The organism is Bacillus sp. DWP3-1, assembly GCF_049896565.1.
Lineage (GTDB): Bacteria > Bacillota > Bacilli > Bacillales > Bacillaceae > Bacillus.
On record NZ_JAFCUN010000004.1, the window covers coordinates 230,687 to 288,357 of the forward strand.

General features: G+C 42.9%; 58 protein-coding genes (2 of these 58 running past the window's edge). 32 read left to right on the forward strand and 26 right to left on the reverse strand.

Annotated features, from left to right (window positions below; translation table 11 throughout):
* Positions 1-640: the 3' portion of a thioesterase II family protein gene (locus ACP7A0_RS10955; RefSeq protein ID WP_426005115.1), read on the forward strand. 101 nt of this gene lie to the left of the window's left edge; 640 of the gene's 741 nt are visible here — the last part of the coding sequence; the start codon falls outside the window, past its left edge; its stop codon occupies positions 638-640.
* A 28-nt stretch (positions 641-668) separates the two neighbouring features.
* Here the strand turns inward: ACP7A0_RS10955 and ACP7A0_RS10960 are convergent, their stop codons facing one another.
* The 6 genes from ACP7A0_RS10960 to ACP7A0_RS10985 all read right to left on the reverse strand — a co-directional run bounded on the left by ACP7A0_RS10960 (position 669) and on the right by ACP7A0_RS10985 (position 5,491).
* Positions 669-1,208, reverse strand: coding sequence for a hypothetical protein (locus tag ACP7A0_RS10960; protein WP_034664129.1), 540 nt, complete (start codon positions 1,206-1,208; stop codon positions 669-671).
* 20 nt (positions 1,209-1,228) lie between these two features.
* The gene (locus ACP7A0_RS10965) at positions 1,229-1,762 is read right to left on the reverse strand and encodes a stage II sporulation protein M (protein WP_034664127.1); all 534 of its coding nucleotides are present in this window, start codon (positions 1,760-1,762) and stop codon (positions 1,229-1,231) included.
* Positions 1,719-2,408, reverse strand: a complete 690-nt coding sequence (locus ACP7A0_RS10970) for an ABC transporter ATP-binding protein (protein WP_034664125.1) — start codon at positions 2,406-2,408, stop codon at positions 1,719-1,721. Before ACP7A0_RS10970 ends, ACP7A0_RS10965 begins: the two co-directional genes overlap by 44 nt.
* An 8-nt stretch (positions 2,409-2,416) precedes the next feature.
* Positions 2,417-3,838: a hypothetical protein gene (locus ACP7A0_RS10975; RefSeq protein ID WP_034664123.1), complete on the reverse strand. Its 1,422-nt coding sequence runs from the start codon at positions 3,836-3,838 to the stop codon at positions 2,417-2,419.
* A 67-nt stretch (positions 3,839-3,905) separates the two neighbouring features.
* Positions 3,906-4,205 carry a hypothetical protein gene (locus tag ACP7A0_RS10980; RefSeq protein WP_034664121.1) on the reverse strand — a complete coding sequence of 100 codons (300 nt, stop codon included), beginning with the start codon at positions 4,203-4,205 and terminating at the stop codon, positions 3,906-3,908.
* Between the two features lie 371 nt (positions 4,206-4,576).
* On the reverse strand, positions 4,577-5,491 hold the full coding sequence (locus ACP7A0_RS10985) for a DMT family transporter (protein WP_034664118.1): 915 nt from the start codon (positions 5,489-5,491) through the stop codon (positions 4,577-4,579).
* Positions 5,492-5,621: 130 nt separating this feature from the next.
* Here ACP7A0_RS10985 and ACP7A0_RS10990 point away from each other — a divergent pair, with 130 nt between their 5' ends.
* Entirely contained in the window at positions 5,622-6,959 is a 1,338-nt protein-coding gene (locus ACP7A0_RS10990) for a PLP-dependent aminotransferase family protein (RefSeq protein ID WP_426005118.1), read from the forward strand.
* On the opposite strand, the gene ACP7A0_RS10995 is transcribed toward ACP7A0_RS10990, so the two are convergent.
* The 5 genes from ACP7A0_RS10995 to tcyA form a co-directional block, all read right to left on the reverse strand.
* A complete protein-coding gene (locus ACP7A0_RS10995; RefSeq protein ID WP_060595526.1) occupies positions 6,956-7,648 on the reverse strand; it encodes a 4'-phosphopantetheinyl transferase family protein in 693 nt (230 codons plus the stop codon). The genes ACP7A0_RS10990 and ACP7A0_RS10995 overlap by 4 nt on opposite strands.
* Before the next feature lie 185 nt (positions 7,649-7,833).
* A complete protein-coding gene (locus ACP7A0_RS11000) occupies positions 7,834-8,478 on the reverse strand; it encodes a YczE/YyaS/YitT family protein (protein ID WP_034664112.1) in 645 nt (214 codons plus the stop codon).
* 144 nt (positions 8,479-8,622) lie between these two features.
* Entirely contained in the window at positions 8,623-9,366 is a 744-nt protein-coding gene (locus ACP7A0_RS11005) for an amino acid ABC transporter ATP-binding protein (RefSeq protein WP_003214030.1), read from the reverse strand.
* A 12-nt stretch (positions 9,367-9,378) separates the two neighbouring features.
* Positions 9,379-10,071, reverse strand: coding sequence for an amino acid ABC transporter permease (locus ACP7A0_RS11010; RefSeq protein ID WP_034325166.1), 693 nt, complete (start codon positions 10,069-10,071; stop codon positions 9,379-9,381).
* Positions 10,058-10,873 (reverse strand): cystine ABC transporter substrate-binding lipoprotein TcyA, encoded by an 816-nt coding sequence (gene tcyA, locus ACP7A0_RS11015; protein WP_003213831.1) that lies wholly within the window; start codon positions 10,871-10,873, stop codon positions 10,058-10,060. The genes ACP7A0_RS11010 and tcyA overlap by 14 nt, the downstream gene beginning before the upstream one ends.
* 325 nt (positions 10,874-11,198) lie before the next feature.
* Here tcyA and ACP7A0_RS11020 point away from each other — a divergent pair, with 325 nt between their 5' ends.
* Positions 11,199-12,632 carry an amino acid permease gene (locus tag ACP7A0_RS11020; protein WP_081311447.1) on the forward strand — a complete coding sequence of 478 codons (1,434 nt, stop codon included), beginning with the start codon at positions 11,199-11,201 and terminating at the stop codon, positions 12,630-12,632.
* Positions 12,633-12,676: 44 nt separating this feature from the next.
* Here the strand turns inward: ACP7A0_RS11020 and ACP7A0_RS11025 are convergent, their stop codons facing one another.
* Positions 12,677-14,170 (reverse strand): peptide MFS transporter, encoded by a 1,494-nt coding sequence (locus ACP7A0_RS11025; protein WP_060595527.1) that lies wholly within the window; start codon positions 14,168-14,170, stop codon positions 12,677-12,679.
* 263 nt (positions 14,171-14,433) lie between these two features.
* Here ACP7A0_RS11025 and ACP7A0_RS11030 point away from each other — a divergent pair, with 263 nt between their 5' ends.
* From ACP7A0_RS11030 to ACP7A0_RS11065, 8 genes are all read left to right on the forward strand, one after another.
* Positions 14,434-16,218: a right-handed parallel beta-helix repeat-containing protein gene (locus tag ACP7A0_RS11030; protein ID WP_340971650.1), complete on the forward strand. Its 1,785-nt coding sequence runs from the start codon at positions 14,434-14,436 to the stop codon at positions 16,216-16,218.
* 200 nt (positions 16,219-16,418) lie between these two features.
* Positions 16,419-17,744, forward strand: a complete 1,326-nt coding sequence (locus ACP7A0_RS11035) for an LLM class flavin-dependent oxidoreductase (protein WP_034664103.1) — start codon at positions 16,419-16,421, stop codon at positions 17,742-17,744.
* 17 nt (positions 17,745-17,761) lie between these two features.
* Positions 17,762-18,265 (forward strand): GNAT family N-acetyltransferase, encoded by a 504-nt coding sequence (locus ACP7A0_RS11040; protein WP_106038517.1) that lies wholly within the window; start codon positions 17,762-17,764, stop codon positions 18,263-18,265.
* Positions 18,266-18,287: 22 nt separating this feature from the next.
* Positions 18,288-19,082: an amino acid ABC transporter substrate-binding protein gene (locus tag ACP7A0_RS11045; protein WP_060595531.1), complete on the forward strand. Its 795-nt coding sequence runs from the start codon at positions 18,288-18,290 to the stop codon at positions 19,080-19,082.
* Between the two features lie 24 nt (positions 19,083-19,106).
* Positions 19,107-19,781, forward strand: coding sequence for an amino acid ABC transporter permease (locus ACP7A0_RS11050; RefSeq protein WP_060595532.1), 675 nt, complete (start codon positions 19,107-19,109; stop codon positions 19,779-19,781).
* A gap of 12 nt (positions 19,782-19,793) precedes the next feature.
* Positions 19,794-20,540 carry an amino acid ABC transporter ATP-binding protein gene (locus ACP7A0_RS11055; RefSeq protein ID WP_060595533.1) on the forward strand — a complete coding sequence of 249 codons (747 nt, stop codon included), beginning with the start codon at positions 19,794-19,796 and terminating at the stop codon, positions 20,538-20,540.
* Positions 20,541-20,583: 43 nt separating this feature from the next.
* A complete protein-coding gene (locus ACP7A0_RS11060; protein WP_189313040.1) occupies positions 20,584-21,732 on the forward strand; it encodes an amidohydrolase in 1,149 nt (382 codons plus the stop codon).
* Entirely contained in the window at positions 21,723-23,057 is a 1,335-nt protein-coding gene (locus ACP7A0_RS11065) for an MmgE/PrpD family protein (protein ID WP_106031588.1), read from the forward strand. Before ACP7A0_RS11060 ends, ACP7A0_RS11065 begins: the two co-directional genes overlap by 10 nt.
* Positions 23,058-23,111: 54 nt before the next feature.
* On the opposite strand, the gene ACP7A0_RS11070 is transcribed toward ACP7A0_RS11065, so the two are convergent.
* The 5 genes from ACP7A0_RS11070 to ACP7A0_RS11090 form a co-directional block, all read right to left on the reverse strand.
* On the reverse strand, positions 23,112-23,957 hold the full coding sequence (locus ACP7A0_RS11070; protein ID WP_044140502.1) for a GAF domain-containing protein: 846 nt from the start codon (positions 23,955-23,957) through the stop codon (positions 23,112-23,114).
* Between the two features lie 154 nt (positions 23,958-24,111).
* Positions 24,112-25,488, reverse strand: a complete 1,377-nt coding sequence (locus ACP7A0_RS11075; protein ID WP_426005126.1) for an aspartate kinase — start codon at positions 25,486-25,488, stop codon at positions 24,112-24,114.
* A gap of 174 nt (positions 25,489-25,662) precedes the next feature.
* A complete protein-coding gene (locus ACP7A0_RS11080) occupies positions 25,663-27,096 on the reverse strand; it encodes an MDR family MFS transporter (protein ID WP_426005128.1) in 1,434 nt (477 codons plus the stop codon).
* 16 nt (positions 27,097-27,112) lie between these two features.
* Positions 27,113-27,979: a TetR/AcrR family transcriptional regulator gene (locus tag ACP7A0_RS11085; protein WP_066031326.1), complete on the reverse strand. Its 867-nt coding sequence runs from the start codon at positions 27,977-27,979 to the stop codon at positions 27,113-27,115.
* A 137-nt stretch (positions 27,980-28,116) separates the two neighbouring features.
* Entirely contained in the window at positions 28,117-28,314 is a 198-nt protein-coding gene (locus ACP7A0_RS11090; RefSeq protein WP_223251112.1) for a hypothetical protein, read from the reverse strand.
* A gap of 142 nt (positions 28,315-28,456) precedes the next feature.
* Here ACP7A0_RS11090 and ACP7A0_RS11095 point away from each other — a divergent pair, with 142 nt between their 5' ends.
* Positions 28,457-28,768: an ArsR/SmtB family transcription factor gene (locus tag ACP7A0_RS11095; RefSeq protein ID WP_034664461.1), complete on the forward strand. Its 312-nt coding sequence runs from the start codon at positions 28,457-28,459 to the stop codon at positions 28,766-28,768.
* A 30-nt stretch (positions 28,769-28,798) separates the two neighbouring features.
* Here ACP7A0_RS11095 and ACP7A0_RS11100 read toward each other — a convergent pair whose 3' ends face one another.
* Positions 28,799-30,223, reverse strand: a complete 1,425-nt coding sequence (locus tag ACP7A0_RS11100) for a PLP-dependent aminotransferase family protein (protein WP_426005131.1) — start codon at positions 30,221-30,223, stop codon at positions 28,799-28,801.
* 108 nt (positions 30,224-30,331) lie between these two features.
* Between ACP7A0_RS11100 and gabT the strand changes: the two genes are divergently transcribed.
* Genes gabT through ACP7A0_RS11115 form a run of 3 tightly spaced genes read left to right on the forward strand, consistent with a single transcriptional unit; the run spans position 30,332 to position 34,427 of the window.
* The gene (gene gabT / locus ACP7A0_RS11105; RefSeq protein ID WP_066031324.1) at positions 30,332-31,648 is read left to right on the forward strand and encodes a 4-aminobutyrate--2-oxoglutarate transaminase; all 1,317 of its coding nucleotides are present in this window, start codon (positions 30,332-30,334) and stop codon (positions 31,646-31,648) included.
* A gap of 21 nt (positions 31,649-31,669) precedes the next feature.
* Complete coding sequence (locus tag ACP7A0_RS11110; RefSeq protein WP_060595547.1) at positions 31,670-33,058, forward strand: APC family permease; 1,389 nt, start codon at positions 31,670-31,672, stop codon at positions 33,056-33,058.
* On the forward strand, positions 33,033-34,427 hold the full coding sequence (locus tag ACP7A0_RS11115) for an NAD-dependent succinate-semialdehyde dehydrogenase (protein ID WP_106071737.1): 1,395 nt from the start codon (positions 33,033-33,035) through the stop codon (positions 34,425-34,427). Before ACP7A0_RS11110 ends, ACP7A0_RS11115 begins: the two co-directional genes overlap by 26 nt.
* A gap of 44 nt (positions 34,428-34,471) precedes the next feature.
* On the opposite strand, the gene ACP7A0_RS11120 is transcribed toward ACP7A0_RS11115, so the two are convergent.
* The 3 genes from ACP7A0_RS11120 to ACP7A0_RS11130 form a co-directional block, all read right to left on the reverse strand.
* Positions 34,472-35,068, reverse strand: coding sequence for an NAD(P)H-dependent oxidoreductase (locus tag ACP7A0_RS11120; RefSeq protein ID WP_106031594.1), 597 nt, complete (start codon positions 35,066-35,068; stop codon positions 34,472-34,474).
* A 198-nt stretch (positions 35,069-35,266) separates the two neighbouring features.
* Entirely contained in the window at positions 35,267-35,881 is a 615-nt protein-coding gene (locus tag ACP7A0_RS11125; protein WP_106031595.1) for a YcnI family protein, read from the reverse strand.
* Between the two features lie 16 nt (positions 35,882-35,897).
* Positions 35,898-37,532 carry a copper resistance CopC/CopD family protein gene (locus tag ACP7A0_RS11130; protein WP_426005135.1) on the reverse strand — a complete coding sequence of 545 codons (1,635 nt, stop codon included), beginning with the start codon at positions 37,530-37,532 and terminating at the stop codon, positions 35,898-35,900.
* 506 nt (positions 37,533-38,038) lie between these two features.
* Between ACP7A0_RS11130 and ACP7A0_RS11135 the strand changes: the two genes are divergently transcribed.
* The 5 genes from ACP7A0_RS11135 (at position 38,039) to ACP7A0_RS11155 (ending at position 43,603) form a co-directional block, all read left to right on the forward strand.
* Positions 38,039-39,481: a PTS mannitol transporter subunit IICB gene (locus ACP7A0_RS11135; protein WP_106031597.1), complete on the forward strand. Its 1,443-nt coding sequence runs from the start codon at positions 38,039-38,041 to the stop codon at positions 39,479-39,481.
* A 97-nt stretch (positions 39,482-39,578) separates the two neighbouring features.
* Positions 39,579-40,013 (forward strand): PTS sugar transporter subunit IIA, encoded by a 435-nt coding sequence (locus ACP7A0_RS11140; protein ID WP_034664060.1) that lies wholly within the window; start codon positions 39,579-39,581, stop codon positions 40,011-40,013.
* A gap of 1 nt (position 40,014) precedes the next feature.
* Positions 40,015-41,136 (forward strand): mannitol-1-phosphate 5-dehydrogenase, encoded by a 1,122-nt coding sequence (locus ACP7A0_RS11145; RefSeq protein ID WP_060595553.1) that lies wholly within the window; start codon positions 40,015-40,017, stop codon positions 41,134-41,136.
* 98 nt (positions 41,137-41,234) lie between these two features.
* Positions 41,235-42,983, forward strand: a complete 1,749-nt coding sequence (locus tag ACP7A0_RS11150) for a methyl-accepting chemotaxis protein (protein WP_426005138.1) — start codon at positions 41,235-41,237, stop codon at positions 42,981-42,983.
* A 227-nt stretch (positions 42,984-43,210) separates the two neighbouring features.
* Complete coding sequence (locus tag ACP7A0_RS11155) at positions 43,211-43,603, forward strand: RidA family protein (RefSeq protein ID WP_060595555.1); 393 nt, start codon at positions 43,211-43,213, stop codon at positions 43,601-43,603.
* Here the strand turns inward: ACP7A0_RS11155 and ACP7A0_RS11160 are convergent.
* From ACP7A0_RS11160 to ACP7A0_RS11170, 3 genes are all read right to left on the reverse strand, one after another.
* Positions 43,537-43,797: a DUF2651 family protein gene (locus ACP7A0_RS11160; RefSeq protein ID WP_426005233.1), complete on the reverse strand. Its 261-nt coding sequence runs from the start codon at positions 43,795-43,797 to the stop codon at positions 43,537-43,539. The genes ACP7A0_RS11155 and ACP7A0_RS11160 overlap by 67 nt on opposite strands.
* A 95-nt stretch (positions 43,798-43,892) precedes the next feature.
* The gene (locus tag ACP7A0_RS11165) at positions 43,893-44,186 is read right to left on the reverse strand and encodes a DUF5316 domain-containing protein (protein WP_426005140.1); all 294 of its coding nucleotides are present in this window, start codon (positions 44,184-44,186) and stop codon (positions 43,893-43,895) included.
* 25 nt (positions 44,187-44,211) lie between these two features.
* Positions 44,212-44,589, reverse strand: a complete 378-nt coding sequence (locus ACP7A0_RS11170) for a VOC family protein (protein ID WP_066031314.1) — start codon at positions 44,587-44,589, stop codon at positions 44,212-44,214.
* A 184-nt stretch (positions 44,590-44,773) separates the two neighbouring features.
* Here ACP7A0_RS11170 and ACP7A0_RS11175 point away from each other — a divergent pair, with 184 nt between their 5' ends.
* The 8 genes from ACP7A0_RS11175 to ACP7A0_RS11210 all read left to right on the forward strand — a co-directional run bounded on the left by ACP7A0_RS11175 (position 44,774) and on the right by ACP7A0_RS11210 (position 51,452).
* Complete coding sequence (locus ACP7A0_RS11175) at positions 44,774-45,043, forward strand: excalibur calcium-binding domain-containing protein (RefSeq protein ID WP_080769491.1); 270 nt, start codon at positions 44,774-44,776, stop codon at positions 45,041-45,043.
* A gap of 103 nt (positions 45,044-45,146) precedes the next feature.
* Positions 45,147-45,926: a Cof-type HAD-IIB family hydrolase gene (locus ACP7A0_RS11180; protein ID WP_411266005.1), complete on the forward strand. Its 780-nt coding sequence runs from the start codon at positions 45,147-45,149 to the stop codon at positions 45,924-45,926.
* Between the two features lie 175 nt (positions 45,927-46,101).
* Positions 46,102-46,860 (forward strand): LamB/YcsF family protein, encoded by a 759-nt coding sequence (locus ACP7A0_RS11185; RefSeq protein ID WP_106073084.1) that lies wholly within the window; start codon positions 46,102-46,104, stop codon positions 46,858-46,860.
* A 26-nt stretch (positions 46,861-46,886) separates the two neighbouring features.
* Entirely contained in the window at positions 46,887-48,104 is a 1,218-nt protein-coding gene (locus tag ACP7A0_RS11190) for an NRAMP family divalent metal transporter (RefSeq protein WP_426005144.1), read from the forward strand.
* Positions 48,105-48,109: 5 nt separating this feature from the next.
* On the forward strand, positions 48,110-48,901 hold the full coding sequence (locus ACP7A0_RS11195) for a putative hydro-lyase (RefSeq protein ID WP_106071741.1): 792 nt from the start codon (positions 48,110-48,112) through the stop codon (positions 48,899-48,901).
* 18 nt (positions 48,902-48,919) lie between these two features.
* Entirely contained in the window at positions 48,920-49,666 is a 747-nt protein-coding gene (gene pxpB / locus ACP7A0_RS11200; protein ID WP_375566894.1) for a 5-oxoprolinase subunit PxpB, read from the forward strand.
* On the forward strand, positions 49,663-50,676 hold the full coding sequence (locus ACP7A0_RS11205; protein WP_034664037.1) for a biotin-dependent carboxyltransferase family protein: 1,014 nt from the start codon (positions 49,663-49,665) through the stop codon (positions 50,674-50,676). The genes pxpB and ACP7A0_RS11205 overlap by 4 nt, the downstream gene beginning before the upstream one ends.
* 14 nt (positions 50,677-50,690) lie before the next feature.
* Positions 50,691-51,452: an IclR family transcriptional regulator gene (locus tag ACP7A0_RS11210; RefSeq protein WP_426005147.1), complete on the forward strand. Its 762-nt coding sequence runs from the start codon at positions 50,691-50,693 to the stop codon at positions 51,450-51,452.
* A gap of 45 nt (positions 51,453-51,497) precedes the next feature.
* On the opposite strand, the gene ACP7A0_RS11215 is transcribed toward ACP7A0_RS11210, so the two are convergent.
* Positions 51,498-52,133, reverse strand: a complete 636-nt coding sequence (locus ACP7A0_RS11215; RefSeq protein ID WP_034283819.1) for an FMN-dependent NADH-azoreductase — start codon at positions 52,131-52,133, stop codon at positions 51,498-51,500.
* A 404-nt stretch (positions 52,134-52,537) separates the two neighbouring features.
* On the opposite strand from ACP7A0_RS11215, the gene ACP7A0_RS11220 reads away from it, so the two are divergent.
* From ACP7A0_RS11220 to ACP7A0_RS11230, 3 genes are all read left to right on the forward strand, one after another.
* Positions 52,538-53,170 (forward strand): GDSL-type esterase/lipase family protein, encoded by a 633-nt coding sequence (locus ACP7A0_RS11220; RefSeq protein ID WP_426005149.1) that lies wholly within the window; start codon positions 52,538-52,540, stop codon positions 53,168-53,170.
* A gap of 89 nt (positions 53,171-53,259) precedes the next feature.
* Complete coding sequence (locus ACP7A0_RS11225) at positions 53,260-54,342, forward strand: C45 family autoproteolytic acyltransferase/hydolase (RefSeq protein WP_226509355.1); 1,083 nt, start codon at positions 53,260-53,262, stop codon at positions 54,340-54,342.
* A gap of 130 nt (positions 54,343-54,472) precedes the next feature.
* Complete coding sequence (locus ACP7A0_RS11230) at positions 54,473-56,560, forward strand: BglG family transcription antiterminator (protein WP_216454470.1); 2,088 nt, start codon at positions 54,473-54,475, stop codon at positions 56,558-56,560.
* Positions 56,561-56,577: 17 nt separating this feature from the next.
* Here ACP7A0_RS11230 and ACP7A0_RS11235 read toward each other — a convergent pair whose 3' ends face one another.
* Positions 56,578-57,189: a class I SAM-dependent methyltransferase gene (locus ACP7A0_RS11235; RefSeq protein ID WP_060595568.1), complete on the reverse strand. Its 612-nt coding sequence runs from the start codon at positions 57,187-57,189 to the stop codon at positions 56,578-56,580.
* A gap of 155 nt (positions 57,190-57,344) precedes the next feature.
* Between ACP7A0_RS11235 and ACP7A0_RS11240 the strand changes: the two genes are divergently transcribed.
* Positions 57,345-57,671, forward strand: the start of a protein-coding gene (locus ACP7A0_RS11240) for an SDR family oxidoreductase (protein WP_034664026.1). 543 nt of this gene lie beyond the right edge of the window; only the first 327 of its 870 coding nucleotides appear in the window; its start codon is at positions 57,345-57,347; its stop codon lies beyond the right edge, outside the window.

A 57,671-nucleotide genomic window follows, 5' to 3' on the forward strand; every position in this document is an offset into this window, starting at 1 on the left:
TGAACAGCTAAAAGGCTCTGCCGAAGTAACAGCAGCAGAGCCCCCAGGGCATGGAACCAATCTCATGCCGCTCGAAACGAGCATTGACCAATTGGCTGAGCTGTACAAAGAAGGGCTTACAGGCAACCTGAACCGCCCATTTATCCTGTTCGGACATTCCATGGGAGGACTTGTCGTGTATAGACTGACGCAGCTGCTAGAAAAGGAAGGGGTCTATCCTGCAGCAGTTGTGATCTCGGCCATTCAGCCGCCGCAAACAAAACGGCAGATCCTGACCCATTTATCCAATGAAGCAATTGTTCAGCATATTGCCGAAATGGGCGGGATTCCAAAGGAATTATTAGAGAACAAACCAATGATGGATTACTTTACGCCGTCCTTACGTGCAGACTACCAGGCACTGGAAACCTTCCAGCACAAAGATCAATCCGTCATCGAAACACCCGTTTATTTATTCAATGGAACACAAGATGAAAAATGCATGCAAGATGCAAACGGCTGGCTGCCATGGGCAAAGACCATCAAACGCACCAATTTCGATGGAGGCCACATGTACATCAACACACACCTCGAGCACTTCGCAGAACAGATGAGACATGTGATTGACCTTGCAGCCAAACAACAATTGATAAAGAAATAAGAAAAAACGGCCCATATTGGGTCGTTTTTTACTGAGGAAGAATACTTGAAAACGCTGATATGGCCAAAGAAAATAAGAATAATAATACGAATGGGATGTAAAATTTATAACTTCTATTTTCTTGATTTTTCACGTAGGAATAGCACCATACACTAAATGAGACTATAACAAAAATATTAATATTCCACAAAAATGGAATTGTGATCGTGTGTTCAGCATTAGGTACATTAAAGAGGTATAAAATAATGACAATCAAGTTACCTATTAAGATGAAATAATAAGATAATACCCCTCTTTTAAATATACTTTTATAGGAATCTTTTATTCCAAAAATTATAAAGCTTAGAAAAATGATTAATGAAAAAAATAAAACTTCTACTATAGGCTTGAATACTTCTCCAATAACAGCAAGAGAAATACCTATCCACTTACTAAATTCAATTATATCTTGATTTCCTTCAAGTTGCAGCTCAAGTAGATTTTTATTTATTTCATCCATTTTTAATATAGAAAGGATAAAAGCTATAATACCAGAGAGCATACATACTAATAAAATGTGTTTTTTCATAATAACACCCTTTAACAATATCAAATTTTTATGAAATAAAATTCAATAATAGAAGCAATAAATAAAAAGAAAACCCCGGTTATGAGCTGACTGAAATAGATTTTCCCTTTTGTTTTAAAAGAGATTTTGTCTTTAGATAGTATATACCGCATAATTTGCCTTGATATATCAAATGAGACAAAATAAAAAAGAAACAACCCGACAATTTCCACCGGAGAGTGGAAAATAATATAGTATAGTGCTATGTCAATTCCGTATATATACGTATACGATATGAAAAATGCACCTAGGAAAAACCCATTTAAAAAAATAATAATACTAGATAACAAGCCTAAACTAACTATTCCAGAAACTAATATAAGAAGTGACACAAAAAGGTTATTAAAGAAAATTTCTTGATAGCTGTCAATATTTATGTTGTTTTTAAAATCAATACTATCTATAAATGTTGAAGCAAAAACACTTAAACTAAAACCTCCTAAAAAAAATATAATAAAAACTAAAAAATTTTTAAGATAATTTTTCAAAAAATTTCTTTTCGAGTTGATCTTCATGAAAAGTCACTCCTGAAGATTTTTTTTCTGAGTGAATAATAGTACCATTATCAATAAAAAGGATTTCATCGCATAAGTCTGCTGCAAATTGAATGATATGAGTGGAGAGCAAAATGATTTTGTTGGCTTCTTTGAAATTTCTTAAATGTTTCTTCATGTCAGCCATGTTTGTAGGATCCAAACCTGTAAATGGCTCATCTAATAAAATAATGTTTGGATTATGTAATATTGTTAGAATAAAGGACATTCTTTGTCTCATTCCTCTTGAAAGAGAAGAGGAACGCCGATGTGTTTGCTCTTCTAATCCATAGTTACGCAACATCTCATTGATCTGGTCATTTTCTAAAGGTTGTTCTACAAGCATAGATTGATATTTTACCAATTCAAAACAAGTTAAGTTTTCAAATAGAGTTGGATCGTCTTCCATATATCCTATAGATGAGAAATTTTGCTTGCTATGATTTATCAATATTTGGCCTTCATCAGGTTGTATTAATCCAGCTATCATTTCTAGAATAGTAGTTTTTCCAGCACCGTTTTTACCTAATAAGCCAATTATTGAACCTTCTTTGAAATGCATCTCAGAAATCATAACTTTAAAGTTAGAATCTTTATATTCTTTAGTTAGATTATGAAGTGATAACATACAATCCCTCACTCAAATAATGTTTTAAATGATTTGTAGTTTTTATTTATTGTTCTATCCCAAAATCTAATTATTAAAAATATAATAATAAGTGAACTAGTGACCATAACGATATTTGTTACAATAAAATATACTGTGCTATAGGATGAAATTACTGATAAAGCTAAAATGAAACCATAACAAATATTTAAAGTCAATTTACTAAGGGAACTAGGAACTTGATAAACAAATTCCCACTTGAAATATGGAAATACGACAGTAGAACCTACAGTGCAAATAGCTACAAGTATACAGGTGTTTACTAAAGTGATTATCACGTATACAGGCTCATCTAGTTTTATTGTGAAACTTGAAAAAATGGTGTATAAAATACAAAACAACAAATGTAGTATGATAGATAAAATAACCTTATTTTTGATTTTATTTTTAACTAAGTTAGGTAATTTTCGTTTTAAAGGGAGAATGGGACCGTCAATATCAAAAGAAACATACGGTTGTATTGCATTTGATATAAAAATCATAGGAAAAATAACACTAAAAATAAATAAAAAATCATTTTCTATATTTAATGTTTCAAGTTGGTTCGTATTAACACCATAAAGAATTAGACCAAACAGTCCCCCGGATATTGTTAATATAAATAATAATACTGACCATTGAATAGGGGGATTTCTCATGAGGAGTGTAATTTCATAAAACAATATATGATTAAATTTTCTAGATGTCCCTTTTTGTTCTTTCGCTTTTTTCTGGAAATGGAAAATTGGCACATTACGAACGTTTCTTCTCCAATAAATCACTAAAAGTATACTAATGAATGTGAAGGCTAAAATAATATATATTGAATAACTAGATAAAGAACTTTTTAATAAATTGAATTTGAATACAGTGAATACCCAAAGTGCAATGAGACCTGTAGTTATATATCCAATAGTTGATGAAATTGCGAAAAATTTGGTGTTTGAAAGTAGTAACAATACATGCAATCTAAGTAGGTAACCTAAGATGAAAGAAGTGATGGCCAGAGCTGCTAGTGTTAAAGATCCTTGAAACCCATGTATACTTAAATTTGTTAAGTAAGAACCTAGAATGAAGAATAATAATCCAACCATAATACTAAAAAACTTACTCATATCTTTACCGAAAATATATTGATCTAGCTGGAGTTTTAAAATAGCCATCTGTTTTTTATCTGAAGAGAAAAGTATCCTCATTAAACTCTTATCAATATTTACTGTGAACATTAATATAAACAACGATAGATAGATTATTGATAAATTTTTAACTAAGTAAGTAGTTAATACACCTAGTAATAGGGGAGTAATTATGTATAAGAAAGAAAAAAATACAAAAATGAGAGCATTATTACGTTGATGTCTTCTTAAATCATTGATTAACAAGATTTTTGTGTATATTAAATATTTATGCATTTACAACACTTCCATTTTAAAGGTGTAAAGAGAAGGCGTTTACACCTTCTCTATAAAAATTCATTTTTTAGAAAGCAATAGCGTATTTAACCCCATATTTTCTAGCATAACTAATTACTAGAGAGGCAATAGCACCAAGTCCAAAAGTACCTAAGACAGCAGCAATAGCACCAACTGTACCAGCAGCATTTAGAATTGCACTAATAGAAGTTAATGCCCAAGTAGGTATTTGAGGATAGTTTGCTGCTAGATTTGCAAAAGGTGTGACTGGTTCAAGAGTCAATAAAATCATAGTTGTTAAAGTTAAAGTGAAAATAAGACTCAAGCCTAGGATTGCGAACAATCTATTTTTTAAACCCATTTCCATATTTAACACCTCCCCCCCTTGATTATATACCCATATTATACATAAAAAGGATTTTAGATAAATAGGTTTTTTATACTGTATTTTCCATTATAATGGAAAATTTAGATTTATTTTGATGAAATAACAGGACTGATGGCGAATTTATTCAGAAAATAACACCTCATAAACTTGTATTTTATTAATTTGATAATGATAATACTTCAGTAACTATCTATGAAGTGCGAAGTAAATAGAACCATTATGTAATTCTAACTATTTTGTTACAATATTTCTCGCTTGGATAAATAGAGGAAGGTGCATTGACCTGACAAGCAATCAACACTTCATCAGACATTAAAAAAAGCGGTCCTCGTTTGAGAGACCGCTTTTTCTTATGAATTCCGCTTCTTCACTACATTCCCGCCAATCACTCCGCCAATAACCAGCACACCTCCGATGAGATGATACCAATCGATTGTTTCATGTAAAATGAGAACCCCAGCGGCGACCGTAATAAACGCAGATAAATTGTTAAAGATGCTGACCTTTGCCGCTTCAAGCTGAGAGAGGGCATAGTTGGATAAATATGCCGTGAGAAGTGAAGAAAGAATGCCTAAAAAGAGCATTGACCATACAAAGGATGCTTGTGTAAATGGGCTGAAAAATTGCGGCATTGTCCCGTTGACCGAATGCCGAATGAGCGCAGCGGCATTGAAGAAGACAAACCCAAAGAATGTCATCACGAAGGTGAGTTCAATCACATGGAAGCGCCGTGTAATCACCCGGGCAAATACACTATATGCACTGGAGGATAAGGCTGAAAGCAATATCAGCACATAGCCGATCATGTGTGAATGCTTTACATCAATTCCTTTCATAACAAAGAGAAGCATCACCCCGCACACAGAAAGAATGGTAAACAGCACTTGTATCCATGTCGCGCGTTCCTTTAAAAACCACGCGGCCAGCACCATCGTCAGAATGGGAATCGTTGCCTGAATAATACCAGCCTCTGACGAAGAGGTATACATCAGCCCCCATACTTGAAAAGCAAAAAACAACACAGGGTAAAGCAAGGAAAACGGTACGATGTAGAGAAGATCACGCCATTGAATAGAGAGACGGTTCTTCTTTCGTAAAAATGGATACAGCAATAGTGCGGCTGCAAAAGAAATCGTAAAGCGGTGTGCCAATAAATCGATCGGATTTGCTGATTCTAATGCAATTTTGACAAACAAAAATGAAAAACCAATAATCGTGGCGTAGCCTATCGCGGCAGCATACGCTTTCTGTTTTGAAATGTTCACAAGTTGACTCCTTACACGAGCATGCATGCTTCAGATGAATTGACCGGTTCTGTTCTTCTATCGTAATCGGATCATCTAAGGTGTACAATAAGAGAACATGATATCTGTACCGGTACAAGGAGGAAGCGGTGTGAGGAAATATGATCAGCTTATTCTCAGCTTAAAAGAGAAAATGGCGTCTGGTGAATACAGTGCTGGCATGAAGATCCCTTCCATTCGCCATTTAGCAACTCAATATGCAGTGAGTAAAAGCACTGTCATCAAAGCGCTGGACACATTAGAACGTGAACATCTGCTGTATTCTGTAGAAAGAAGCGGCTATTATGTCGTGAAAACGAAGCAGTCGGCGGGCAAACAGGATAGCACATGGATTGATTTTGCTTCATCTGCACCTGATCCCGTTGTGTTTCCATATGTCGATTTTCAGCACTGCATCAACCAAGCGATTGATTTGTATCAAAATGACTTGTTTATTTATGGCACAGCCAACGGCTTACCATCGCTGCTGCCAGTCATTTCTAAGCGATTAATGGATTATCAAGTATTTGCAAATCCAGAACAGATCGTCATGACCTCTGGTATTCAGCTGGCGTTATCCATTTTAAGCACCATCCCTTTTCCGAATGGAAAACAGACCATACTAGTCGAACAGCCTGGCTATCACCTATATCTCCAATATTTAGAGAAAAATCAACTGCCTGTGCGGGGGATTCAGCGGACGGAAAAGGGAATTGATCTTCAGGAATTGGAGCGTATCTTTCGAGAAGAGGAGATTCGTTTTTTCTATACGATGCCAAGGTTTCAAAACCCGCTTGGAACGAGCTTGTCAAAACAGGAGAAAAGAGCGATTGCAGCCCTTGCTGAGAAATATGATGTCTATATCGTTGAAGATGATTATATAGCCGATTTAGAATTCGACGCAAAAAGAGACCCGATCTATTCGTATGATCAGGCGGGTAAGGTCATTTATTTAAAAAGCTTCTCCAAAATCATCTTTCCAGGACTTCGAACAGGAGCAGTCGTTTTACCTGAGGAACTGATTGGACCTTTTAGTGAACACAAACGGCTCATTGACATCGACAGCTCCATGCTGTCACAGGCAGCCTTAGAAATATATTTAAAAAGCGGGATGTTTGAACGGCATCGAGACAGAATGCAGACAACCTATCGCAACCGATCCAAACAGCTGGTGACTTGTCTGAAAAATGATCAAATCGCTTATCAACTGGGAGAAGAGGAGCCAGCTACCCATACACATCTTCGTGTCGATCGATCAATTCCGATGAATCAGCTCATTCAGCAGCTGAAAAAGGCATCTGTTTCCATTCAGTCAATCGGCCGCCACTACCTGTCGACCCATCAAAAAGACCCCATTCTTCAGCTGAACATCTGGCATGTGAAAGAAGACCAAATCACACGTGGAGTCGAATTGCTAAAGACAGCACTTCAGCAAATTGGGCGATATTAAAGACGGGACAGTACATCTTTGCAAGAGAGTATCTCAACACGTTCAGCCGCAGAAGGTTTTCGTGTGCACACCGCCATTTGGTAGGCAGGATCGAGTGAGTATGTTTGAACAAAGCAGGGCGCTTCATGATCAGGTAATGTCAACGTCGCCTGTCCATCCTCTGACAGACGGGCTGTAAAGGACGAAAGACCATAAGATAATCCCTTTCCAGTCAGCTTGATAAAGGCCTCCTTCATTGACCATAGATGAAAGAAGTAGGCTTCCTGCCGTTCTGCCGGTTGTGAAAGTAAATCCTCATACTCATCTGCTGAAAAAAATCGTTTAGCAATCGCTAGATCAATCGGTTTGATCTCCTCAATATCAATACCTACAGGTGCATCATCTATTGCGCATACGACCCAATCACCAGAGTGAGAAAGATTAAAGTGAAAAGAAGGAATGTGCCGGACGACAGGCTTGCCATTGCCCTCTGTTGCAAAAACGATTTGATCAATAGGCAGATCGTACATATCATGGATCATTTGACGAACCAGCACCTCACCTAACAGGGTCCTTCTTGCATCGACCAAAAAACGAAAGCGCTCAGCCGCAGCACGCTTTGCAGGTGATACAAAGGGTTTCAGGCAATCGATTTGTTGTCGTGCACCTATTTCATCTAAGTGTAGTAATTGGATAGCAAATATCTTCATAACGAACCTCAATTTTTTACATTGATTGTAACATTGGTGAGCGCCGTACAAAAGGGAAACAGCCTCCTTTTCACTGAAAGCCTAAAATGACAGATGTAGGCTTATTTCATCTTATGAATATAAGAAAAATCTGTTTATTTATTTCAGCACAAGAAAAGCCATTCTTTTTGTAGAATGGCTTGTTCTTATCTGATAAGCGTTTGAACAGGTTTCTCTGCTGTTTTAGTAATAAGCAGCTGCAGGAGCCGTGTAGACTGCGGCAAGGAGAAACGAAGGACGATACCTGTAAAAATAGCAGTCAGAATCGTGCCAATGCCAATCGGTCCGCCGAGCATCCATGCAAATAAAAGCACTGTTAACTCAATGCCATTTCGAACCCACTGCACGTTCAATCCTGTTTTCGCTGAGATGAGCAGCATTAATGAATCTCTTGGCCCGGCGCCAAGATTGGCTGAGACATAAATGCCAACACCATACCCTGATACCACAACGCCTGTAATAAACACATATAAAGCGGGTAAATACCCATGTGGTGCAGGCAATACCGCATTAAAGAAATCTATAAACACGCCAATCAGCACCATGTTCAATAATGCGCCGATCTTTGGAAATGATTTCGTAAAAACAGAAGTCAGTGTCACGATCAGTGCACCAATAATGATGGACCACTGTCCAATCGTGAGTCCAAAATGCTGAAACAGTCCGTAGTGGAAAGCGTCCCAAGGACCAATCCCAAGAATCTTTCCTTTCACTGTCAGCGATAATCCAAAAGCTAGTACGATCAATCCAACAAAATAAAAAAACCAACGTAAAAGATGTTCCCGCTTCAAAAGCATTCCCTTCTTTCTTAAACACTCGAATTCAATCGTAACATACTCCCACGCCCCTTTAAATGGCTTTGCTCAATTGTAATCGCTTACTTTTAAAAATATGAAAAAAGGCTGCTCTCATCACGTGAGAACAGCCTTTTTTCATCATACTGGATTCAAAATCCGGTTTAAGAATTGTTTTGTTCGTTCTTCCTTCGGTCGTTTGAAGATTTCTTCCGGAGGGCCTTGTTCGACGATGACGCCGCCATCAATAAAAATCACTTCGTCTGCCACTTCTTGGGCAAACTTGATTTCATGTGTGACAACTGCCATGGTCCAGCCTTCTTTCGCTAGATCCTTCATGACCTTTAAGACTTCCCCGACAAGCTCAGGGTCAAGTGCAGAGGTTGGTTCATCAAAAAGCATGAGCTCTGGCTGAATGGCAAGTGCACGGGCGATCCCGACACGCTGCTTTTGACCGCCTGAGAGCTGGAATGGATACAGATCCTTTTTATCTTCAAGACCGACCTTTTGCAAGAGCTGGATGGCTTCTTTTCGAACCGTTTCCTTTGGACGGCGCTGTACTTGAACAGGACCTTCCATCACATTTTCAAGCACTGTGCGGTGTGGAAACAGGTGATAATCCTGAAACACCATTCCTGATTTTCGGCGAAGCTTCAGCAGATCAGCTGATTTATTTTTTTTCGAAAAATCTATCGAGAAATCATCGAAGGTAAAGGAGCCGCCATTTGGTGTTTCAAGTGCATTTAAACAGCGAAGCATCGTTGTTTTTCCTGAACCTGATGGGCCAAGAATGGCTACAACCTGCCCTTTGTTGATCGTAAAATCTATTGACTTTAAAATCTCATTTTCACCAAAGGATTTCTTAAGACCTTTGACTGTTAGCATGTCGTTCCCTCCTTACCTTGCGACATATCGATCAAGTCGTTTTTCAATTTGATGCTGAACGAGCGATAGAATGAAGCAGAATACCCAATAGATCAGGGCTGCTTCCATATAAATGAACAATATCTGATCCAAGTTCGCTGCAGCAATTTCCTGAGACTTACGGAAAAGCTCTGCCACGAGGATTTGAGAGGCAAGAGATGTATCCTTCACCAAACTAATGAATGAATTAGATAGCGGCGGAATCGATACACGCACAGCCTGCGGTAAAATGACGCGGACGAGTGTTTTACGATGCGTCATCCCGATCGAATAACCAGCTTCCCATTGTCCTTTTGGAACAGACAGGACGGATGCACGAATAATTTCCGATGCATACGCACCTACGTTTAATGAAAAAGCAATAATGGCACTTGGATATGGATCCAGTGTGATATTAAATGTCGGAAAGAAATAGAAAATAATAAACAATTGCACAAAAAGCGGCGTTCCGCGAACGGCCGACACATAGATGGAGAAAATCCATCTGAGGGCTTTGATTTTAGACATTCTAGCAAGAGCTGTCACAAGCGCGATAAAAATACCAATGATAAAGGCAATGATGGCGAGGGGAATTGTATAATAAATCCCCTGCATCACCATTGGCCAAAAAGATTGCTGAAGAAGATCCCAAGGAATGACGACTCCTAGGGTATTACTTTGTAACATCTTCACCAAACCATTTCTTAGAAATCTTAGCAAGTGTACCGTCTTTTTTCATTTCTTTTAATGCGCCATTCACTTTGTCAACGACTTCGCCGCTGCCTTTTCTGAATGCAAAGTAAGTTTCTTGAGGATCTCCTGTTTCAAATGCAACTTTTAGGTTTTTGTTCCCGCTTGTTTTCAAGTAATTCAATACAGCCAGCTTGTCATTGAACGTCAGATCAGCACGTCCTTGCTGAATCAATTGAATCGATTGTGCAAGGCCTTCAACGCCTTCAATTTTAGCACCAGCATCTGTAGCTAGTTTATTGTAATTACTTGTTAAAGATTGTGCTGCTTTTTTGCCTTTTACATCAGATAGTTTCTTGATGTCGTTGTTATCTGATTTTGTCACAACAATGGCTTGAGACGTTGTGTATTTATCAGAGAACTCATATTGATTTTCACGTCCAGTTTTACCAACTTGGTTCGCTACCACGTCAAAACGTTTTGAATTCAGTCCAGCAAACATGCTGTCCCATTGTGTTTCTTTGAATTCAGGTTTTAAGTCAAGACGTTTTGCTACTTCTGTGATGACTTCTACATCGTAGCCAGTTAATTTATCTGTCTTTTTGTCATGGAATGTGAAAGGAGCATAAGTACCCTCTGTTCCGATCGTCAGAACACCTTTATCCTGAATGGATTTCCAAAGGTCACCTGATTCCTTAGACCCAGATTGTTTATTCGCGTTGTCGCTTGCACCAGATCCACATGCCGTGATCAATGCAACACAAGCGCCTAACATAATGGCAAAGAACATTTTTTTCATTTTATTCCCCACTTTTCTTGTTGGTATTTACAACATATGATCTTACAGAGAAGCAACCTAAAAGTAAAGCATTTGAAACTAGCTTGAGCGAATCTCACCAACTTTATGCCCGCAACCCATTTCTTTCAAACCTCTAACGTCTATAAAGCCTATCATCTTTTATTTGTGCGAACATTAGTAAAATAAAGACTTTGAGACAGTGACCATAGAAGGAAGAATATTTATTATAAAAGATGTATAATTAGTAGGTTGTTTTGAAAATGGAATGAATCACATGGAGACATGTTTTGATAACTGAGCATCTTAGAAGAAGGAGGGCATCATTGTGGATGTTGGACAAAATCAGCCCGAACAACTGAAAAGGGCGATGACCTCCCGCCATTTATTTATGATTTCACTTGGCGGTGTCATTGGGACAGGCTTTTTCTTAGGAACGGGCTATACGATTGGACAAGCAGGGCCAGTTGGAGCCGTTCTTTCTTATATTGTGGGCGGATTGATTATGTATTTAACCATGCTGTGTCTTGGAGAGTTGTCGGTCGCACTTCCTGTGTCGGGGTCGTTTCATACGTATGCGACGAAATTTGTCAGCCCTGCAGCGGGTTTTGCTGTCGGCTGGATTTATTGGCTTGGCTGGGCGGCAACGGTCGCCCTAGAATTCTTATCAGCAGGACAGCTGATGAGGCGCTGGCTCCCGCAAGTGGATGTGTGGATTTGGTGTCTCATATTTGGAATGTGTCTTTTCTTATTAAATGCCCGGTCGGCGAAAGCGTTCGGGGAGTCGGAGTTTTTCTTTTCAACCATTAAGATTATTGCGATTTTACTCTTTATAGGTGTAGGCGGAGCGGCGATGTTTGGTTTTATTGAAACAACGAGCGGTGAACCTGCCCCTTACTTCAGTCATTTTGTGAGTGATGGTTTGTTTCCAAATGGATTGCTCGCCGTTGTGGTCACGATGATCACCGTGAACTTTTCATTCCAAGGAACAGAGCTGATCGGGATTGCGGCAGGGGAAAGTGAAAACCCTGAAAAAACCGTTCCTCGTTCGATTCATCAGACGGTTTGGCGTACACTCGTCTTTTTCGTCTTATCCATCTTTGTCTTAGCGGGTATGGTGCCTTGGAAGGAAGCGAGTGTGCTGCAAAGTCCATTTGTTACTGTATTTGAGAGAACGGGAATTCCTTTTGCGGCAGACATCATGAACTTTGTCATTATCATCGCTTTATTATCTGTTGCCAACTCTGGCTTGTATGCATCGACGAGAATGCTGTATTCCTTATCGAAGGAAGGAATGGCAGGAAAAGCATTTAGACGTGTGAATCAGCGCGGTATTCCGATGAATGCCTTACTGCTCACGTTCCTGTTTACAGGGATTTCGCTATTATCCGGGTTCTTTGCAGAGAAAACAGTATTTGCCTGGATCGTGTCCATTGCCGGCATGAGTGCCCAGACTGGCTGGATCACCATTACATTATCACAGATGCTTTTCCGCAGAAGATATCTTAAAGCAGGCGGAAAGCTGGAAAACTTAAAATTTAAAACCCCTCTCTATCCGGTTCTGCCAATTATTGCGATTACACTCAACACAATCGTTTTAATCAGCCTTGCCTTTGATAAGGAACAGCGCATTGGGTTATATGTCGGCGTCCCTCTCATGATCATTGGGTATGTCGTCTATCACCGCTATGTGAAAAAGCATCAGGCGAAAAGTGAACCGCTTAAGCTGCAAATCCATGGAGATGATGAGATTCGGTTTTAAACCAGAAAAAGAAGCCAACCCAATCGGGAGGCTTCTTTTTTCATTTAATGAATGCCTTTCATTGCTTTCTTGATCACTGGTGTTAAGAGCAGCATCACACCGCATAAAACGATGGCAAGCATTCCGATGATACCGAAATAGACGGTTTCTGGCACTTTATCAAACAGTTTGACCACTTGCGCATTGATCGCCTGTGCCATCGCATTTGAAAGGAACCAAAGGCTCATCGTTTGCGCTGAGAAGGCAGCAGGTGCAAGCTTTGTTGTTGCTGACAGCCCAACTGGTGATAAGCAGAGCTCTCCGATCACGACAAGGAAGAAGCTCAGAACGAGCCATAATGGGCTCACAAGTGTATTCGGACCAGACATGTAGGCAGGAATGATCATGATGATGAAGGATAATCCTGCAAACAGAAGGCCAAGTGAGAACTTAATCGGGGTAGACGGCTGTTTCTTTCCAAGTCTAATCCACAACCAAGCAAACACAGGAGACAGCAGCACAATAAAGATTGGGTTCAATGATTGGAACCACGAAGAGGCAAGTGTCATCCCTAGGAAATTCAAGTTTGTTCGTTGATCTGCATATGTGGCTAAAATGTTTGAGCCTTGTTCTTGAATTGCCCAGAACATCACCGCAGCAAGGAACAATGGAATATAAGCGAGAACCCTGGATTGCTCCACTGAGCTCGTCTTTTTACTGAAATACATGACGATGAAATACACAATCGGAATGAGCACACCAAGCACACTGACAAACCAAGTGAATAGATTAATCGTGAGTGCGCCTGTTTGAATGCCAATGACAACAAAAACAGCGAGCACAATGATGATCAATGTTCCGAAAATTTTGAAGTTCTTGCGTTCAGCAGCTGATAACGGATTTGTCACATAAGTGCCGGCAAGACCAAGGTTCGGTTTTTTCGTGATTACAAATGTAATAAGTCCAACAAGCATCCCAACGGCAGCAAGTGAGAATCCGAGGTGGAAGTTCACTTTTTGACCGAGTGTTCCGACAATTAATGGGGAAATAAAACCACCCATGTTGATGCCCATGTAGAAAATACTAAAGCCAGAATCCCTGCGAGGGTCCGTTTTGGTATACAGGTCGCCAACAATGTTTGAAACGTTCGGCTTCAAAAGGCCCGTCCCAATAATAATCAGTCCCATACTAATAAAGAGCGCTGTTGCTCCGCTTGGCAAAGCTAAAATGACATGTCCAAGCATAATGAAAACCCCGCCATAAAAGACCGTACTGGACGAACCGAATACTCGATCGGCGAGCCATCCTCCAATAATGCCTGACATATAGACAAGCGCACCGTAGACAGACATGATCGAATTGGCTGTCGTCTGATCAAAACCAAGACCGCCTTTTGTCACCTCTGTGTACATATAATAAATAAGCAGTGCACGCATGCCGTAATAAGAGAAACGCTCCCAAAATTCAGTGAAAAACAGTGTGTAAAGTCCTTTAGGATGTCCAAAAAACCCTTTTTGAGGAACACTTTTAACAATTTTATCGTGGTCAATTGTAGACATGGCATAGATCCTTTCTTAAAAAAAGAGATATGAGAAAAATGATATTCTTGTATAGTTCTTGTGTCAATATAAAACTATTCTAAAACAGGAAAATGTTAGTTCAATAGGCGTAAAGACTCAAAAAAATGAAACATTCTTTCAAGTGAGAATGGTCAGAAAGTTATATCGGAAGAATTTACTTAAAATTTGAAGAATTGTACAAGCAAACCTTTTACACATGCATAGGATGACAAGAGGACTTGTGTGAAAAGGAGGGATTTAGGTTGGGGGAATTGAATGAATCTGATCTAAAAAAACCTGTTGTCAATGTACAAGATTTTGGTGTGATTGCGGATGGGGAAACGGACTGTACAGCGAGGCTCAATGAATGCTTAGAATGGACGAAAGCACAGGGGTATTCCCACGTCTGGCTGCCGAGCGGCACGTATGTAATCGATGCAGTGTACAGAGGTGATCGATTTTTTCCTTTCCGAGGTGCAGGCATACGGGTGCCAAGTCATATGTACATTGAGATGGCGCCGGATGCCGTGATTAAGGTAAAACCAAATGATTCGTGGGGGTATGCGGCCTTTTATATAGGAAAGGTTCAGCATGTGACCATCAGAGGCGGGCGAATCGAAGGGGATCGTCATGAGCATGTGTACAAGTCGCTTCCCCCTGAACGAAAAACCCATGAGTGGGGCTTTGGGATATGTATTGAAGGGGCCTCCCATGTGGAAGTGAATCGTGTGCAAATCAAGAATTGTACGGGAGACGGCATCATTGTAAGTCCCCACGGTTTATTATCACAAGCTGAATCGTACTCGCCTGCTTCATCTATTCATATTTCTGGCTGCCACATCACAGATTCAAGACGAAACAATATCTCGATTACAGGCTGTGATGGGGTCATTGTGGAGGACTGTCTGCTGGAGAGAGCAGGAGTAAACGGAGTCGAGCCGAGAATGGGTATTGATATTGAAGGCTACGGAGAAAACGCAGTTAATATGGAGGAACCGCTGAATATTCAAATTCGAAACAACATTGTAAGAGGTGGTGCTGCAAGTTCCATTTATAATTTCAACGGCTATGGTGTCATCATTGAAGGCAATCATACAGACAGCAGTATCTCCTATGGCTTTGCCACCGAAACAATCATTGCCAACAATTTGATCCGTGCAGTGGGAGGAGGCGTTACAAAAGCAGGAATTACGAGCTTAGGTGTCTCTCTTGGTCAAACGGAAAACAATGTGATCATTATTGGCAATATGATTGAGGGATTTGAAAAAGGGATTGATGTGAGGGGCGACAGCGTTCACATTACAGGAAATAAGATCAGTCTATTTGAAGATGCGGCTGTGTCCGTTTATATGGCGAATCGTATTCTAATAGAAGGAAATCATATTGAATCGGGGACGAATACAGGGCAAAGAAGCGCAGCGCTGCGTATCTATCAATCGGATAGCGTCGTCTTTTCAAACAATACAATCTACTCGGTGATCGATGGGGCGATGGTGAGAGGAACGAATATCCTGATCCAGCACAATCAATTCAAAGATTTCAGCAGAGGGATATGGGTGCAGGAAGGGGAAGCTGGAATCAATGGCAACCATTTTATTCAAGAAGGACACCCAGAGCTTGCGTCTTCGTATACGATCAGTATCACTGGGAATGCAAAGGCTTTCATCTGGCAGAATCGCTTTAAGCACTACCAAAATTACGCCTTATACAGCAGCACGACGGGTCCATTAGAAATTAAAGATAATTCCTTTGAAGAAACATCTTTATATGTGGTGATGTATATTAAAAATGGTTCACCGCAAATTGGAGATAACCGCTTTTATTTAAATCGTTCGTTCGGACAGCCGACGGCGATCTTTATCGATCAAGCCGCCTCAGCCCGTGTGCTGCGGAATAACATCATTAATTTATCTCCTCAAAAAGCGATTGCCGTCCGCACTATATCTTCCACTCATTCCGTGATCGCCCATAACATGCTGGAACGCAGCCAATTGGTGACACATACCACAGACCGGCTCATCGGAAATATTGAAATCGACACACCATGATGAACAGGTGAAATCCCTAATTTTGGAGGTTCAGAAGGCGGTTGACAATCCTGTAAAAAGGGCATATAGTAATAATTATTTTTCATTTTTCGCAACATTTGCCCTTTTTTTATTGATAAAACCGATTAATTCAATCAGAAAAATGTATCTTCTGAGGACTTCAGTTTGATACAGCAGGATATAGAAAGGATGAAGAACAAGTGTCACAGCCGAAAAGAAAGCTCAAGCTAGGCGTATTCATCGCAGGAACTGGACATCATGTTGCCTCTTGGAGACATCCGAACGCCGTATCAGATGCAGCCATGAACCTGGATTATTTCAAACAATTAGCGAAAAAGGCAGAGGAAGGAAAGCTGGATTTACTCTTTTTAGCTGACAGCTTATCCATTAACCAAACCTCTCATCCGAATGTATTGACGAGATTTGAACCGCTCACCCTGCTTTCGTCCATTGCTGAGTCTACTTCATCAATTGGTTTAGCAGCAACAGCATCCACTACATACAGTGAGCCTTTCCATATTGCAAGACAGTTTGCCTCCCTTGATCATTTATCAGGCGGAAGAGCGGCATGGAATGTGGTCACATCTTCTATTGAAGAAACAGCGAAAAATTTTAGCGGAGAAGAGCATTTAGCACACCATAAACGATACGAACGAGCAGAAGAGTTCGTCGAGGTCGTCAAAGGTCTGTGGGATTCTTGGGAGGAAGACGCCCTTGTCAGAAACAAGGAAACGGGAGAATTCTTTGAATCTAGTAAGCTTCATGAGCTCCAGCATAAAGGTGAGTTCTTCTCAGTACGGGGTCCTCTCAACGTATCACGCACGCCTCAAGGGCAGCCAGTGATCATTCAAGCAGGATCATCCGAGGATGGTCAAAAGCTTGCAGCGAAAACAGCTGAACTCATTTTCACTGCACAAAACGATCTCGAAAAAGCGAAGGAATTTTATCAAAGCTTGAAGGAGAAAGTAGTGGCTGCTGGCCGTGCTAGAGAGGACGTCAGCATCATGCCGGGTATCTTCCCAATCATTGCTGATACAGAGGAAGAAGCCAAAGCAAAATATGAAGAATTACAGGAGCTGATTGTTCCTGAGATTGGGCTGAGCATTCTGCAAAACTACTTAGGTGGGATTGATCTGTCTCAGTATCCTTTAGACGGACCGCTTCCAGAGATTGATCCAAGCACGTCAAATGCGGTGAAAAGCCGTTTTGATCTTGTGATGAATATGGCGAGAAAGGATAACCTGACCATTCGCCAGCTCTATCAATCGGTTGCCGGCTCTCGTGGTCATAATATTTTCATTGGCACACCTGAGCAGTTAGCAGATGTGATGGAAACATGGATCAATGAAGAAGCAGCAGACGGCTTTAACGTCATGCCGCCGCTCTTGCCAGAAGGGCTGGATGTGTTCGTAGACCGCGTCGTCCCAATCCTTCAGGAAAGAGGTCTATTCAAAACAGAATATACAGGACAAACCTTACGAGAAAATCTAGGATTAACACAGCCAAAAAATCGCTACACGACATAAGGGTGAGGTGACTAACGTTGGGATACACGTTTCGTCTGGCAACAGAAGCAGATATAGAGGCGCTGCTTGAACTGACAACAAGAGCCTATGAGCCAATTCGTGAGCTCGGCATCCAGTTTCAAGCAGCACATGCTGATTTCCCTCTCGTTCAGAAAAATGTACAAAAGAATCTTTGCTATGTGATGGAAGAAAACGGAGAACTTCTATCTACCTTGTCGCTCCGTATGCCTTGGGGAGAGCAGCCAGGACCGTTCGGCGTCCCTCACATTTGGTGGTTTGCTTCAGAGCCTTCCGCCAAAAAAGGGACAGGCTCTGTCTTGCTGGAATGGGTGGAAACTGAAGTGCTAAGGGATACCCTGAAGGTGCCATACGTATCTCTTGGTACAGCTGATAAGCATCCGTGGCTCATGGACATGTATGAGCGCAAAGGCTACGTCAGAGCAGGAGAAAAGGATTTAGGCAAGGGTCACATCACGGTTTATTTTAAAAAACAACTAAGGTCAGATATGACACAATTATAAGAAGAAAGAAGGGTTTACGAACATGAAAAACAAAAAGTGGCTAGTCGTTCTATTTGCAGCAATGCTGGCAGTTTTAGCAGCTTGCGGCGGCAACAATCAGAGTGAAGGCAAAGACGAAAAAGTGTTAAAAGTAGGCGCCACAGGACAAAGCTATCCGTTTGCTTATAAAGACAATGGCAAGCTTGTTGGCTTCGATGTCGAAGTAACTGAAGCCATCGCAAAAAAACTCGGCTACAAACTAGACTGGCAGTTGAGTGAATTCAGCGGACTGATGGGACAGCTGACATCTGGTAAGCTGGATACAGTGTCAAACCAAGTCGCAGTCACAAATGAGCGTAAACAAACGTTTAACTTTACAGATACGTACGCTTACGCAGGAACACAAATCATCGTGAAAAAGGACAACAACGACATCAAAGGTCTTGATGATTTAAAAGGAAAAACAGTGGCGGCGGTTCTTGGCTCTAACCACGCCAAAAACCTAGAGAGCAAAGACCCGGACAAAAAAATCAATATTAAAACATATGAAACGCAAGACGGTGTATTAAATGAAGTGGCAAATGGCCGCGTAGATGCTTATGTCAACGGACGCAGTGTATTACTTGCTCAAATTGAAAAAACAGGTCTGCCGCTCAAAATCGTTGGCAACCCAATTGTGTATGAAGAAGTAGGCTACCCATTTGCCAAAGATAAAAAGCATGACAAGCTAAGAGAAGAATTTAACAAAGCGATTAAAGAATTAAGAGAAGACGGGACACTGAAGAAATTGTCTGAGAAGTATTTCAAAGACGATGTCACGGTGCCAATTAAAAAATAACGACAGCGGCGGTGAAGAGCAGACATGAACAAAATTGATTGGCAGTATATGGTGACGGTTTTTCCGACATTGATTCAATACTTGCCGATAACGATCTTCATGGCGATTGTCTCCATGGTATTTGCCATTATCATTGGTGTGGTATTCGCTCTCATTACGAAAAACCGGATACCTGTTTTATACCAATTTGCCAAGCTGTATATTTCTTTTTTCAGAGCGGTTCCAACCTTGGTTCAGCTCTTTCTCATTTATTTTGGTCTTCCGCAGCTATTCCCTGCGATGACCTCAATGGATGCCCTAACAGCGGTCATTATCGGATTAAGTATTAAAAACTCAGCATACTTAGCAGAAATTTTCAGAGCGGCCCTCAATTCTGTAGATGAAGGGCAGCTAGAGGCATGTCTATCTGTCGGCATGACAAGATGGCAGTCTTACGTCAGAATTATTTTCCCGCAGGCAGTCAGAAATGCGATTCCAGCGACGGGGAATACCTTTATCGGTCTTTTAAAAGAAACATCTCTTGCCTTTACCATTGGGGTGGCAGAAATGTTTGCACAAGGGAAGATGATTGCGTCCGCGAACTATAAATACTTTGAAACCTATTTAGCCGTAGGGATTGTGTATTGGGTTATGACCATCATTTATAGCTTCCTTCAAGACCTATTTGAACGAAAAATCAGCAAACCTTACCGGAATTAAGGAGGTGTGGACATGATCAAGCTCACCAATTTGAAGAAATCATTCGGCGATCTTGTCGTCTTAGACGGAATCAATCTCGATGTGCAAAAAGGGCAGGTTGTGGCCATTATCGGACCTTCTGGCTCCGGTAAATCCACCTTGCTGCGCTGCTTAAATTTATTAGAAATACCAGATGAAGGCATGATTGAAATTGGCGATGCGAAGCTCGATGCGTCCAAGTATACACGTAAAGAAGCCCATCATCTGCGTCAACAAACGGCCATGGTGTTTCAAAACTATAATCTATTTAAAAACAAGACAGCACTGCAAAACATCACAGAATCACTGCTTGTGACGAAAAAAATGACGAAGCAGCAGGCAAATGAGATTGGGATGAAGCTGCTGAAGCAGGTAGGATTAGAGCAAAAGGCTGACAGCTATCCAGTCACGTTATCTGGCGGACAGCAGCAGCGAATCGGGATTGCCCGCGCATTAGCGGTTGATCCACATGCGATTTTACTCGATGAACCAACGTCAGCTCTTGATCCAGAGCTTGTCTCAGGTGTGCTTCAAGTGATTAAATCCATTGCAATCCAAGAAACAACGATGATCATCGTCACACATGAAATGGCGTTTGCAAGAGAAGTGGCAGACCATGTGATTTTCATGGCGGATGGTCATATTATTGAACAGGGCACACCAACTGAGCTATTTGATGAAACGAAGAATGAACGGACAAAACGATTTATCCAAAAAGAAGCAGCGGCTGAAGAAGCATAAGCTGCTTTTTAGTCTTTAGAGGGGGTGAGTATTAGTGAAAACAATAGGAAAAGAAGCTTTAAACAAACGTTTAATTAACATTCGCCGAGCGCTTCATGAGCATCCAGAGCTGGCGTTTGAAGAATATGAAACGACAAAGAAACTGCGCGGCTGGTTAGAAGAAGAAGGGATCACCGTACTCGATTTTCCAGCTCTTCAAACAGGTGTTGTCTGTGAAATCAAAGGAGAACAAGAGGGACCAACGATTGCCCTGAGGGCTGATATTGATGCACTTCCAATTGAAGAAGCATCAGGCGAACCATTTTCCTCAAAGATACCGGGGAAAATGCATGCTTGCGGTCATGATTTCCATACAGCTTCTATCTTTGGAGCGGCTCTTTTATTAAAAGAGCGGAAACACGAGATGAAAGGAACGGTCCGCATTTTGTTCCAGCCGGCTGAGGAAGTCGCCCAAGGAGCGAAACATGTCATAGAGGCAGGCGTATTAGATGGAGTGGATGCGATTTTTGGTATGCACAACAAACCTGATCTGCCAGTAGGCACCATTGGTATTAGAGAAAAAGCATTAATGGCAAGTGTTGACCGGTTTGAAATCGATATTAAAGGGACGGGTGGCCATGCAGGTATTCCGAATCACACGGTGGACCCGATTGCCATCAGCGGGCAGATCACAAGTGCTCTTCAGCAAATCGTCAGCCGCCGCATCAGCTCCTTACATCATGCAGTAGTCAGTATCACACGCATTCAAGGCGGTACATCATGGAATGTGATTCCTGATCGTGTTGAGATGGAAGGAACCGTTCGGACGTTTGAGCCTGAAGTGAGAGCGATGATTCCAGAGCTTATGAAACAAATCGTGAGTGGGATTGCCGAAGGATTTGGGGCAAAAGGCGAAGTGAAATGGCATCCGTATTTGCCTTCTGTGTTGAATGACGAGCGTTTGACAAAGGTGGTCGAAGAAACGGCAGATGCGCTGGATCTCACAGTAGTTCAGGCAGAGCAGTCACCGGGCGGAGAAGATTTTGCCCTTTATCAAGAACGCATTCCAGGCTTTTTCGTATGGATGGGGACAAGCGGTACCGAGGAATGGCATCACCCTGCCTTTACATTAAATGAAAAAGCACTCCCTGTTGCCGCTGCCTTCTTTTCCGAGCTTGCCGTTCGGGCATTGGAGTCACGATCATGGAACTAACAAAACAATTGGCAGAGGCTGTACTGTCTGCTAATCCACTTCAAGATCAGCGGGCGGTAGAAATGGCTCGAAATGGTCTGTTAGATGCTGCGGCGGCGGCGCTTGCTGCGAAAGAGGATGAAGGAATTCAAAAGCTCATGGCGCTTGTGGAACAAGAAGGCGGAGCCGCTCAAATTCCTGTCATTGGACAAGGGAAGAAGGTCAGCCGTCAATCAGCAGCGATGCTGAACGGCTACCTGATCCATGCCCTTGATTATGATGATGTGCATTCAGACGTGAGAGGACACCCAAGTGCGGTTATCATTCCAGCATTGCTATCACAGCTATCAGACGGCAAAGGGTTTGGCGATCGATTTTTAGCTGCCTACATCACAGGTGTTGAAGTGATGGCAAGGCTTGGCGAATCCATCGGCAAGGCGCATTATGAGCGGGGCTGGCATAATACCGGAACCCTCGGAGCCATTGCAGCAGTATGTGCCATTGGGTATTTAAAACAAGTCTCGCAGGAAGAGCTGGCGAAGGCAATCGGCTTTGCCGGAGCGCAATCAGCCGGAATGAGAAAGCAGTTTGGCTCTGATATGAAACCATTACAAGCCGGCTTAGCGGCTAAAACAGCCGTCTGGTCTATGGACTTAGCTTGTTCAGGTTTTGGCGGGAATGAATCGGTTCTTGATGGTACGCTTGGTTTCTTTTCTCTCTATGGAGATCAGGAGCGCGCGGAAAGTCGTTTACTAGAGGGATATGGTACAACGTGGCGTATTGTCTCGCCGGGGCTGTGGTTCAAAGTATACCCGTTCTGCTCAGCAGCGCATCATGCAGCAGATGCGATTCTGTCCTTAATGGAAGAGCATACTTTCTTTTCGGATCAGGTGAAACAAGTAGAGGTCATATTCCCGCCTGGCGGAGATGCAGCGCTTATTGAGCGGACACCTTTGACGGGCGAAGAAGGACGATTCAGTGTCGAATACGTCATCGCACTTGCCGTATTTGGACAGACGCTTACGCTGGATGCCTTTACGAAAAAAACCATTCCATCAGACATGCGCACATGGATGAAGCGGATGAGCAGAGAATATGATCAAACGACAGAACCCCATCCAGACGCTGTCCCAAAAGGTCGCTTTACGATTGTGAAGCTTACCTTATCTGATGGCACCACCATTAGCAAACGAGTCGATCTTCCGCGGGGCGCACCAGGCCATGCACTATCGAAAGAAGACATCATGCAAAAATTAAACAGTATCACAGACACATCGCATGCACAGCAGATTTTACAAGTTATTGAAGACGGAAACGATTCTTCTTATTTGCAGCTGCTTGCATGATTTAAAAAGAAGAAAAGGGCTAAAATTTATTTAGCCCTTTTTGTGTCTCATTTCTTATTCCATTTTAGTAAACGTCAAGCCAATATGAGCAAGTGCCTGCGGCAAGTCTTTCCGGATGGTGATGTCTTTAAATGAAATATTCGACTGAATCGCACTTAGAGCAAGATCTTGTTTAATCCCTGTTAAAACAGCCGAAATTCCTAAAAGTCTCAGCGTTTGTGCATAGCTGACCAGATATTGAATGCTCTGTTCATTCAGGCGTTTTGTTCCCGATACATCAATGACCAAATGAGAGAGCGACAGTCTGTAACTTTCCTGTAAAATGGTTTCTAAAATATGCTGAGCACGTGTCTCTTCGATATCACCTAGGAGAGGAAGCACGGCGACACCGTCAACAACTGGGACGATCGGTACAGATAATTGCTGAATCTGCCGGTTGGCACGGTCTAGTTCCAGGACGTAGCTTAATAGAGAAGCCATCGTTTCAAACATATGCACATGCTCTTCTGTGAATTGCTGTGGTCTTAGATCAAGCCCGCAAATCGTTCCGTAGTTTGTGCCATCAGTAAAATTAATCGGCACTCCGATGAATGATCCGCCTTGAAGACGTTTCGTGACTTCTAAGTATTTAGAACGATCATCCAATGATATATCAGGAATCACAAGCGTATCCTGATGATCGACCGCCAGTTTGCAAAATGTCTTCTCGTAAGGAATTTCTTCTCCTTCTTCAAGAAGCTGCTCATCATGATTCAGCACCTTGACAATCTGATTGGTGGTTTGATCGTTTTTAGCAATAAACAGTGTATTTACATCAGTGAATTGACTCATCATATTTAAAATACTCGTAGAAGCATCATGAAAATTGCGAAACTGTTTTAATAGTTGTTGACGAGGCATTGTTTTAGGACTCCTTGTAGCTCCGATCATAGGCCGGAACAATAGTTGGTTTGTCTCTATCATACAAAATCAAACGAGAAATAGATATACTTTAATATGTGAATCGGGCGAGAACAAAAAGGACTGCCGATCCTGAGATCTGGCAGTCTGCTGGTTAAAGGGAGACAGGGACGGTAGACATAGAGAAAAATTCTTCATACAACGCTTGAACGGCCTCTTTTTCTTGAGCCGCTTTGACGCCAAACATCATGCTGACCTCTGAAGAGCCTTGATTGATCATTTCAATATTGACCTTCGCTTTTGACAGCGCCTCTGCTGCTCTTGCTGTGGTGCCAACATTGTGACGCATCGCTTCTCCTACAACCATAATGAGTGAGAGAGTCGGCTCTAAAACGACCTCATCTGCATCAAGCACAAGCTTCAAGCGGTCGAGCAGCTCTTGTTCAATATGCTGCTCCTTCAGCTGATCCTGTCTTAAAATAATGTTCATATCGTCAATGCCAGAAGGAACGTGCTCATACGTAAGCCCATATTCCTCTAACGTTTGCAGCACCTTACGTCCAAAACCGACTTCTCTGTTCATCAAATACTTGCTAATATAAATGCTGCAAAATCCGCTGTCTGAGGCGATTCCGACAACTGGTCCATTTGTATGATCTCGCTGGTTCACAATTTTTGTGCCTTTTGCCGAGGGATTATTGGTGTTTTTAATTTGCACAGGAATGCCTGCACGGAAGGCTGGAATGAGTGCTTCATCGTGGAACACAGAAAAACCAGCATAGGACAGCTCGCGCATTTCCCGGTACGTCAGCTCTGTAATCTCCTTCGGCTCATGAACGATCGTTGGATTAACAGCGTAAACAGCATCCACATCTGTAAAGTTTTCATACACTTCTGCCTTCAAACCGTTTGCTAAAATGGAACCGGTAATATCGGAGCCGCTGCGAGAAAAGGTGACAATATCTCCCGATAGGCTAAAGCCAAAAAAGCCAGGGAATATGATGATGCCAGAGCGCTCTCTTAATTTGTACAAATGATCATATGACTCCGGAAGGACTTGCGCTTGGCCAGGCTCATCGCTCACAAATAAACCAGCTTCCTTTGGATTCACATAGTGAGCTTCGACACCTTGATGGCGGAAATAAGCGGCAATGAGCTTTGCGTTATTGTCTTCACCGCTTGCTTTGATGGCATCAAGATATCGCTCAGGACGAGACGAATCAGCCTGTAAGAGGGCTTCTAGATCTTGCCTGATGGTGTCAATCACGTCATGACTTAATCCGAGTTCATCCGCAATGGAGGCATACCGTTCGATGACGGCTTCCTGTAAATCCTCTGCTTCCCCTAAACGTAAATATTGCTCACCACAGCTAATTAATAGATCGGTGACCTTCGTATCCGTTGAATGCCGTTTTCCTGGTGCGGAAACAACGACTGCTTTTCGAGCTGGATCTGCTGTTACAATGTCAAATACCTTTTGCAGCTGCTTGCCAGATGCAAGTGAACTGCCACCAAATTTAACGACCTTCAATGCATACATCTCCTATAGTAAAAATTTTCTCACAAATTGAATAGTTCCTATTATCAACTCTTTTCTTCAAATTATCAAGGTTTTTCTTCTCTAGAAATACAAATGTATTTTTAGAGAGGACTGTATAGCGTGAGTATATGAAAAAAGAGCCGGCCATATGCCGAGCTCTTTTTCTTATGAAGAAGATGAGGAGGAAGATAGCTCCTGCTTCATCACTTTATTATTGCGTTTTTCCTTTAAGAAAAAGGAGAGGACGAGCCCAATGACCGCAATCAGACCAGAAATGAAGAATGACGTATTCATTCCATGAACGGCTGATTTTAATGGGCTGGCCAATTCTGCATTTGCGGCAGAGCTGCTCATGATGGAGACAAGCACAGCCGTCCCAATGGAACCGCCCATTTGTCTCATCGTGTTATTCATCGCTGTCCCATGCGGGATCAAATGAGGCGGTAAAGAGTTAATACCTGCGGTTGTCAGCGGCATCATGATCATCCCAACCCCGATTAAGCGAAGCGTGTAGGCGACCGTAATGAGGGCGATGGATGAATCAAGGGTGAGCAGCATAAATGGCAAGGTCGTAACGGTAAGTATCGTAAACCCGCCTAATGCCAGCCCTTTTCCACCGACTTTATCAAAAATTCGTCCAATAATTGGTGAGAGGAGCCCCATAAAGAGAGCACCAGGCAATAAGATCAGTCCTGTATCAAGAGCAGACAATCCTCTGACATTTTGCGTATAGAGCGGCAGAATCGTCTCTGTCCCAATCAATAAAGCAAAGACAAGCATCCCAAGAAAGGTCGTTAAGCTAAAGATTGCAAACTTAAAGACACCAAATTCAAGCATCGGTCTTGTCAAATTCGACTGGCGCAGAATAAAGAAGAACAAGCTCACAGCGCCGACAATCAGCGAAATGAGGACAGTCGCACTCGTCCAGCCATATGTTCCGACACTAGAAAATCCGTAAAGCAGCCCGCCGAAACCGAAGGACGACAAGATGACAGATAAAACATCAATTCGTGTCTCTCTTTGTTGCGTTACATTTTTCATTAAGAAGAAAGCAAGAATGAGATCAATGATACCGATTGGCAGTACAATATAGAACAAGAACTTCCAGCTGAAGGAATCGACAATCCAGCCGCCAAGTGTCGGTCCAAGAGCTGGTGCAAACGAAATGACAAGTCCGACCATACCCATTGCCTGACCACGTTTTTCTTTCGGGAAAATGGTTAAAAAGATCGTTTGCATCAGCGGCATTAAAATCCCTGCGCCGGCTGCCTGCACAATACGCGCTGCAAGTAATACAGGGAAATTCGTTGCAAACGCGGCAAGAATTGTACCGGCTGTAAAGATGCTAAGCGCCGTTAAAACTAAAGAACGGCTTGAAAATTTCTCGATTAAGAAAGCCGTGATCGGGATGAGAATCCCGTTTGTCAGCATAAAGGCTGTGGTGAGCCACTGTCCCTTGCTGACATCAATATTGAATTCCTCCATGATATGTGGGATCGCTGGAATGAGCAGTGTTTGGTTTAAAATTGCGACGAATGCCCCAACGAGGAAAATCCCCACAATCACAGATCGATTATACGATGTTGTTGATTGGTTCATGTTATCCCTTCTTTATCTATAGAATGATGCTTTTCAGCTGTGACACGTTTTGTGATAAAACGCTGTTTTTACCTAAATAATCGAGCAATGAGCTGATTAAAAAGGTTCTCGGTTGGTCCTTTGATAATTCTTGACTCAGCAGCTCAAACGCAGAGAGGAGATCGTCCTTTTCTTCTCCGTTTGGCAGTGCGTGAAGCTCTTGTTTGATCTTCGTTAAGGACGAGATGACAAGCTTTTCTTCATCATATTCGTCCTGTGAAGAAAGCAAATAAGAGTCCATCAGCTGATCTGTTAACACAGGCTCAATGGAACAAGGCTTTTTCGACACACGGTCCATCACGCCAATAATCATTTCGGCGGCATTTTCTAATTGGATGTTCTTATGCTCAATCGCCAGCATTAAGATGAATTCTCTCATTAATCCGTTGAGGACGATCACAAGATCCCAGACATAAGGAGCGACAGATTCACCATATGTGCTTAAAATAATGTCTCTGTGCCGCTGCATGATAATGGAGCGTGTCTCGCGTAAATGTTTAATGACAATGGGCGAATGCTGCGAAAAAGCTTCAAAGGACAGCATATTCAAAAATTTATGATTCTCTTTAAACTCTTCAAGCTCAAGTTTGATCTTCTTTGTGAATTTTTCCTTTTTGGACAGCGTCGTTTCTGAATGAATGATCTGAGAAATCTCTCTCATTTTGCACTGATTGTATTTAATCAGTTCTAATAGAAGAGCTTCCTTTGAATCAAACAGTTTATAAATAGACGCTTTTGATATTTTACAGGCATCGGCAATTGACTGCATGGAGACACTCATATAGCCTTTTTGAGAAAACAATTTCTTTGAAACCCGCAAAATCTCTTCTTGCTTTTCGTTCATCTACATAAGTCCTTTCCGAATCGGCAAAACCATATGGTCACAATGGAAACCGAGTGGTCACTTTTGCAATGATAACAAAACCAATGACCTATGACAAGAAAAGAAACTTAAAAAACACCTATCTTATGACAGGTATTTTATCCTTCCGCATGTGCGGCATATATGATGATCTGTCCGTTAAATTCGGCGATCAAAAGGTCTTTTCGCTCCTTTACAGAGTAAATCGCTGTCCCTTTTTTCAACTGGGAAGCTGTGCCGTGATCAAAATGTTCGGCAGCTGTTTTCTGAATGATACCTACTTGCTGATGTTTTGTGACGGTTAGTTGATGGGTCAAATCTACATTTGTTTGATAGACAGTTCCTTCCCTTCAAGACAGCTTTTATATAGTCATAGTCGTTTCCAAAGGATGTATCGTTACTTTGTATGAGGCGAGTCATGAGATTGTATGTTGGCACAAAATACGATACATTTATCGTATGAATAATCCAATCCATCCAACTCAAGAAGACATAAGACTGATTTCTGTGCTGCACGCATTGGCTGATCCAATCCGGTTAGAAATTGTCCGCTGCTTAGCAGAAGCGGGCGAGAGGACATGCGGTACGTATGAGATGAATATTGCCAAATCTACGCTTTCTCATCACTTCAAAGTGCTGAGGGAGGCAGGCGTCGTGAAAGTGAGAATTGACGGTAAACACCGCTACTATTCTTTAAGAAAAGAAGACATCGAGACCGCTTTTCCTGGACTCGTGTCATCCATTTTAGCCGTAGATAAAGAGCGGTGGTAAGCCAGCTGTCTAGTAAAGCAGCTGGCTGTTTTATTTCCCATAAATCGACTCATACAGTCTTTTCACCGCCGGCTCAATATCCTCTGGCCGCATATGAGAGAAGCCGAGGACGAGTGGAACAAAGCCTTCCTGATGCCCCGGCAATTGCTCATCAAGGGTAAAACGGTCCATCCCGTACATTTTAAGCTTTCTTTCTTTGGCTCGCTGTAAAATCTCATGCTGCGTGCGGTTTGAGCGGAACTCTGCGATAAAATGAAGTCCAGCATTTTCCCCAATAATCCGTACATTGTCAGTAAAAACCGTGTCGAGCTCTTCAATGAGCTGCTTCCGCTTTTCCTCATATAAACCATTCATTCTTTTAATATGCCGCTGATACGCCCCATCTTTTATAAAATGAAGAAGGGTGTATTGTGTAAAAAGGTTGGCTGTTTGAATGAAGAAGTGCTGTTCTTCCTTATAGCGTCTCAATAAATGCTGCGGGAGCACCATGTAGCTTAGTCTTAAGCCTGGCAGCAATGACTTTGAAAAGGTCCCCATATAAATGACTTTGTCATATCGATCCAAACTTTGCAGCGCTGGAATGCTGTCTGTACCATACTTGAATTCACTGTCATAATCATCCTCGATAATATAACGGCCGGGCTGATCGGCTGCCCAGTTTAAGAGTTGAATCCGCCGGGAAATCGGCATAATCACCCCTGTTGGGAATTGATGTGAAGGGGTAATGATTAAGACATTCGGCTGTTTTTTGTGAATGTCACTCATCCGCACCCCTTTTTGATCAATGCCAATCGTTTCAATTCGGTGATGATTGTTTTTCAGCATTTGATAGAGCCGGCGATAGCCAGGGTTTTCTAATCCGTATACTTGATCGGCTGGAAGAATGCTTGATAAAGAATGGATAAGTGATTGCGTGCCTGCGCTTAAAATGAGCTGTTCTGGGTAGCATTTGACCCCTCGCGCAAGCCCGATCAACCGGGCAATCGTTTCCCGAAGCTCGTACACACCTTGTGGATGCGGAAGCTCACCAAACGCTTCTTGATGGAGGCTGATCGCCTTTTGTTCACTTTTCAGCCAGCTTTTAAATGGAAAATTGGCTGTATCAACAGAGATATGTGAAAAGGAATACCAGTCGTCCCGTGCAATCGACTCCTCTTTTAAATCTGCTGGAAGGGACGAGGGTTTCAGCTGACCTGACTCATGAAACGTTTCTAATGACTCCACAAAAAAACCTTTGCGTTCGACCGAATATAAATATCCCTCAGCAAGCAGCTGCTGATACGCGCCATTCACTGAATTCACGCTGACGTTTAATGTATCTGCTAACTCTCGTTTAGAGGGTAATTGATCGTGCGGCTGAAGGTTTCGATTTAAAATTTCACCTTTAATTTTCGTATAAATTTGATGATAAATAAATCCGTTTGCCCCTGTTTGATCTAGTTGAATTGTCAGCATCTCGTCATTCCATCCTCTCTGGTACCATGAAAAAAATGATATTGGTACTTTCTATCATACCAAAAAATATTCAGAATAATAAAAAAGACATAAAGGGGATGGATGACAATGAGTCAAACGACAACAAACCGTTTTTCAACAGAAGAATGGCAGGGGAAAAGAGATCAATACGTCGCAAGAGGCGTGAGTAATGGCAACCGTCATCTTGCAGCGAAGGGGAAGGGTGCCGAGCTGTTCGATATCGATGGGAAACGTTTTATCGATTTTGCTGGCGCTATCGGTACTTTAAATGTAGGTCATTCACATCCAAAGGTTGTGGAGGCCGTCAAAGCACAGGCAGACAGTCTGATTCACCCAGGATTCAACGTCATGATGTACGAATCGTATATCGAATTGGCAGAAAAGCTATGCCGCCTCACACCAGGCGACCATGACAAGAAAGCCATTTTTCTCAATTCAGGTGCAGAAGCTGTTGAAAATGCGGTGAAAATTGCACGTAAATATACGAAAAGACAGGCCGTTGTGTCGTTTACAAGAGGCTTCCACGGCAGAACGAATATGACGATGAGCATGACGAGCAAGGTCAAGCCATATAAATTTGGGTTCGGACCATTTGCGTCAGAGGTGTATCAAGCACCATACCCTTATTACTATCAAAAGCCAGAAGGATTAAGCGATGCAGCCTACGATGAGTACATCATTGATCAATTCAATCAATTCTTTGTCGCAGCCGTTGCACCAGAAACCGTTGCTTGTGTGGTCATGGAACCAGTCCAAGGGGAGGGCGGATTTATTGTACCATCGAAGCGTTTTGTACAGCACGTTGCTTCATTCTGTCAGCAGCACGGGATTGTCTTTGTGGCAGATGAGATCCAAACAGGCTTTGCGAGAACAGGGAAATACTTTGCGATTGAGCACTTTGATGTGGTGCCGGACTTAATCACGGTTTCAAAATCTCTTGCGGCTGGATTACCACTGAGCGGTGTTATTGGCAGAAAAGAACTGCTTGATGCGGCAGATCCAGGTGAGCTCGGGGGGACATATGCAGGAAGTCCATTAGGCTGTGTGGCAGCACTAGCGGTTCTTGATATTATTGAAACGGAACAATTGAATCAACGATCTGAACACATTGGACAAGTCATTGAGGACAAAGCAAATGATTGGAGAACAACGTATCCATTCATTGGGGAAGTCCGCCGATTAGGGGCAATGGCGGCGATTGAAATTGTGGAAGATCAAAAAACGCGTACACCAGATAAGAAAACAGCCGCAGCGATTGCAGCATATGCAAATGAGCACGGGCTGCTCTTATTAACGGCAGGGATTAATGGGAATATTATTCGCTTCTTAACACCACTTGTCATCACAGATGAGCTGCTGAATGAAGGACTAGGGATCATCGAGGACGCCTTCAAAGCACGCTAAACAACAAAGGGGGATGGTTGTATGCAAAAACAACAAATGGCAAAAACCATGTCGCAGTCTGACGTACTGTTTTTATCCATTGGTGCAATGCTTGGATGGGGCTGGGTTGTACTTTCGGGAGATTGGATTTTAACAGCAGGATTTTTAGGCAGTGTCATCGCCTTTGTCATCGGCGGTATTCTCGTCATCTTTATTGGACTCACGTATGCTGAGCTTTCGTCTGCCATTCCAGAGACGGGAGGAGGGCTCGTCTTTGTCCAGCGGGCATTTGGGATGAAATCAGCGTTCGTCTCAGCATGGGGCGTATTGTTTGGTTATGTGTCCGTCATTACGTTTGAAGCTGTTGCCTTGCCAACTGTCATTGATTATGTCATTCCAACACAGCATGTTGGCTTCCTATGGAATATAGGGGGATGGGACGTTTATTTCACATGGGTGTTGATTGGATCTGGTGGTGCTTTATTTTTAACAGCGCTGAACTACATTGGCGCCAAGCCAGCTGCTATTTTTCAATCTGTTTTTACAGTGGCCATTATCCTGACAGGTTTTCTTCTTTTAGGCGGCGCAACATTTAACGGAAATGTAGCAAACCTTGAGCCGATGTTTCAAGGCGGAGTTGGCGGTCTCATGGCGGTTTTAGTGATGATTCCCTTTTTATTCGTTGGTTTTGATGTCATCCCGCAAGTGGCGGCGGAGATCAATGCACCGAAGAGAATTATCGGGAGAATTTTGATTATCTCCATCGTGAGTGCCGTTGTGTTTTATCTGCTCATTGTCTTTGGGGTAGCTGCTGGGCTGTCAAAAGGACAGCTTGAAGCCTCTTCATTGGCGACAGCAGATGCGATGGTGCAGCTGCTCGGTCATCAGGCGTTTGGAACAGTGCTTGTCATTGGCGGTGTAGCAGGAATTGTGACGAGCTGGAATGCTTTTATCATCGGTGCAAGCCGCATCTTATACGCTATGGCGGAAAGAGGCATGATTTCCAAATGGTTTGCGTATATTCATCCAAAGTATAAAACACCGACACATGCGATTTTATTTCTTGGTGCATTGGCCTTTTTCGCTCCATTATTAGGGCGTCCTGCCCTCGTGTGGATTGTCAATGCGGGCGGTGTCGGAATTATCGTAGGGTACTTAATAGTGTCCATTGCCTTTATGAGACTTCGCAAAGCAGAACCAGAGCTTGAGCGTCCATACCGCATTAAGTATTGGCGGACGACAGGCGTTTTAGCTATCGGGCTGAGTCTCCTTTTTCTTTCATTTTATTTTCCAGGAATGCCGGCCTCCTTATCATGGCCAGCTGAATGGATATTGCTTTTAGGTTGGGCACTCATTGGGTATATACTATATGTAATGAATCCAAGAACGAAGGAGACGGTAGAGCATGACAAACGAACTCAAAGTGTATAATCCTGCAACAGGAGAAGAAATTGCTTCAGTTGCTCAGCATACAAAAGAACAGATCGAAGACGCCATTACCCGCTCACACAAAGCATTCAAAGCATGGGCAAAAACGTCTGCGCATGAACGTGCCAATATCATTCGCAAGTGGTTTGATCTCATGATTGAACATAAAGAAAGGCTCGCGAAAATCATCACGGAAGAAAACGGGAAGCCGTATCAAGAAGCATTAGGCGAAATCGTCTATGCGGCTGGATACATTGAATGGTACGCAGAGGAAGCCAAACGGATATACGGCAGAACCATTCCGTCACATACGACGAACAAACGCCTTTTTGTCACAAAGCAGCCAGTTGGTCCTGTTGCGGCCATTACACCGTGGAATTTCCCAGCAGCCATGATCACGAGAAAGGCTGCACCAGCACTTGCAGCGGGCTGTACGTTTATTGTGAAACCTGCTGAAGACACGCCGCTGACGGCTATTGAACTTGTGAAATTAGGCCACGAAGCTGGAATTCCAGAGGATGCCCTGCAATGGGTGGTTGGAGATGGAAAAGAAGTCGGTGAAATATTCACAGATAGTCCATTGATTCGCAAAATCACGTTCACAGGCTCAACGCCAGTCGGAAAGCATCTGATCAAAAACAGTGCGAGTACAGTCAAGCACGTATCAATGGAGCTTGGCGGTCATGCTCCGCTCATCGTAGACAAAGATGCCAATCTTGAACTAGCTGTCAAACAAGCAGTGGCGTCTAAGTTCCGTAATGCAGGACAAACCTGTGTCTGTGCCAACCGCTTAATTGTGCATGAAGACATTCATGAAGCATTTGCTCAAGGCTTCAGCAAAGAAGTAGAAAAGCTAAAAGTGGGAAATGGCTTTGAAGAAGGCACATCCATCGGCCCAATTATCAACAAGCGCGGCTTTGATAAAATTGTCGGCCAAATTCAAGATGCAGTCGATAAAGGGGCGAAAATCCTTGTCGGCGGAGATACGCATTTCGATGATGAAAAGTCGTATTATTTTGTCCAGCCAACGGTTCTCACACATGTAGACCCTTCCATGAACATCATGCATGAAGAAACCTTTGGACCAGTGGCGCCGATTACGACGTTCAAAACGCTAGATGAAGCGATTGAATTAGCCAACGATACACCTTTTGGTCTTGCAGCTTATTTCTTTACAGAAAATTATCGAAACGGCCTCTACATCTCAGAGAATCTTGATTACGGGATCATTGGCTGGAATGATGGCGGCCCATCGGCTGTTCAAGCACCATTCGGAGGAATGAAAGAAAGCGGAATTGGCCGTGAAGGCGGCATCGAAGGGATCGAACCGTATTTAGAAACCAAATATGTATCCATTGGTTTAGACGAATAAACGTGAAAAAGACTGCCTGAGGAATCTTGGCAGTCTTTTTTATGTTAAACAGCCGGCGGAAAAAGCTGCTCCACCGTTTCTTTTGTTTCTTTCAGAATTTCGTGGATGTAATCTGCTGGTGCCTGCTCCATGCTGCTGAACAAAAGTCGTTCAACAGGCTCAACACCAATAAAATTGAAGACTTCTGTATCTGTTGTCATGCGATGGGAGGCGGAAATGATCCGCTTAGAGTCAAGAAAGGTCCTTGGAGCATCGTGCGTGTTGATAATGACACCTTTTTTGTGCCGAAGCAGGTTTTCAATAGCCCCCTGCTCATTGATTTGATAAGCGAAGCCCTCAGAAAAAACGCGTTCTACATAGCCCTTTAGCATAGCGGGTAAGCCTGTCCACCAAATGGGAAAAATAAACGTTAGGACATCTGCTTGCTGAATCAGCTTCTGCTCTGTTTGAATGGCAATTGGGACATCACCCCGTTTGATCGCAGCCTTTTCCAACATGCTTAGCTCTGGCGAAAAACCAAGAGCATAGACATCACGAACAGTCACTTCATGACCATTGTTCAAAAGAGTGCTGACAACAAGATCTAATAAGGTTTGATTTAAGCTTTGCTGAGGATGAGCAAATATAATTAGATGGTTCATCTTATAGCCTCCTAGGTGGTCATGTGTCTCATTATGGCATGCACCATTACCCTATTCAATCCTATGTTGGTAATAATAGGTTGGGAAAATGGAAGTTGATCGTCCTAGTTTGCAGGCAAAGCCTTGCATCTCGTGTTCAAATAAGGTGGATAGAAATGAAAGCGATCGTTTCCGTGAAAACGATCGCTTACGAATCAATTATTTCTTTCTAAAAGCAAGTCCCAGTGCAATCAGTGCTACGACTAGAGCAGCAATGGACAACCCTAGCACAAGTGGTGAGGAAGAGTTGGAGGCTGTTTCAGATGCCTTTTCTTCTTTTGGTTTTTCTTGTCCATGTGAATCCGTTACCGTATTAGATGCCACAATGTTTGTGATGGAATGCGGCTTATCAGCATCTTTATCGCCTGTCCATTCAACGACCGTTCCATCTTTATAATATTGATATGCATCCCATGCAGCTTCACCTGCTTTTTCAGGGTTTTTCGCTACAAAAACGAATTGCTGGAACTGTCCGGCAAGCACGCCTTTACCCGTTGCTTCCCAAGTCACTCTTGTCACCTTGCCATCTTTTTCTTCAGTTGACGTGTTCCATCCAGGGACTGGCTCATATTGCTGGAATTCTACACCTTTAGGTATTGTCACGACAACCTTAGTGGTTGGACTGTCACTCTCAGAAGGAACTTTTAACGTATAGGTTTCCCACGCATTTGTCGCAGACGTATCAGGCTTGACTGTGACATGAGCACTCACAGGAATCGCCAATAAAAATGAAGCGAGAAGCATTGGTAATAAAGCTTTAACGTATTTTTTCATATGGTATGAACTCCTTTTAGTTTCTTCTAATAAATGTGGTATCGATATTTTCAAAAGAACCAGTTAATGCATGGATTTCAATTTTCCAAGTACCTTTTTCATTTAACAAGAGGTTTTCAGCAGAGAAATGACCATTTTTTAATCGTTTCAGCTGAAATTCACTCGGTTTCTCTTCCCCGAATAAGGCGACTTTATGGATCTTGGCTGACACAGATTGAATATCTGTAATCGTTTGTCCATCCTTCTTCGTAAATGCGACCTCGAATGTGTTTTTCCCCGGAGCATTCGGGGTAATGCTCATGGACACAATGTCACGATGCTCCACTTGGTTTGCGCCGAAGAACGGCTCAGGTGCAGGCGGAGGAGGGCTCGGAATATTGGTGAACACAGCCGTTAATAACAAAATGGCGATTCCGATAATCCACTCAGCTCGTAACGAAACGTTTTGTTTCTGTTTCTTTTCCCATCTCAGCATCAAGTAATGGACAAGTCCTAGAAGGCCCATCAAGATAAATAAACCAAGCTTGATTAAAAAGGTTCGTCCATACGCTGATTCGAAAAGAGCATCAAACGATTGCAAAATGAAGATGGCATTCACAAATCCTGAAAACACAATGAGTCCAACAGAGAGCAGCGCCCAAGGGTGAAACGCTGTTAACGTACTCCGTATGAGCGGCTGATCTTCATTTGGCAGCTTCTTCAACAATAAAAGCACAATGGCTGTTAAACCACCGACCCAGATCGATGCAGAAACGAGATGGATGAAATCAAGTGACGTTGTCAGTATTTTATTATCGGTTGCTGCTGGATGTCCGATTTGTGCCTTCAGCCAGAGAAGCACTGCGAATAAGAGCAGTGGAAACAACCAGACCCGAAAAGATGTGAAATCCCCTTTTTTCATCGCGACTATGCTCCAAATGGTCAGAAGAACAAATGACACCATGAGCATCATCCACAAACTGCCGCCAGAAGTCGACGCAATGGTTTCTTGTAAGAGCGATGGTTGAAATGCCCCCAAAAATGACACGTCTGCCGCTGATTTTGTTTGAATCGGCAGCTGGAACACGAGTGCTCCGCCCATCATGATCAGTGACAAAGTCAAAAGCCTCTTCATTCGTTTCGCTAATACAAGTGAAATGGATGTTTTAAACCAAAACAGTCCAAATAAAATGGTCCCGAGAAATAAGCTAAACGATGTATAAAGTAAGGCTTTATCAATGGTCGAGGCTACATCGATGGATTCATTCGTTTGACCTTGATCTAATTGGTCAAAACCGCCATCCGCTTTGCCAATACTAAACGGGATCATGCCAGAGACAGAGTGTCCGTCTGCTGAAACCGCATTCCACTGAATGGTATAAATTCCTTTTGGTAAATCCTTTTTTAAAGCAGCTTCCATGATTTTTTGATCTTTAATGACCGTATCTCCTTTATCCACACGATCACCTTTTGCATTGAGCACCTTAATGGCATGAAATCCGCTTTCGATTCCTTCACTAAATGTGATAGAGACCGAAGGAGGCTGCTTCTCCAGCTCTTCATTTGCCTCTGGATTCGAGCTGACGACGTATGCATGAGCAAATGCTTCCTTTGGAATGAAAAAAGCCAACGTGACGATAAGGAGCAGAAGCCACTTACTATGTTTCAACAAGTGAATAACCGCCTTTCTACCTATGAAAATGTCTCATGTATCAGAAAGAAAGCGGCAGGAAACTGTGAGTCACAGAAAAAACCGCTCCTCCTATTGTGCCGCTCACTCTAAAAGGTAAACGAAACAAACAGCAAGATGGTTCACTTTTTCTGTGTCATGTCTGCGCAGACATTTCTTGATTGAATAGGTTTGATCATGTATAAGCCTAGTCGATTTATGAAGAGGAAACAAGAAGTGACTATTTGAAAGTTGTGAAATTCCAATGAATTTTGCATCAAAACCACGGCACGTCAACCTTTTTACTCCATTTGTCCTATGCTCTGACAGAGAATTCACATCATATTTCAATTTTGTCACACACTAAGTGACAAAGTGACATTTAGTTTCAATTGAAGGGAAAGTGAAAGCGTTTTACGATAAGGTTAAGGGCTTCACTGACACTTGTTCTTATATCTTTTGACCTATAAAGCCCTGAATAAAGGGAGAGAAGAAAGGAGTTTTCATAGATGCAGGAAAAAAGCGGATTCCGCGTAAAAGTACAGCGCTTTGGAAGCTATTTAAGCGGCATGATTATGCCGAATATTGGAGCATTTATCGCTTGGGGACTCATTACGGCATTGTTCATTCCGAGTGGCTATTTGCCAAATGAACAATTAGCTTCACTTGTTGGTCCAATGATCAACTACTTACTGCCGCTCTTAATCGGTTACACAGGCGGTAAGCTCGTATACGACCATCGAGGCGGGGTACTCGGTGCAACCGCGACGATTGGGGTCATTGTCGGTTCGGACATTCCAATGTTTTTAGGTGCCATGATCATGGGACCACTTGGCGGTTACTTGATTAAGAAAATTGATCAGCTGTTCAAAGATCGAATCAAATCGGGCTTTGAGATGCTTGTGAATAACTTTACGGCAGGGATTCTAGGTGCCATTCTTGTCGCGATTGCCTTCTACGCCATCGGCCCAGTGGTACTTGGTCTAAATAAAGCCCTTGCAGCAGGTGTAGATATCATTGTGAATGCACATTTGCTTCCGCTGGCAAGTATTTTCATTGAACCAGCGAAAGTCTTGTTCTTAAACAATGCGATTAACCAAGGAATTTTAGGTCCTTTAGGGGTGGAGCAAGCGGCAAAGACAGGGCAGTCCGTTCTGTTCTTGCTTGAAACAAACCCAGGACCAGGGTTAGGTGTTCTACTTGCGTACATGTTCTTTGGTAGAGGAAATGCGAAACAGTCTGCACCGGGTGCGATTGTCATTCAATTCTTAGGAGGAATTCATGAGATTTACTTCCCGTACATCTTAATGAAACCAAAGCTCATTTTGGCGGTTATTGCAGGGGGAGCAAGCGGCGTTCTGACCTTTTCCCTGTTAAATGCAGGCTTAAAGGCTGTGCCGTCACCAGGAAGTATTATCGCCCTCATGCTGATGTCACCAAAAGGCGGACACCTTGCTGTTCTTGCAGGTGTTGTCGTGGCAGCCGTCGTATCATTCCTTGTCGCTTCTGTGATTTTGAAGGCTTCAAAAGCTGTTGATGAGGATCTAACAGCAGCAACAGAAAAGATGCAGGACATGAAAGGGAAGAAAAGCGCTGCAGCCGCCGCTCTTACAGCTCAAAAAGAAGATGCTGAAGCAAATGAGCAAGCAGCATCTCCAAGTGATGTCAATCCAGATGACGTGAACAAAATCATCTTTGCCTGCGATGCAGGAATGGGCTCAAGTGCGATGGGCGCATCCATCTTAAAGAATAAAGTCAAAAAGGCAGAGCTTGATATTGATGTGACAAACACATCCATCAGCAACATCCCAGATGACGCCGATGTGGTCTTTACTCATAAAGATTTAACAGACAGAGCCAAGGCGAAACTGCCGGGCGCTGTGCATATCTCAGTTGATAATTTCTTAAACAGCCCGAAATACGATGAGCTGATTGAGAAATTGAAAAAATAACATGACGAAACGGGTTGAGTTCAATTTTTCTTTATTGAACTCCCCGTTTTGGTTGTTTTTCTGATTTTCCATTCTAAAAAAAGGTGTGTGATCATTCATGAAACAAGTACTTTCAAAAGACAATATTTTTCTAAACGAACAAGCAGGCTCAAAAGAAGAAGCCATTAAAAAAGCGGGCGAGGTCCTAGTGGCAAACGGCTATGTCACAAGTGATTATGTTGACAAAATGTTTGAAAGAGAAAATATCTCATCTACATTTATGGGCAACGGGATTGCGATTCCTCATGGAACAGAGGATGCGAAAGCGGCTGTCCTTCATTCTGGGATTTCCATCATTCAAATTCCAGAAGGTGTTGAATACGGAGAAGGAAATATCGCCAAAGTTGTCTTTGGCATCGCTGGTAAAAACAACGAACACCTCGATATTCTTTCTCAAATTGCGATTGTCTGTTCAGAAGAAGAAAATGTAGAACGCATCATCCATGCAAAGGATCAGGATGAACTGATCGCCATCTTTAACGAGGTGAACTAACATGAAGGCACTTCATTTTGGAGCAGGAAATATCGGCAGAGGGTTTATCGGATCTTTGTTAAAAACATCAGGCTTTGAGCTTGTCTTTACCGATGTAAATGAAGCGGTCATCAACGAGCTGAATGAAAGAGGAGAATACACGGTTGAACTCGCAGCGCCGGGTCAAAAACAAGAAGTGGTCGGCCCTGTGACAGCGATCAATTCTGCACAAGACACAGCGGCATTAACAGAGGCCGTCGCATCAGCCGATTTAATTACAACAGCTGTTGGACCAGCCGTTTTGAAGATCATAGCTTCATCGATTGCTGAAGGATTAAAAGAGAAAAAGCCTGACCATATCATCAACATCGTGGCATGTGAAAATATGATTGGAGGCAGCTCTCATTTAAAAGAAGCCGTTTTCTCTCATTTAACAGAAGAGGAACAAGAAGCGTTGTCACAAACAGTTGGTTTTCCAAACGCTGCTGTGGACCGCATTGTTCCGATTCAGCACCATGAGGACATTCTGAAAGTATCAGTCGAGCCTTTTTTCGAGTGGGTCATTGATGAGACTGGCTTTATTGGTGACGTTCCTCAGATTGAAGGAGCAACCTTTGTAAAAGATTTGACGCCGTATATTGAGCGCAAACTCTTTACTGTCAACACAGGGCATGCACTAGCTGCTTATGTCGGGTATCAGCAAGGCGTTCAAACGATTAAAGAAGCCGTCGATACACCAGAGATTCGCCGAGTTATTGAAGGAGCACTTCATGAAACAGGCAGTTATTTAATCGACACATATGGCTTTCAAAAAGAAGAACATGATGCGTATATTCAAAAAATCATCAAGCGATTCGAAAATGCTTTTATCTCCGACGAAGTCACTCGTGTCGCACGATCTCCTCTTAGAAAGCTGGGAGCAGACGACCGTTTAATCGGTCCAGCGAAAAAGATCAAACAGCCAGTGTACTTAATCAAAGGCATCGCTGCAGCTCTCGCTTATGACTTTGCCGAAGACGAAGAAGCGGTTCGTTTGCAGGCATTAAGAAAAGAAAAAGGCATTGAAGGTGTGCTGGAAGAAGTATGTGGCCTCACACCAACAGACGATCTCTATCAAGCCATTCTGAAAGAAACAGCTCGATAATCAGAAAATCCCTTTCCAACGAGTGAAAGGGATTTTTTTATGACTTTTTTAATAGTTTTCCCCGCTTGACGATATATGATGTAAGGGGGAATTTGTATATGAAAAAGAAAACGTTTGCGTCAAGAAGTGTCTTTTTTCAATTAATGTCTGCCATTATCGTGATCACGATCTTAACCGGCGGACTTGTAGGCACAACGGGGTATTTGTTAGCGAAACATGTCTTAATTGATGCCGGGAAAGCAGATTTAAAGCACATCGTCAGCGGAGCAATGGCTACACTTGCACAGTTGAATGATCGTGTAGAGAAAAAAGAACTGACGCTTGAACAGGCACAGGAACAAGCCCGTATTTACTTGAGCGGGCCTAAAAATGACAACAGGAAAGGGTACCAATTTCAAAAATCAGATTTTATTTATAAAAATAAAGGCTATCTCGTCGCATATGGAGCAGATTATTCCTCTCAAGTCCATCCTGTCAATGACATTGGCGTCATTCCAGATAATACGACCAATCGTGAAAAAATGGTCGCTGGAGCCAAATCAGAAGGCGAGGATGCACACTATGTGACCTATTTAGATAAGGACGATGCCACCGGGGAAGAAAAACAAAAGCTTGCCTATATGAGTCAGTTCACGCCCTGGAATTGGAGTATCGGTATCGCCGTCTTTCAGGATGAATTTTATAAAGAATTAGAGCAGATGAAGCTCTATATCATGCTCATTACAGCAGGTGTTGCTCTTCTCAGTCTTGGCGTCTTTTATTTAGCTGCTCGAGGAAAAGTCAGGCTGCTCAAGCAAGTCACTGCTGCTTCAAAAGAAATTGCGGCGGGGAATCTTGAACGCACGAGTTTAAAAGAAACAACAGATGAAATTGGACAGCTGGCAAAAGGCTTTAATCATATGTCAGGAGAACTCAGGACACTTGTGAGCGGTCTACAGGAAACGAGCAGCCAGCTTGTTGAATCAGCGACAGATTTATCGGCGATATCTGAAGAAACCTCAGCCAGCAGTGAAGAGATAGGCCGAGCGATTGGTGACATATCGACTGGAACGCTTCATCAGGCATCTGACCTTGATGCAGCCAATCAACAAATGACCCAGTTCAATCAATCCATCGAAAATGTCAAAGAACAAAGCGATCAAATTAAACGAATCTCTGACCAATCGAGTCAATCATCGCAGCAGGGCCAGAAAATTGTTCAGAAATTAAAACAATCAAATGAACAATCAATTCAGGCGTCTAAAGGTATTAGAACAGGAATCGACCAGTTAAGTATAAAAGTACAGGATATTTCTCAAATCACAGATACGATTGAAAGCATTTCAAATGAGACGAATTTACTTGCGCTGAATGCAAGCATTGAGGCTGCACGCGCAGGAGAGCACGGCAAAGGCTTCTCGGTTGTGGCGAGTGAAGTGCGGAATTTAGCTGAGCAGACAAAGCAATCAGCCGTTCAAATTCAGCAAATGGTACAAGGCATTAAAGAAGAAACGACGGTAACAGCCGGTATGATGTCGAGCACAATGGATCGTTTTGCTGAGTTAGATGAAGCGGTACATGCAACAGAACATGAATTCAATGCCATCTCTGCGTCAATTTCACAAACCATCGTTGAAACAGATGCAATGGCAAAAGAGCTGAATGCATTGCTGGAGCAAAACGATCTCATCACAAAAGCGATGCAAGGCGCCGCCCATATTTCTCAAGAAAATGCCGCTGCGATCGAAGAGATCACCGCATCCACAGATGAACAAGTGACAGCCATCTCCAATGTGGCAAAAGCAGCAGAAAGACTCAATGAGCTGAGTATGCGATTGAATCAGGATATTGCACGTTATCGTCTATAAATCATTTTGACTACGTGTCTCCAGTAAGGTAGTATGAAGTAAATGAAACCCTGCTCACAGGATAAAAAAAGGAGTGTTTCGGTCATGAAAAAGAAGATATTGATGTTCTTACCTTGTGGCTATGGATACTCCACTGCTGTTTTCTTTTAGAATAGATAGAAATTGGTGAAGTCTGTCTACATGAGGAAGAATCTAGCAGAAAAATCAAAGTGAGTGAGGGATATAACATGGAAAAAATCACGAGAAAAAACCCAGAAAGTATGCCGAAGCCCGTTGGCAGCTATAGTCATATCACAAGAGTACCAAAGGGCGCGGGATTATTTGTTACATCGGGTCAAGTCGGAACAGATATGGATGGACAGGTCCCATCAAGTTTAAACGACCAAGTAACCAATACATTTGAAAATATTAAAAAAATCCTTGAATCAGAAGGATTGAATGAAGAGCATGTCATCAAGGTCAATATATGGGCAACGGAAGAAATCGACTGGGATCATCTATATCCTCAGTGGGATACGATCTTTAAAACAGCTTATCCATCAATGACGGTTGCTTATGTATCAGCTTTAGGATGGCCTGAGCTGAAAATTGAAATTGAGCTATGGTGCGCCGATATATGAACCAAAAAAGAACAGTGCAAACTGTTCTTTTTTACTTGAGCTACTTTTGTAATCCATGCAGCAATAAACGTAAAGACGGTGTAGATGATGACCCAAATGAGAAAGGATTCATCCCCGCCAATGTATGTGTACATGAGAATGACGCTTGCTAACAGGACAATCAAAGTCGGCATCCAAACATTCTTCAAAAGCATTGTGCCAAAAATGCCAATCAGCACGGAAATAATGGGAAAGCCAAATACAACGAATAAGACAAACAGCCGTATCACGAATTCCTTTTAACAAGTGTTTACATCAAAACATAAAAGATCAACACTGCCATGTGCGGAAGTGCAAAGATCATAATGAGAAAGGCCGTATCAAGACGCCATATGCGGTGCTCTTTTGTTTCAGAATGATAGGCTGCCCGCGTTTCTTCCCCGCTTGTCCAAGCCCCCATTAGAAGTCCAGACATCATGACGCCAATAATAGAGATTCCACCACTGATCCACCCTATCCACTCATGGTGCTGCAAAATAATAGCGGCACTGCAAATCACAATCATTGAGCAAACACCGGCGATAAAGGCATGTTTTTTTCTCATGCTGATTCACTTCCTTCAAAGAAGATTAGGAGATGGCATCACATATTTCAATGAAATGCCCATCAGGATCAGCGACATAAGCGACGGTTTGACCCCATGGTTTCTTTGCAGGTTCTTTGATGATCGGAACCCCTTTTTCCTTCATTGATGCAATGGTTTGATCCACGTCATCCACAACAAACCCTATCTCAAACGTTTGAGAGGATTGATTTGCTTCAGGGACAGGTAATCCAAGTGCATCTTTGACATCCTGGCGTGAATTAATTGATAATGTCACGTCCCCCGTGTCAAACTCAACATAGGATTCAACCCTGAGTTTCATAGGAAAGCCAAGTACATGTTGATAGAAATGAATACTTGCCTCAACATCGTTTACATATAGAATGGTATATTTCATTTTCATGTGAAAAACTCCTCTTTTCATATACGTGTCAAAAACGGAAAGGTTTCCCACTCATTGTACCACATAGGAGATAAAGCACATTTTATTCCAAAAAAATCATTTTTTTTAGCGCAATAGTCTTGAAAAACAAAAAGTGGTGACATATGATAAAAATGTAAAAATAGAAAAAATAGGGGGATCATACATGTTGAAAAAAATCATGGTGGCTGTCTTGTCATTAGGTCTTTTACTAAGCTTTACACAAGTCGACACCCACACTGCAGATGCAAAAACGGTCAAGTCCTACAAAAACTGCAAAGCACTGAACAAAGTCTATAAAGGCGGCGTGGCAAAAAGCAAAAACACGAAAAACAAAGGCGGCAAAACAAAGTACAAGCCGTATGTGTCAAAAGCACTTTACCAAAAAAATATGCGACTTGACCGTGATAAAGACGGCATTGCGTGTGAACGCTAAGCCAATGCAAAGAGACCTGTAACAAGGTCTTTTTTCTATGGGATCAAACTCGTCCCTTTGTGCCAGCTTCCTCTTTATATTAAAATAAAGATAGTTACAAAAAATGATACAAAGTGGGGTACTCAATTTGTCCATACAAGCTGATAAGAAAGACATCCGATTGATTGCCATTGATATGGATGGCACGCTGTTAAACAGTGAACACGTCATTCCAGAGGAAAATAAACAAGCCATTAAAGATGCTGAAGCAAAAGGGGTCCATGTGGTCATTAGCACAGGGCGGACGCTGATGACATGCCGAGAGCTGGTTGAGCCGCTTAAGCTGTCTTCTTACCTTGTGACAGCAAATGGAAGTGAAATCTGGGATTCAAACTTCCAGCTGATCGAACGAGATCTGCTGCATCCTGATCACGTCCAAATGATGTGGGATCTAAAAAATAGGTTCGAAACCGATTACTGGGCTTCCACTGTGGAGAAAGTGTGGAGAGGTGAATTCCCAGAACGAATTCATGACTATGAATGGTTGAAATTTGGCTTTGATATTCATGATGATGACGTTCGTGAGGAAGTACTTAATACATTGAAAGCAAATGAGCATCTAGAGATCACAAATTCAAGTCCGACCAATATCGAAGTCAATGCAGCAGGAATTAACAAAGCTGCGGCTCTTGCGAAGGTAGCAGAACGCATTGGCTGTACGATGGACAATGTCATGTCACTTGGCGACAGCCTAAATGATATGGCCATGATTCAAGAAGCCGGATTAGGAATTGCGATGGGAAATGCGCAAGAAGTGGTGAAAGAAGCCGCTGATTGGATTACAGCTCCTAACACAGAACACGGTGTAGCAAAAGCCATCCAACATTGGGTGCTATCTAAATAAAGAACAAGATGAAAAAGCGAGAGGCGATATCCTCTCGCTTTTTTAATTTCTCCTAGTTCTATTGTTATGTTTTCTGACAATGTCATGTGCAATCTATCCAAAATTGTTATAATCAATATAAATTCGAATATTCGGACTTTATATTCCGTTATTCGGAACAACAAGGAGGGATCCTATGTATCAAGTGGATATCAACTGTGATTTGGGAGAAAGCTTTGGTCAATACACAATCGGTGCGGACGAACAAATTCTTGAATATGTCACGTCAGCCAACATTGCTTGCGGTTTTCATGCAGGAGATCCAACGGTCATGAGAAAAACGGTCAGAATGGCGCTGGATAAAGGGGTCCAAATTGGTGCGCATCCAGGTTTGCAAGATTTGGTCGGCTTTGGCAGACGTCCAATGGCGATCTCGGCAGAGGAAGCCTATGATCTCGTCGTCTATCAAATTGGCGCTCTATCAGCCTTTCTCAAGGCAGAAGGCGGCACGATGCAGCATGTCAAGCCGCACGGCGCCCTTTACAACATGGCGGCTAAAAATACTGAATTATCTGAATCAATTGCAAAGGCTGTGTATCATGTCGATCCAAGTCTTGTGTTATTCGGTCTCTCAGGCAGTGAACTTGCGTTAGCAGGTGAGAGAATTGGCCTTCAAGTGGCTCATGAAGTATTTTCTGATCGGACCTATCAAGCAGACGGGACGCTGACATCCCGCCGCGAACCACATGCACTCATTGAAGATGATGAACGGGCCGTTCAGCAGGTCGTTCGTATGGTGCGAGAAGGGAAGGTTCGTACCGTTCAAGGGGAAGATATTTCGCTTAAAGCAGATACGGTCTGTATTCACGGAGACGGCAGTCATGCGCTTCAATTTGCCAAAACCATTACATCAAAACTAAAAGAAGCGAGCATTCATCTCAAAGCCTTTCAATAAAAATCGTCATCAAAGGGGGAAACAGCATGAAAAAAGAGGTAGTCAAGCACACGAAGGCACCAAAGGGGAATCGTTCTATGCTGATGGGCGCAGCCTTTTTAATGGCGACGTCCGCAATAGGACCGGGATTTTTAACACAAACGACTGTCTTCACACAGCAGCTTGCGGCTAGCTTTGGGTTTGTCATTCTCATCTCTATTTTGTTGGATATTTTTGCACAAACGAATGTATGGCGCATCATCGCCGTGTCAGAAAAGCGAGGTCAGGATATTGCGAATATGGTTCTGCCGGGGCTCGGTTATGTGCTGGCCTTTTTGATTGTCATTGGGGGACTTGCCTTTAACATCGGAAATATCGCTGGTGCTGGTCTCGGTTTTCAGGTCATCTTCGGAGTCGATCCGCGAATCGGAGCAGGGGTCAGTGCTGTCATTGCCATTCTGATCTTTGTGATCAAAGAGGCTGGAAAAGCGATGGACCGTTTCACACAGGTAGCAGGCTTTGTCATGATCGGCCTGATGCTGTATGTGGCGATTTCAACAGCGCCGCCCGTTGGGGAAGCAGCACTCAGAACATTTGTCCCAGAAGAAATTGATATTCTATCGATTGTGACACTTGTCGGGGGGACAGTTGGCGGCTATATCGTTTTTGCTGGCGGACATCGTCTATTGGATGCTGGAATTAAAGGGAAGGATGCACTTCCTCAAGTGACAAAAAGCTCTGTTTTCGGCATCCTGATTACATCTGTGATGCGTGTCGCTTTATTTTTAGCCGTGCTAGGAGTGGTCTCAAAGGGTTTACAGATTGATCCAGCGAATCCGCCTGCTTCTGTATTCCAGTTAGCGTCTGGAAATGTTGGATATAAAATGTTCGGGATCATTATGTGGGCTGCGGCGATTACATCGGTTATTGGAGCGGCTTACACATCTGTTTCTTTCTTTAAAACCTTCTCGCCAAAAATTGAGCAAAATCAACGTGGCATTATCATCGGCTTTATTGCCCTCTCTACTATTTGTTTTATTACGATCGGACGACCTGTGAACATATTAGTTTTAGTTGGGGCGATCAATGCATTGATTTTACCTCTCGCACTTGGCACCTTGCTGGTTGCGGCCTATAAGAAAGAAATTGTCGGCGATTACCGTCATCCATTCTTTTTGACAGCGTCAGGTGCATTGGTTGTCATCATCATGGCTTTGATGGGCGGATATACCATTATGACTGAAATCCCGAAACTATGGAGTTGATTTGAATGAGTATTGATCAAACATATGAGCCTTCACAGATCAGAGAGTTGATTCGTAAAAAAGAAATCACAGGACCAACGGCGGGTTTAGCAGAGGGATATGCTCAAGCCAATTTAATGATCGTTAAAAAGGAACTTGCCTTTGACTTTCTTTTGTTTTGTCAGCGCAATCCGGCTGCATGCCCCTTACTTGATGTACTGGAGCCGGGTGATCCAGTGCCGAGACGGTCGGCACCCCAAGCAGATATTCGTACGGACTTTCCTAAATACCGTATTTACCGAAAAGGGATTCTTCAAGAAGAGGTTTCAGATATCTCTGCTTATTGGGAGGATGATATGGTTGCCTTTCTCATCGGTTGCAGTTTTACGTTTGAGCATGCGCTCATGCTGAATGATATCCCTGTTCGCCATATTGAAAACGGTCATAACGTTCCGATGTATCAAACGAATATCTCTTGTGAAAGAGCAGGGGTATTTCATGGCCCGATGGTTGTCAGCATGAGGCCCATTCCGGCGCATCAAATTACAAGAAGTGTACAAGTGACGTCTAGATTCCCGTCAGTTCATGGCGGCCCCATCCATATAGGCGACCCAGCGATGATTGGAATTGCCAATGTGGATCAGCCGGACTTTGGAGAACCATCTGTGATCAAAGAAGGAGAAGTCCCGGTGTTTTGGGCATGTGGTGTGACGCCGCAGGCCGTTGTCATGCATACAAAACCAGACATTGCGATTACCCATGCACCTGGGCATATGTTCATCACAGATCAAAGAGATCAACAGCTCGGTGTGCTTTAGAAAGAGAGGGATCCTCAAGTGGCATTTTCAACGATAAAAGATTTTATCACCTTCCACCCGCTAGGAGATGCAGCGATCGTTATCCAAGCAGGAGCAGACATATGTGAAGAGATTCACGAGCGTGTTGTGCAGCTGTTTTCGTGTATTGAGCAGCATCCATTTGCCGGATATGTGGAAGCTGTTCAAGCCTTTACAAACGTGACTGTTTTTTACGAGCCATATACCGTTTATCAATCTGCCCACCTTCAAAAAATGGACTTGTCTCCGTATGAATGGGTGAAAAACTATATTGAAACACTTCTTGAAGAGAAATGGCAGGAGGGGGTTCAGTCGAAGCGCCGCATCGTCGATATTCCAGTCTGCTACGGGGGAGAGCTGGGACCTGATTTAGAAGAAGTCGCCCGGATCAATCGTTTAACGACTGAGGAAGTCGTGCGTATTCACACTGCAGGGACGTATCTTGTCTATATGATTGGATTTGCCCCGGGGTTTCCATTTTTAGGCGGGCTGTCTGAAAAGATCGCAGCCCCGCGCAGGGAAACACCGAGAATGTCCATTCCAAAAGGATCTGTCGGCATTGCGGGAAAGCAGACCGGCGTTTACCCCATTTCCACACCCGGCGGCTGGCAGCTCATTGGACAAACCCCGCTGCCACTCTTTTACCCAGACGAGAAAGTCCCAAGTCTATTGAGAGCAGGGGACGAGGTCAGATTTGTCCAAATGTCTGAAAAGGAATTTTTCAGCATGAAGGAGGCAGAACGTTGAGTATTCATGTCATCAAGTCAGGAATGTTCACAACCATTCAAGATAAAGGTCGGAAAGGCTATCAAAAGTATGGCGTCTTAACGAGCGGCGGCATGGACCCGCTCTCACTTAGAATTGCCAACATTCTCACAGGCAACGAGGAAAACGAAGCCGTACTGGAAATAACTTTAATGGGGCCGGGTCCTGTGTTGACGTGTCAAAAGGATGAGCTTATTGCAGTGACTGGCGCTGACGTGGAAATCGACATCGATGGAGAGCCAGCCCCTTTATGGAAGCCGCTCTTTGTTCGATCAGGAAGCACGATCACCTTTGGTCCTTGTAAGAGAGGCTGCCGCGCTTACCTTGCTGTGGCAGGTGGATTCGATGTGGAGCCGGTCATGCAGAGCAAAAGCACCTATGTGAGAGCAGGAATAGGTGGACTGAACGGACGTCCGCTTGAAAAAGGAGACGTCCTGTCCATTGGAAAGCCTTCAATCGTAGCGGATCGATTGTCTGATAGGCTCAAAAGCGAAGTGAAACAGGCGGCGTACAGCGCACCCGATTGGACTGTAAGTCATACGCATTTTTTGCCGCTGCGGAAATCGCCCGTGATTCGGGTGCTGCCAGGGAGACACCTTTCTTTTTTTCAAGAAATATCTCAACACACCTTTTTCGAACAGCCTTACCAAGTCACGCCTCAATCAGATCGCATGGGCTGCCGCTTGAAGGGGGAGCCGGTTCATTTAAAAGAAAAGCTTGAATTGATTTCAGAGGCGGTTGCCTTTGGTTCTATTCAAATTCCTCCTGACGGCCAGCCGATTATTCTGCTGGCAGATCGGCAAACAACAGGAGGATACCCGCGTATTGGAGAAGTAGCGACGGTCGATCTGCCGCTCATTGCACAAGCGATGCCTGGGGCGAATCTGTATTTTAAGCGAATCGATCATCAGGACGCAGAGCAGGCGCTATTTAAGCAAGAAGCAGAATTGAAGGAGCTGGCTGCCAGAATCAAGCTGGAAGCATTCGTTTAGAAAAGGGGATGGACATGCAAAATACAAATAAAACCGTGGTGAAATCAATGGAGATTTTGCGGCTGTTTATCGCTCGTGACCAATTAACGTTAAATGAAATGATCGAGCTCTCCGGCATGCCGAAAACGTCTGTGCACCGCATGGCGAGCTCGTTAGCCGATATGGGATTATTAGAAAAACATGATTCAGGTGTTTATCGTTTAGGCCTGATGTTTCTTGAATACGGTCAGCTTGTGGCGGACCGCCTTGATATTCGGAGAATTGCAAGACCATTTATGGAAGGCTTGCGGGATGAAGTGGGAGAAGCTGTACAGCTCATCGTTCGTGAAGGAGACGAAGCCATTTACGTGGATAAAATCGAAGGGACGCAGCCTGTTCGTCTCTACACCGCCGTCGGCAGGCGCTCTCCCCTATATGCGGGTGCTTGTGCAAGAAGTATTCTCTCCTTTTTGCCAGAGCACGAGAGAATCGCTTATATTGATTCGATTGAGCTAGGGAAAATCGGAATCGGGACCATTACAGATAAAGAGGTTCTTCGAAACATACTGGATAAATCAAATGAAAGGGGCTATACGTTAAGCTATTCGGAGCTTGAAAACTATACCGCTGCGGTTGGAGCCCCTATTTTCAATCACCTTGGAGAAGTCGCAGCAGGTATTAGCATTGCAGGGTTTGAAGCAGGCTATCAAAAGGAACGCCTTCCATATTTAATTGAGCAGGTCAAAAAAGCCGCGAGTGGTATCTCTAGAGAGTTAGGCTTTCATCTAAACAAATAAAAAGCCAATGACCGTTAAGATCATTGGCTTTTCGCGTTCAGTTTATTAGAAAGTTTTTCCTAAAGCTTTTGCACGTTCGATCGCATCTGCTTTAATTTGCTCTGCTTTCGCAGGTTCAGCATTGTGACCTTCAACGATAAGACCTTCGAAGGAAGGAATTCCGAAGAAGCTCGCAATTGTACCAAGGTAACGGTGGCCTGCTTCAAGTTCAGCAGCAGGACCTTCAGAGTAGTATCCGCCACGTGCTTGGATGTGTAGAGCTTTTTTGTCTGTTAATAATCCAACAGGACCTTGCTCAGTGTATTTGAATGTTTTACCAGCTACAGCAACAGAGTCGATGTATGCTTTAAGAACTGGTGGGAATGAGAAGTTCCAAAGTGGTGAAACAAATACATATTTGTCAGCAGAAACGAATTGATCGCTTAATTCGTTTAGGCGAGCAACTTTTGCTTGCTCTTCAGCTGAAAGTGTATCGAAGCCAGCACCTGATTGCAGCTTGCCCCAGCCAGCGAATACATCTGCATCAATGTGAGGGATGTTTTCTTTGTACAAATCGATATGTACAACCTCGTCACTTGGGTTTGCTTCCTTATAAGATTCGATAAATGCTTTAGCAGTAGCCATACTGTAAGAAACTGTTTCATCATGCGGATGTGCAGTGATGTATAAAACTTTTGCCATGTTCATTCAATCCTTTCTGTTTCAGTGTTTTTTTTAGTGTATCCCAAAGATACACTGAATATGTGGCATCTTTAATCATATTGGAATGCTATGAAAAAGATGTAACAAGCACAGTTACATAAAAACTGATATTTTCATTGTAATCACAATGTAGTTTGAAGTCAAGGTATAAAGTCTCGAAATCAAGATAAAAAGTTTGTAAATTTTTCTGAAACGCTTGGAGATACGGATTTCATCATAAAAAACCTACTCCTATTGAACAAAAAAACAGTCGATCTCACAAGTAAAGAGTTTGTAAAGACGTCTCACGAAAAAAAGATGAATGCCCCTAAGCCATCTGCTACAAGCATCTGTTCTCCGATTTCGTATATATAAGAGAAGGCAGGAGAGAGTGAGGGATAAGAGTGGGACGATCCTATGTTGCGACTGGAGATTCCTTAACAGTGGGAGAGGGGGCACGTTTATTTGGCGGAGGCTTCGTTGAGCGGTATCAATGGATGCTTGAAAAAAAGACACAGGCGTCAGTCGAGCTGTCCGTATTTGCAAAGTCAGGGTTAACGACGGATCAGATTTTACAGCTGTTCAAACGATCTGATGTGAGGCTTGCTATTGCACCAGCTGACATCATCACCATCACAGGCTGCGGGAATGACCTTGTTCAAGCGATTCAGCAGTATGAAAAGGGTGAAGATGAAAAGAAACTGCTGCAAGCGACGCTGCATTGCCAAGCAAATTTCAGCAAAATGATTCAAGAAATCGCTCAGATCAAAAGAGGGCAGAAGCAGCCCTATTGCGTGTATCTCATGAATTTATATAATCCTTTTCCGCAAATACCAATAGCCGGGCGGTGGCTTCAGCAATACAATCATCAGCTTTGCTCGCTTGCGACAAATCCGCATGTAGAAGTTGTGGATGTGTACCGGGCGTTTGAAGGACATGAAAGAGAGTATTTATCGATTGATCAATTTCATCCAAACCATAAAGGATATGAAGCGATGGCAAAAGCATTGTTTCAACAATCCTGTAAACAACTGTAATCCGTTGGGGTTGCAGTTTTTTTCATCCTTTTCAATAAATGACGGTTTCGATATGATAAAAGAAACGAAGGCGAAAGAGGTGTGCAGGCATGGAGGAGATCAGTGCATATTTTCATGAAATGACAGGAACCGCTTATGAAGTAGGAAAGCAGCAGGCTGTCTGGCTTAAGGAGAACCCGTTGCTACAGACACAATATATTCGAACAGAACCGCTAGAAAAAGAGGCTGTGAAGGAAACGAAGCAGCTGATGCGCCCTTATCTTCCTCAGTTAGAAGAAGAGATAGCTGGATTTTGTGATGAACTGCAATTAGATGAGCGTTATTTGACCTTTTTCTATTCATCTCATCTTCAGCCAGGCTGTTCCCACTGCGTGAGGCAGGGGAATATGGCGGCCGGTCAACAAACGGTCATGCTGCGTAACTATGATTTCTCCCCGATATTTGATGATATGCGTCTTGTGACGACACATGTGAAGGGCTTGGCATGTCATACAGGCTCGTCGCTGCTCTTGTTTGGCAGATCTGATGGGATGAATGAGCATGGTCTTTCTGTCACATTCTCTGCTTGTGGTCCGCCGGTTGGAAATGAAGCCGGTTTAAAGGTTCCAGCAGTTGCCGGTTTGCAAGTGTATCATGTGATTCGATCTGTTCTGGAAAACTGTAGAACGGTTGAGGAAGCCATTCACTCTATTCAGGAAATGCCCGTTGCCTCAAATGTTCACCTCATGCTTGCCGATCGAAAAGGAGAAGCGGCTGTGATTGAAATCATTGATGGTCGCAAAATGGTCAGAAGACCGGAGGCAGGTTATATTGCAGCCACAAATCATCCGATTGCTGATCAAACAGCAAAAGGGATGACAAAACATCATTCTATTGTCAGATACGACATGTTGATGAAGGCTTTAGAACAACGACGACCAAGTGATTCTCTTGCTAAGCTGTTCCAGACAGAATATCCTGATGGTCTGGCTGTGCACAATTATGAGGAGCTGTTCGGAACAATGCGAACCGTCATCTTCCGCCCGGAGGAAGGAACGATGGATTATTGCTTTGGCTCTCCAGTATACAACCCGACGTATTCTTTAAAAGCTGGGGGTTCACTGCCTTTTCATGAACAAAAGGTTCAATTTCATCAAAAGGATCATGGACCGTCATTTTGGAGAAACGTATGATCGGACGTTGTATTTAATTTTGTCACAGCCCATTTGCCAAAGTCAGATCAACTTAAGATTGCATCGTTTGTTGAAAGCGTTTTATATTAAGGTGTGACAATAGACCTATTTTTGCAGAAGGAGGCATTTCATGTACATAACGGCACGAGAACAGAAGATCATCAAATACATCATTCAGCAAAATCGTTATGTCACCATTCGTGAGATAGCCGATTCTGTTCAGGTGAGCACAAGAACCATTCATAGAGAACTAAAATCGATTAAGCCCATATTAAAGAATTATGATCTTTCACTAGATAAACAGCCGGGGAAAGGCTTGAAGGCAGTCGGTGAACAAGAGGATAAACAGCGGCTTCTTGCTCATATGTCAAATGAGGATCAAATTGAATATAGCTCTGACGAACGGAAGCTCTTAATATTATGTGCCCTGCTTGAAGCAAAGGAACCGGTGAAATTATATACACTCGCAGCCGATTTGCAGGTAACAAATGCGACCATCAGCTATGACTTAGATGAACTGACGGAGTGGATCGCTCCTTACGGTTTGCAGCTGATCCGAAAACGCGGGTATGGCATTGAATTAAAAGGACCGGAAGAAGCAAAACGAAAGATTGTCGGGAACCTCATTGTTGACCGGCTGGATATTCAATTATTTTTAGAAACAATTGAAATGAATATCAAACATCGAACGAAAGCGACGGAAAAGGTGTTTGGCGTTGTCAGCAGAGGGCAGCTGCTTAAGGTAGAAAGACTGCTCTTTCATTTGAAAAATAGACTGTCACTCTCCTTATCTGATAGTGCCTATATTGCCCTTGTCGTTCACTTAACCTATGCCATTGAACGGATTCAGCTTGGTGAAACCATTCGAATGGAAGAGGAAGAGCTGCTTGAACTAAAGCGGACGAAAGAATTTGAATCATCTCAGCGAATCGCAAGAGCACTTGAACGCATGTTTAATGTGGAGATCCCTGAAGCAGAGGTCGGATATATGACCATCCACCTGCGCAGTGCCAATCGCAGCTTTGGGGCAGAATACCGTATTGATGAGATCGAGCTGGATATAGCGATCAGAACGAAGAAGCTCATTGATTTTATTTCAAATAAAACCGGCTACCATTTAAATGAGAATGATTCATTGTATGAGGGACTCGTGTCTCATCTTGAACCTGCCATGAACCGTTTAAAGGAAAAGATGAGAATCTATAATCCGCTCACACAACAAATAAAAAAAGACTACTTTTTGCTTTTCATGGCGATTGAAGAAGGAGTCGAGCGTTTCTTTCCAGAGATTGAATTTCCAGAGGATGAAATTGCCTTTATAGTGCTTCACTTTGGCTCAGTGCTTGAAATCAAAAAAGAAGAAACAAACATTCATGCACTAGTCGTTTGTTCAAGCGGGATTGGTTCCTCCAAAATGCTCGCCTCGCGGCTAAAAAAAGAATTACCGGAGATCGCCAAATTCGATTTATCCTCCTTAATGGAGCTAAAGGAAATTGATGCATCGAGCTATGACATGATTGTATCGACTGTTCCGATCCCATATGACCATATCGATTACATCATGGTCAGTCCGCTCCTAAACGAGGATGACGCCATGCGTGTGAAAGCTCATATTAAACGGAAGATCCCTTATATGATCGAGAAAAAAAGAACAAAAGAAGCTGTTAAAGAATCTGTGCAAGAAACGGTTGATATGATGGCGGTTGCAGAGCAGGTGACGAATTATATGTCTGTGATTCGCAGCATCTTGTCCCATTTTACCATCGAAAATAGAGAGACGCTGCCGCAGCATGAGGCAACAATCAGACAGCTGCTTCGTCAGCTTGAAGAAGAAGGATCTATCACACATGCGGATGATGTAGCGAGCGGCTTACTGGAACGTGAACAGCAAGGCGGTTTAGGCATACCTGGTACCGAGTTTGCTCTTTTTCATTTAAAGCATGAATTCATCAAGGAACCAATCTTTCATATTTACGATCTTGATCAGGCATACGAGGTGAAAAGCATGGACGGCGGGCAGCAAATGATGTCACGAATGCTTATGATGCTGGCGCCGCAAAAGCTTGGCAAGGAAGGGTCTGAAATGTTTAGTCTGATCAGTTCATCCATCATCGAAAGTGAGGAAAGCATGGTGCTTTATGGACAGGGATCAAAGGAAGAGATTGAACAGAAATTGCATCAGCTGTTCTATCAATTTGTAAAAGAAGCAAAATGGTAAGAAAAAAAGCCGAGAGCTTATTCGCTTCTCGGCTTTTTGGCTGTGACACAGACAGCAAGTGTTGGACGAATTTCCTCATACTCAACAGAAAAATGGTCAAACCCCGCAAACTGTAAGTCATTCAATATGTTTTCACCCATCTCTTTTGTCCGGCTCGCATCAGCACCTTTTTCTCTTGGCTGCATCACAATGACGAGTTTTCCGCCTGGTTTCAACGTGTGATAAAGGTTGAGTAGGCCAGTCTTTGGATCATCCCAAATCGTAAAGTTGTTGACAGACAGTACTTTGTCATACTGCTCTCCGGGCAAGCGTGTTTTCTCGATTTTCCCTACATACAGCCGGACCTGTTTGTCTTTTGACCGTTTGCTGACGCGGGACTGTGCTTGCTCCTGCATGGTGGCGGAGGCATCTAGACCATCAATGTGAAGATCTTCATAATGCTTAAGCATATGTTTGATGCTGTAGCCGGGCCCATAGCCGATTTCCAAAATGTTTTCACTATCTGTCAGATCTAAGTGCTGGATGGCCCACTGATTCAATGCTTTATTTTCATTTGCCATAATGAAGCCTGCGATGCTTCCGAGCCAGCCTTTTGGTCTGCTAAAGGTTTTCGAAATGGTTGACAGCATTTGAGAACGCTCCTTTTTAATGATCATGTAACCGATTTTTCCCATCTTGAAACATGCCAATTTACAAAACGCATCTGTGCAGTTTAGGGATGTTTGAGTAAAAAAAAGAGGTGGTAATGAAAGGATACATCAACAAATCAAGGAGGAGCTTACACATGGATTTACGTGAATACTTAACAAATGGCATTCCGCGCCAAACACAGGATCAGCAGCCAGGCAGTGAAAGAGAAATGAATCCTGCGCCGATCTTTGAGGATGAATCATATCAAGGATCTGGCAAGCTCAAAGGGAAAGTCGCACTGATTACAGGCGGAGATAGTGGAATTGGACGTGCTGTATCTGTTGCCTATGCAAAAGAAGGTGCACACGTCGCCATTGTGTACTTAAATGAACATGAGGATGCAAAGGATACGCAAAAGCGCGTAGAACAGGAAGGCGTTAAATGTTTAACGATTGCAGGAGATGTCGGTGACGAAGCCTTT

Coding starts and splice junctions, on each gene's coding strand:
- ACP7A0_RS10980 (WP_034664121.1), bottom strand. CDS start 4,205: ATGGAAATGGGTTTAAAAAATAGATTGTTCGCAATCCTAGGCTTGAGT.
- ACP7A0_RS11055 (WP_060595533.1), top strand. CDS start 19,794: ATGATCAAGCTCACCAATTTGAAGAAATCATTCGGCGATCTTGTCGTC.
- ACP7A0_RS11155 (WP_060595555.1), top strand. CDS start 43,211: ATGGAAAAAATCACGAGAAAAAACCCAGAAAGTATGCCGAAGCCCGTT.
- ACP7A0_RS10965 (WP_034664127.1), bottom strand. CDS start 1,762: ATGAAGATCAACTCGAAAAGAAATTTTTTGAAAAATTATCTTAAAAAT.
- ACP7A0_RS11210 (WP_426005147.1), top strand. CDS start 50,691: ATGCAAAATACAAATAAAACCGTGGTGAAATCAATGGAGATTTTGCGG.
- ACP7A0_RS11175 (WP_080769491.1), top strand. CDS start 44,774: ATGTTGAAAAAAATCATGGTGGCTGTCTTGTCATTAGGTCTTTTACTA.
- ACP7A0_RS11070 (WP_044140502.1), bottom strand. CDS start 23,957: ATGCCTCGTCAACAACTATTAAAACAGTTTCGCAATTTTCATGATGCT.
- ACP7A0_RS10960 (WP_034664129.1), bottom strand. CDS start 1,208: ATGAAAAAACACATTTTATTAGTATGTATGCTCTCTGGTATTATAGCT.
- gabT (WP_066031324.1), top strand. CDS start 30,332: ATGAGTCAAACGACAACAAACCGTTTTTCAACAGAAGAATGGCAGGGG.
- ACP7A0_RS11180 (WP_411266005.1), top strand. CDS start 45,147: ATGATACAAAGTGGGGTACTCAATTTGTCCATACAAGCTGATAAGAAA.
- ACP7A0_RS11110 (WP_060595547.1), top strand. CDS start 31,670: ATGCAAAAACAACAAATGGCAAAAACCATGTCGCAGTCTGACGTACTG.
- ACP7A0_RS11080 (WP_426005128.1), bottom strand. CDS start 27,096: ATGAACCAATCAACAACATCGTATAATCGATCTGTGATTGTGGGGATT.
- ACP7A0_RS11235 (WP_060595568.1), bottom strand. CDS start 57,189: ATGCTGTCAACCATTTCGAAAACCTTTAGCAGACCAAAAGGCTGGCTC.
- ACP7A0_RS10970 (WP_034664125.1), bottom strand. CDS start 2,408: ATGTTATCACTTCATAATCTAACTAAAGAATATAAAGATTCTAACTTT.
- tcyA (WP_003213831.1), bottom strand. CDS start 10,873: ATGAAAAAAATGTTCTTTGCCATTATGTTAGGCGCTTGTGTTGCATTG.
- ACP7A0_RS11135 (WP_106031597.1), top strand. CDS start 38,039: ATGCAGGAAAAAAGCGGATTCCGCGTAAAAGTACAGCGCTTTGGAAGC.
- ACP7A0_RS11185 (WP_106073084.1), top strand. CDS start 46,102: ATGTATCAAGTGGATATCAACTGTGATTTGGGAGAAAGCTTTGGTCAA.
- ACP7A0_RS11120 (WP_106031594.1), bottom strand. CDS start 35,068: ATGAACCATCTAATTATATTTGCTCATCCTCAGCAAAGCTTAAATCAA.
- ACP7A0_RS11010 (WP_034325166.1), bottom strand. CDS start 10,071: ATGTTACAAAGTAATACCCTAGGAGTCGTCATTCCTTGGGATCTTCTT.
- ACP7A0_RS11140 (WP_034664060.1), top strand. CDS start 39,579: ATGAAACAAGTACTTTCAAAAGACAATATTTTTCTAAACGAACAAGCA.
- ACP7A0_RS10975 (WP_034664123.1), bottom strand. CDS start 3,838: ATGCATAAATATTTAATATACACAAAAATCTTGTTAATCAATGATTTA.
- ACP7A0_RS11170 (WP_066031314.1), bottom strand. CDS start 44,589: ATGAAAATGAAATATACCATTCTATATGTAAACGATGTTGAGGCAAGT.
- ACP7A0_RS11145 (WP_060595553.1), top strand. CDS start 40,015: ATGAAGGCACTTCATTTTGGAGCAGGAAATATCGGCAGAGGGTTTATC.
- ACP7A0_RS11165 (WP_426005140.1), bottom strand. CDS start 44,186: ATGAGAAAAAAACATGCCTTTATCGCCGGTGTTTGCTCAATGATTGTG.
- ACP7A0_RS11085 (WP_066031326.1), bottom strand. CDS start 27,979: ATGAACGAAAAGCAAGAAGAGATTTTGCGGGTTTCAAAGAAATTGTTT.
- ACP7A0_RS11115 (WP_106071737.1), top strand. CDS start 33,033: ATGACAAACGAACTCAAAGTGTATAATCCTGCAACAGGAGAAGAAATT.
- ACP7A0_RS11100 (WP_426005131.1), bottom strand. CDS start 30,223: ATGCTGACAATTCAACTAGATCAAACAGGGGCAAACGGATTTATTTAT.
- ACP7A0_RS11195 (WP_106071741.1), top strand. CDS start 48,110: ATGAGTATTGATCAAACATATGAGCCTTCACAGATCAGAGAGTTGATT.
- ACP7A0_RS11095 (WP_034664461.1), top strand. CDS start 28,457: ATGAATAATCCAATCCATCCAACTCAAGAAGACATAAGACTGATTTCT.
- ACP7A0_RS11190 (WP_426005144.1), top strand. CDS start 46,887: ATGAAAAAAGAGGTAGTCAAGCACACGAAGGCACCAAAGGGGAATCGT.
- ACP7A0_RS11005 (WP_003214030.1), bottom strand. CDS start 9,366: ATGCTAACAGTCAAAGGTCTTAAGAAATCCTTTGGTGAAAATGAGATT.
- ACP7A0_RS11225 (WP_226509355.1), top strand. CDS start 53,260: ATGGAGGAGATCAGTGCATATTTTCATGAAATGACAGGAACCGCTTAT.
- ACP7A0_RS11050 (WP_060595532.1), top strand. CDS start 19,107: ATGAACAAAATTGATTGGCAGTATATGGTGACGGTTTTTCCGACATTG.
- ACP7A0_RS11160 (WP_426005233.1), bottom strand. CDS start 43,797: ATGCTTTTGAAGAATGTTTGGATGCCGACTTTGATTGTCCTGTTAGCA.
- ACP7A0_RS11230 (WP_216454470.1), top strand. CDS start 54,473: ATGTACATAACGGCACGAGAACAGAAGATCATCAAATACATCATTCAG.
- ACP7A0_RS11150 (WP_426005138.1), top strand. CDS start 41,235: ATGAAAAAGAAAACGTTTGCGTCAAGAAGTGTCTTTTTTCAATTAATG.
- ACP7A0_RS11125 (WP_106031595.1), bottom strand. CDS start 35,881: ATGAAAAAATACGTTAAAGCTTTATTACCAATGCTTCTCGCTTCATTT.
- ACP7A0_RS11045 (WP_060595531.1), top strand. CDS start 18,288: ATGAAAAACAAAAAGTGGCTAGTCGTTCTATTTGCAGCAATGCTGGCA.
- ACP7A0_RS11065 (WP_106031588.1), top strand. CDS start 21,723: ATGGAACTAACAAAACAATTGGCAGAGGCTGTACTGTCTGCTAATCCA.
- ACP7A0_RS11215 (WP_034283819.1), bottom strand. CDS start 52,133: ATGGCAAAAGTTTTATACATCACTGCACATCCGCATGATGAAACAGTT.
- ACP7A0_RS11025 (WP_060595527.1), bottom strand. CDS start 14,170: ATGTCTACAATTGACCACGATAAAATTGTTAAAAGTGTTCCTCAAAAA.
- ACP7A0_RS10995 (WP_060595526.1), bottom strand. CDS start 7,648: ATGAAGATATTTGCTATCCAATTACTACACTTAGATGAAATAGGTGCA.